Consider the following 57,671-nt stretch of genomic DNA (forward strand, 5'->3'; position numbering starts at 1 on the left):
CATCACCGTCGCGCCAGGCCTGCGCGAAGGCACGCGCGAAATCCGGCGCCGGCACGAAGTTGCGGCGCAGTGCCTTGGGCAGGCTGCGGATCAAGGCCGCTGCCTTGTCCTCGACGAAGCCGGGCGCCAACCACGACAACCGCACCGGGTCGATGGCGTTGAGCAGGTGCAGCGGCACCGAGACGGTCATGCCGTCGTCGACCGCGCCCGGCTCGAAGCGGTACGACACGGCGAGCCGCGCGTCGCCGAGCGCGATGAAGGCCGGGAACAGATCGGCGTCCACGCCATCGGCGACCAGCAGATCGTCGCGGCTCCACGCCAACGCCTGCTTCGCGGCGTCGGGCGCCTTGCGCCACCACGCATCCAGCACCTGCGCGGACAGCACATCGGCGGGCAATCGCTGCGCGTACCACTGCGCCATCCAGTCTTCGTCGACGACGAGTCCCGAGCGGCGCTGTTTGGCTTCCTCTTCGCGTGCGCGCTCGAGCGTACGCAGGTTGCGCTCGACGAACGTCGCGCGTGTGTTGATCTCGCCGGTCACCAGTCCGTCGCGCAGGAACAACGCGCGCGATTCGTCCGGATACAGCCGCCCGTAATCGACCGGCTTCTTCGGTGCAAGCACCAGACCGAACAGACTGATCTGTTCGCTGCCGACCACGCGCCCCTGCGAGCGCGACCAGCGCGGATCGTGATGGCGCCGCGCGAGCAGGTGATCGAGTTCACTGATGACCCAATCGGGTTCGATCGCGGCATTGGTCAGCGACCAGACCTTCTCGGTATCCAGCAACGTCGCGGACAGCACCCACGGCGGCGGCTTCTTCGACAGCGGCGAGCCGGGAAACAGCTGGAAGCGCCGTCCGCGCGGGCCTTCGTACTGGCCGGACACGCGGCCCCCGCCACCAGGATCGGCGCGATGACCGACCTGGGTCGGCAGGCCTGCGATCAACGCGCGATGCAGCGCGATGAATGCCGCTGCTTCCGCCTTTGCAGCCATGCGCGGATCCGTGTCCACGACGGCGGCGTCGCGCGCTTCGATCGACCAGCCCAGATCCTCGCACTGCAGCCGCAGCTGGCGATGCAGCTCGCGCCACTCGCGCATGCGCAGGAAGCCGAGGAAGTTGCGGTCGCACCACTTGCGCAGCTGCGACTGGGTGAGGTCGGCATGCGCCTGCCGGTAGCCGTCCCACAGTTTCACGATGCCGACGAACTCGGACTTGGGATCGGCGAACTGCGCGTGCGCCGCATCGGCTGCGCCGCGCTGGTCGGACGGCCGCTCGCGCGGATCCTGGATACCGAGGAACGAGGTGATCGCGAGCATCTCGTCCAGGCAGCCATGCGCACGTGCGGCGACGAGCATGCGCGCGAGTTTGGCGTCGACCGGAAGCTTCGCCATCGTGCGGCCGATCGCGGTGAGCCGGCGTTCGCCGTCGATCGCGCCGAGTTCGGCCAGCTGCTGCCAGCCGTCGGCGACCGCACGCGGATCCGGCGGCTCGACGAACGGGAAGGATTCGATATCGCCGAGCCCCAGGGACAGCATCCGCAGGATTACGCCCGACAGCGATGCGCGGCGGATCTCGGGATCGGTATAGACCGGACGCGAGGCGAAATCCGCTTCCGAGAACACGCGGAAACACGTACCCGGCGCGATACGGCCGCAACGCCCCTTGCGCTGGTCGGCGCTGGCCTGGCTGACCGGCTCGATGTGCAGACGATCCAGCTTCTGCCGCGGGCTGTAGCGCTTGACGCGTGCAAGTCCCGGATCGACCACGTAGTGGATACGCGGCACCGTCAGCGAGGTCTCGGCCACGTTCGTCGCCAGCACGATGCGTCGCTGCGGGCCAGGATTGAACACGCGGTCCTGGTCTTTCGCCGACAGCCGCGCATACAGCGGCAGCACTTCGGTGTGCCGGTATTTGCGGCGCTCGAGCGCCTGGTGCGCATCGCGGATTTCGCGCTCGCCGGGCAGGAAGACCAGCGTGTCGCCGGTGCCGCGGATCTGCATGATCTCGTCGCAGACCGCCACGATGCCGTCGAGCACGCTGCGTTCGCCGGCGTCGTCGCCTTCGCCGTCCAGCGGGCGGTAACGCACCTCGACCGGGAAGCCGCGACCTTCGACATCGACCACCGGTGCGCCGTCGAAATGTTCGGCGAAGCGCGCGGTGTCGATCGTCGCCGAGGTCACGATCAGCTTGAGATCCGGGCGCCGGCCCAGCAGCTGCTTCAGATAGCCCAGCAGGAAATCGATGTTGAGGCTGCGCTCGTGCGCCTCGTCGATGATGATCGTGTCGTAGGCCGACAGCCAACGGTCGGACGCGATCTCCGCGAGCAGGATGCCGTCGGTCATGAACTTGATCGCGGTCGCATCGCTGACGTTGTCGTTGAAGCGGACCTGGTAACCGACCAGGCCGCCGCTCGGCACCTGCAGCTCTTCGGCCACGCGCTTGGCCACCGTACGCGCGGCGATGCGGCGTGGCTGCGTGCAGCCGATCAGACCGGCGGCGCCGCGGCCTGCGGCCAGGCACAGCTTGGGCAGCTGCGTCGTCTTGCCCGAACCGGTCTCGCCGGCGACGACGACGACCTGGTGCGCACGGATCAGCGCGACGATTTCCTCGGCCTTGCCGGCGATCGGCAGCACCGGATCGACCTCGGCACGCGGCAGCTGCGCGGCGCGCGTCTCGCGCTGCCGGATGGAGGCCTGCAGGCGCGTCTCGAATGCCTCGCGCGCCGACGCATCGCCGGGTGCGCGCCGCCAGCGACCGAGCAGTCCGAGCAGGCGGCCGCGGTCGCGCGTCGATGCGCGTTCGATCGCGGCCTGCGCGTGTTTCAACGCGCCGTTCACCGCCTGGTCGCTGGAATGCTGCGTCACGCCCGAACCCGCCCTCAAGTCACATATCCACAACGGATGCGCCCATATTGTGGGCGCAATCCCCTCATTACCGGAGTCCTTTCATGGCCAAGACCAAGCCGAGCAAGTCCAAATCGTCCAAGACACCGGTCGCACCGGCCGTCGCGTCGCCCGACGCGCAATCCAAGGCGCCGGCCATCGATATCGGGATCAGCGACGCCGATCGCAAGGCGGTCGCCCAGCATCTGTCGGTGTTCCTGGCCGATGCCTACACGCTGTATCTCAAGACCCACAACTTCCACTGGAACGTCACCGGGCCGATGTTCAACGCCCTGCACGTGATGTTCGAGGGACAGTACACCGAACAATGGAATGCGCTGGACGAGATCGCCGAGCGCATCCGCGCGCTGGGCTACAACGCGCCGGGTTCGTATGGCGAGTTCATCCAGCTGTCGTCGATCAAGGAAGAGCCGGGCCTGGAGAAGGCGCCGGACTGGCGCGAGATGGTGCGCCAGCTGGTCGTCGGCAACGAGGCCGTGTGCCGCAGCGCGCGCAAGGCGCTGGATGTGGCCGACGATGCCGACGACGATCCGACCGAGGACCTGCTGACCCAGCGTCTGCAGACGCATGAGAAGAACGCCTGGATGCTGCGCTCGCTGCTGCAGTAAGCATCGCGTTCCGCTTCAAGAAAACGCCCGGCATTGCCGGGCGTTTTCGTATCTGCATATCCGCGCGACGTCAGGCCGTCTTCAACGGCTCGGGCGCGTCGTCCTCGCCGCGCGACACCAGCGCCGCGATGCCGAGATCGCCTGTCACGTTGACCGTGGTGCGGCACATGTCGAGGAAGTGGTTGACGCCCAGCACCAGGCCGATGCCTTCGGCCGGCACGCCGACCATCGTGCAGATCAGCGCCACGACCGGCAGCGACCCCGACGGCACACCGGCCGTGCCGATACCGCCGAGGATGCAGACCAGCATCACCAGCACCTGCTGCCAGATCGACAGGTCCACGCCAAAGAACTGCGCCAGGAAGATCACCGTGACGCCTTCGAACAGCGCGGTGCCGTTCTGGTTGGCGGTGGCGCCGACGGTCAGCACGAAGCGCGACACCTTGCGCGGCAGCTTGAGGTTCTCGTCGGCGATGCGCAGCGCGGTCGGCAGCGTGGCGTTGCTGGACGCGGTGGAGAACGCCATCAGCATCGCTTCCTGCACGCCGCGGAAGAACGCCAGCGGCGACCAGCCACCGACGAACTTCAGCGCCAGCGAATACGTCACCAGCATGTGCAGCGCCAGCGCGCCGACCACCACCAGCACGTACGCGCCCAGACGCAGCAGCAGATCCCAGCCGAACAGCACGGCCAGGTTGAACATGAAACAGAACACCGCGATCGGCGCGAGGCGGATCACCAGGCCGATCAGCGTCATCGACACTTCGAACAGACCTTCGATGCCGCGCTTGAGTGTCGCGGTGGCCTCGGACTTCGTCAGGACCAGACCGATGCCGAACATCAGCGCGAAGAACATCAGCGACAGGATGTTGGCGTTGTCCGACGCGGCACCCACCACGTTCTGCGGCACGATCGACATCAGCATGTCCATGCCGGTCGCGCCTTCCTTGCTGTCGCGCACGATCGCCGCGGTGCGCTGCGCGCCTTCGGCCAGCAGCTGCTGCGCGAGCGCGGGGTCCACGCCGTCGCCGGGGCGGAACAGGTTCACCATCACCAGTCCCACCACGACCGCGATGCCCGACAGCACGACGGTCCACGCGAGCGTGCGCCAGCCGATCCGGCCGAGCGCGGCGACGTCGCCCATTTCCGACACGCCGATCACCAGCGCCGAGAACAGCAGCGGCACGATCAGCATGAAGATCAGGCTGAGGAACAGCGTGCCGAGCGGCTCGGTGACCCAGCCGACGAAGCTCTCGATCAACGGCCGGCACTGCCACGACGGCTCGGCGCCGGTGCAGGCGGCCGATCCGGGATCGGCCAGCGTCCAGCCGGTCAGGCCGGTGTAATGCGCGATGAGGCCGAGGATCAGGCCGGCTGCGAAGCCGATCGCGATCTTCCAGTGGAGCGGCATGCGGGAACGTACGGGAGCGTTGGAATCGGCCATGGCGTGGAGACCGCGGGAAAGCGCGGAGGCTAGCAGGAAGCGGGGCTCAGCGGCGCGGGTACAGCGGCGGCAGGTCCGGGCCGCGCGGCGCACGGGAAGGCGCATCCCGCCACGAGGCGCCACCGCGGAACGCCGCGCGCAGCGCCTGACGCGCGCCAGGCAGGTCGCCCCCGGTCCAACGCGCCCGCTGCCAGAGGCCGACAGCCTCGCGCTGGGCGGCCGCATCGAGACGTGCCGCGAGCGTATCGAGATCCGCCGCGGGCGGGTCGGACAACGCGCGCAAGGCGGCTTCGACATCCGCCGGCTCGCCCGTTTGCAGCACATGCATCAGGCGGCGATGGGCCTGGCCCGCCGAGCCGGACGATTGCAGGGGAACTGGCGCGTCGCCATGCGCCGACGACGCGACGCCTGCGCGCACCAGGCCAATCGGCTGCTGGCGATACAAGCGCCACGCCACCCACGCGGTCGCCAGCCACAGCGCCGCGAGCAGTGCTGCGAGCGCGGGCCACAGCTGCGAGCCAACCGCATCGGACGGTGTCGACACAACGGTCGAAGCCATCGAATCGACGTCCGCTTGTGGCGTCGCACCGGGCGCCGCTTCACCGGCCGCGACCGCAAGCGACACCGCAGGCGGACCACTCGTCCGCGCCGCGCCGGCGCGCACGTCCCACCAGGCGATCCGCGGGCCGGGTACCTGCAGGCTGCCCTCGGCGCGCGGCACCACCGAATAGCGCCGGGTCAGCCGCACCCGCGGCCGGCCGTCCTCGAAACTTTCGTCGTACTGCGGCGGTTCGGCGAACACTTGCGCGCCCTGCACCGGCGGCAGTGGGATCTCCGGCAGCTGCGTGCCGACCGCGCCATCGAACACCGCCTCCAGCACGAAGGTGCTGGCCTCGCCGGCGCGACCTTCAGTCGGCGCCTCCAGCCAGCGCGCCTGCACGCCATACAGCGGCAGCCACGGCTGCGGTGCGTTCGCGGGCATCGCGCGCACGTCGAGCACGCTGGGCGGTCCGTTCGCCGACAGCTCGCGCGGCCCGCGATTGAACACGTCGTCGAACATGCCGCCGCCCGCGCCGCGCCCCTCGAAGCGCGCGCCGGGTATCGACAGCGTGCCGCTGCGCTCGGGCACGATCTGGTAGCGACGCTCGACGACGCTGTAGCGGCGCCCGTCGATGTCGCGGCTGTATTGCACGTCGCTGCCGATGCGCTGCATCGACGCGCCCTCGGGCGCGGGCTGGTCGAGGCTGCCCGACACCAGCGGCGTCGCGTAATACAGCCGCAGCACGTAACCCACCGACTGCTGCACGTACGGCGACTGCACGTCGATGTCGGCTTCGATGAAGGCCGGCGCCCCATCCCGCGCGGCCGTGACCGCAGCCGGCGCGACGCTCAGCGACAGGGGCGCAGTGCGTGCACCGCCCACCTGCAAGGCCGGCACCGTGAGCACACCCTCGCGGCGCGGCCGCAGCGCGACGCCGTAGAGCGAACGGGTCACGCGGCGGCCACCGGTGATCTCCACCTCGCGTCGACTGGTGTGGCCGCTGACGTCGAAATCGCGCGCCAGTGGCGTCCAGTCGGGTGCGTCGCCTGCACCGTCGGTTTCGACGTTGAGCGTGGTCGTTTCGCCGAACGCGATGCGGTCACGGTCGAGCCATGCGCGCGTCTGCGCCTGCGCAATGCCGGCCAGGCACGACAGCACCAGCATCGCGACCAGCCACGCCGCGGATCGCGCGCCCTTCGAACGCACAGCCTTCATCGGTCGCCTCCCGTTGCGCGACGTTCGTGTTCGAGCCTGAACTTGGCTCGCAGCAATCCGCCCGGATCGTCGGGCACGCGCCGCAGCCACGCGGCGTTTGCCTGCTCACGTTCGTCGCCGGACTCGGCACCTGTCGTGCCGGCGTCGGCTGCGTCTTCATCGGACGGCTCTGCCTGGCCTTCGAGTGCGCGCTGCATCTGTTCGCGCTGCTGCGCATCCGCATCGCGCTGCGCCTGTGCATCCGCCGGCGGCGGCGTGTCGGATGCCTGCGGTTCCGGGGCGTCGGGCGGCGGACGCTGATCGCCCTGCCCCTGCGCATCGCCAGGCTGGCTGTCCGAAGGATCGCCGGCTTCGCCAGGCTTGGATTGGCTGTCACCGTCGTTGCGAGGTTGTTGCGGCGCGCGCGGATCCCGCGCCTGCCCAGGTGGCGGCTTGCGATTGCGCGCGGCTTCGACGGCAGCGCGATTGGCCTGCGCATCGGCCATGCCGGGCTGTTGCGACAGCGCTTCGTCGTACGCCGCGATCGCATCGTCGAAACGGCCCAGCCGCGCCAGCGCATTGCCACGGTTGTACGCGGCGTCGGCGCCCGGCAATCCGGTCCACGTCTTCAGGGCCTCGTCGTAGCGTTCGCCGCGATAGGCCGACGTGCCTGCGCGCATCCGGGCGTCCGCCACCTGATCGGCGCGCTGCCAGGGCGTCGCGGCCGGCGCCTGCGCCAGTGCGGGCATCGGCAGCAGGGCCGGCAACAACGCGAGTACCGCCACACAGGCGAAGCCCGAGCCGCGGCGGAAGGCCAGCAATACCAGCGCGAGCAACGGCAGCACCAGCCAGTAACCTTCATCGAGCACGCGGCGCACGCTCGCATCACTGCGTGCAGACGCGGCGCCTGCACGCGTCTCCGGCGTCAGCACGCCGAGCGCCCGCAGATCGCCATCGTCGATCGACAACGCGTGGTAGCGACCGTCGCCGGCGGCCGCGAGCGCGCGCAATGCGACGGTGTCCAGACGTGCGTGCGCGAGCGCACCATCGGCGTCGCGATAAGCCGCACCGGCCGCGGTGCCGAGTCCGAGCACGGAGACCCGATAGCCCATGCGCGCGGCGATGCCCGCTTCCGCGACGGCCGCCGTATCGGCAGCGCCGGTCACCAGCAGGATGTCGCCGCGCAGCGCCTGTCCCTGCCGCAGCAGGCGCGTCGCGTGCGCGATCGCGCGATCGGCGCGCTGACCATCGACTGGCATGATCTCGGGCGACAAGGCATCGAGATACAGCGCCACGTTGCGCGCATCGTCGGTCAGCGGTGCGACGGTGAAGGCATCGTCGGCATAGGCAACCAGTGCGACCTGGCCCGCGCCGCGCGCCGCCAGCAGCTGCGCGAGCTTCGCGCGCGCCTGCAGCAACCGCGAGGGCGGCAGATCGCTGGCGGTACTCGAGGTCGACAGGTCGATCGCCACGACGAGCGGCGCCATGCCCTGCGTATCGAGCGGCACCGCGACCTCGCGCCAACCTGGCCCGGCCATGGCCAGCACCGCCAGCAAGCCGGCGAGCAGCCACGCGACGAGCCCGAACAGACCGCGTCGATCCGGACGCGCTTCGAGCAGATGCGCGAGCAGATGCGGATCCACGGCCTCGCGCCAGGCCTCGGCGCTGCGTCGACGTCGCCACCAGATCCACGCGAGCAGCGGCAACGCCAGCAATGCCCACAGCCAGACCGGGCGCGCGAACTGCACTGCGTCGAACGGCAGGTTCATGCGACCGCCTCGCGACGCAGACGCAGCTGCGGCAGCAGCGCGAGCAACAGCAACCCGCACGCAGCGCCGAGCGGCAACGGATAACGTTCGATGCGCGGGCGCAATGCGGGTCCGGGCTGTTCGACCGGTTCGAGACGATCGATCTCGCCGTAGATGCCGGCGAGCTCACCGGTATTGCGCGCGCGGAATGCACGACCGCCGGTGGTGTCGGCGATGCGTTGCAGCGCGGCCTCGTCGATCGCCGGTTCGCTGCCGGGCATTTGGAAGCCGAACAGGCCACCGGCGCCAGCATCGCTGCCGAACGCGATCGTGTGGACGCGAACGCCGGCATCGCGCGCCAGTTCGGCGGCCTTGTCGGGCGTCAGTGCGCCGGCATTGCTGACGCCATCGGTCAGCAGGATCAGCAGGCGCTGGCCACGCGGCGCATCCTGCAGCCGCTTGACCGCGAGACCCACCGCATCGCCGATCGCGGTTTCGCGGCCGACCAAGCCCACCACGGTCGCATCGAGCTGCTGGCGCACGCTCTCGCGATCCAGCGTCATCGGCGTCATCGCGTAGGCACGTTGACCGAACACGATCAGACCGATGCGGTCGCCGGCGCGGCGCTCCAGAAAATCGGCGATGACCGCCTTCGCCGCGGTGAGCCGGTCCACGGGACGTCGCCCGACCACCATGTCTTCCTCGCTCATGCTGCCCGACAGGTCGACGGCGAGCATCAGATCGCGCGCGCTGCGGGGCAGCTGTTCGACCTCGCCCCATTGCAGCGGGCGCGCGGCGGCGATGCACAGCAGACACCACGCCGCCCACAGCAGCCAAGGCGTCTTCGACGCGCCGGCTGCGCTGCCGGAGGTCGCCAATGCGTCGAGTCCGCGATAGGGCACGCGCAGCGCACCGCCACGGCTGTGCGACGTCGGCAGAAAACGCCGTACGAGCCAGGGCAGCGGGATCGCCAGTAGCCACCAGGGCCACGCGAACATCTCGCGCAGGGCCGGCAGCCATGCGGGCACCTCCCCGGTCATCGGCGGCGTCCCAGCATCAGCGCCACGAAGCGCGCGCGTGCGAGCGCGTGCAGCGTCGGGGTGTCCAGCGCGTCGGCTTCACGCCGGAACGCGCCGTCGCGCATGGCGATGCCCACTCCTGAGGTGAATGGCGCGCCCGGCAGACCGTTGTCGAGAAACGACAGCCAGTCGTCGCCCTGCAGGCGATCGGCATCGCGTCGCTGCCGGCGCGCTGCGCGGCGGAGCAGCGACGACATCGCCGCGATCCGCCCGACCGCATCCGGCGCCGCTGCGACCTCGCTGTCGAACAGCTGCTGCCAGCGCCGCCGCTGCCATGCGCGGAACAGACGCCAGCCCACGACGGCGCAGACCAGCGTCAGCAGCGCGGCCGCCAGCCACCACCAGCCCACCGCCGGCGGCCACCACGACGGCGCAGGCGGCTGGTGGATGTCGCGCAGCACCAGGTCGGGCATCGTCGCCATCAGCCCATCCGGCCACGGGCGAACGCGGACAGCCAGGCATCGCTCGGCGCATCGCTGGACAAGGACTCGACGCCGATGCCGGCGCGTCGAAGATGCGCGGTCGCCAGGTCGCGCGGCACATCGAAGGCCGCGCGCCAGCGTCCACGCTGCGCGATGCCCGACAGGTCGAGATCGATCCGGCCGTCGTCACTCGCGAACCCGAAGCGCCCGCGCGGCGGCGCGCGTTCGAGCGGATCGTCGAGCAGCAACACCAGCGCATCGCAGTGCGCCCCCACCGCCGCCCAGTCGCGCGCCGGCACCGCCGCGGCACTGGCCGCATCCGCCAGCACCAGCAGGCGCGAGCCGGGCCGCAGCAGGCGCCGCGCGTGGTCCATCGCCACGCCCAGTCCCGCGTCGCCTTCCGGCGCTGCCGCATACCAGCGCGTCAGCGCGTGCAACACGCGCAACGCACCACGCGTGCCACCGGCGGGCGGCACCGGCGCTTCGATCACAGACCCACGCAGGGCCGCGATGCGATCGCCATCGGCGGCCGCCGTCCAGGCCGCGATCGCACCTGCACGTGCGGCCTGGGTCGATTTGAAACGCACACGCGTGCCGAAGTAGAGCGACGCCGCCGTGTCGGCGACGATCAGGGTCAGCCGTTCGCGTTCGCGCTGGAAGGTCTTGGTATGCGGGCGCCCGGTGCGCGCGGTCACGCGCCAGTCGATGTGGCGCGCATCGTCGCCGGCCACGTAGTCGCGCGACTCCGCGTACTCCATGCCCTGTCCGCGTTGCGGCGACGGGGCCAGAGCCCGCACACCGCTGCGTGCACGGCGCGCCGCGCCGCGCTGCCGTGCGAGCGGCCGCAGCGCGACCAGTTCCGCCAGCGACGGCCGCACGCCCGGCGCGACGTCCGCCTTGTCGGCACTCACGGCAGCGGCACCCGCGCGATCAATGCCTGCACCAGACGCTCGCCATCCCAGCCCTCGGCCGTGGCCTCGTAACTCGGCAACACACGATGGCGCAGGACATCGGGCGCGACGGCGCGCACGTCATCGGGGGTCACGAAATCACGGCCAGCGAGCCAGGCGGTCGCGCGCGCGCAGCGCTCCAGCGCGATCGAACCGCGCGGGCTGGCGCCCCAGGCGATCCGGTCCGCCAGCGCCGCGTCGTAGCGGCCGGCATCGCGTGACGCGAGCACCAGCTCGACCAGATAGCGCTCGACCGCGGGCGCGACGTGCATCGCCAGGACTGCGCGCCGCGCTTCGAACAGGTCCGCCAGCGGCATGCGCTCGACCGGCGTCGAGACGTCGTCGAGCTGGGCCAGCGCACGATCGCGCGCGAGTTGCAGGATGCGCGCTTCTGCATCGGCTTCCGGATAGCCCACGCGCACATGCATCAGGAACCGGTCCAGCTGCGCTTCCGGCAGCGGGAACGTGCCTTCCTGCTCGATCGGATTCTGGGTCGCCATGACCAGGAACAGGTCCGGCAGCCGATACGTCTGACGCCCCACCGTCACCTGCCGCTCGCCCATCGCCTCCAGCAGGGCGGACTGCACCTTGGCCGGAGCCCGGTTGATCTCGTCGGCGAGCAGCAGCGGGTGGAAGATCGGCCCGGCCTGGAACTCGAAGCGCCCGTCCTGCGGCCGCCAGATCTCGGTCCCGGTCAAGTCCGCGGGCAGCAGATCGGGCGTGAACTGCACGCGTGCGAAATCCGCGTCCAGCCGCGCGGCCAACGCCCGCACCGCGGTCGTCTTCGCCAGACCCGGTGCACCCTCGACCAGCAGATGGCCATCCGCCAACAGCGCCACGAGCAACCGCTCGACCAGCGCCGACTGCCCGATGATCTCCTCCGACAGCGCTTCGCGCAGCGCCACGAACCGCGCATGCAGCCCGTCCGCAGTTCCGTTCACCAGATCCATCGCCATCCTCGATCACCGGCGCCCATCGCGCAGAGGCCCAGTTTGACCGGAACCCGCGCCATCAGTTCACAACGCCAGCCAAACCGGCGACCCGGAAACGCGAACGGGGCCCGAAGGCCCCGTCGCTTGACGACTTACAGATTGCACCGATCAGTTGACCGGACGCTGGGCTACGCGCATGACCTTCGGCGTGACGAAAATCAGTAGCTCGGCCTTGTCTTTGCTGCGACCACGGCTCTTGAACAGATTGCCAAGAATGGGCAGATCTCCCAAGAAGGGTACCTTCGAAAGCGAAGCACGATCGGTGAACTCATAGACGCCGCCGATTGCGACCGTCTGACCATCGTCGATCAGTACCGCCGTCGTGACATTACGCTTGCTGATCAGCGGGACCTCACCAATGTCCGGGTACTCAATGTAATCGATGATCTCGTCTTTCTTGATATCCATCGCAAGAAAAACCCGTCCATCGTTGGTGATGGTCGGCGTCACCTTCAACTCCAACAGAACATCTTTGAACTGGACGGTCGGGATGCTGTTGCTCTGGCCGCCCGTTACAGTCAGATAGCCGACCTCCTGACCTTGACTGATGACCGCTTCGCGCTGGTTGCTCGTCACGATGCGCGGATTCGAGATCACCTCACCGCGGGATTCCTGCTGCAGCGCCTGCAATTCGACAGCCCAGTCGATCGTGTTTCCGAGGATGGTGAACGCCAGCGAAGGCGCGCTTGCCGCCGTGGGCAGGTTCACGTTGAGCCCGCCGGGCGCGAACACCCCATTATCCGAATCGCTGATAAGCGAGCCTCCGATGTTCACACGCTGCTTGGTGGCACTGACGCCAAATCGCGCACCCAGATCGCGCGCAAACGACTCGTTTGCAATAACGATGCGCGCTTCAATGACCACCTGATCAACCGGCTTGTCCAGCAGATTGACGAGGCGCTTGACTTCTGCGACGCGATTTGGAATGTCGATCACCAACAGGGTGTTAGTGCGACGGTCGAAGCTCAAGCTGCCTCGTGACGAGAGGAAACCACGCTGCTGCGACGCACTGCCGCCACCAGCGCCACCACTGCCAGAGCCGCTTTTGCTCTCTTCCGTCAGCAACTTCGCAATATCTTCCGCATTGCCGTAACTGATCGGGATGTACTCGGTCGTCATCTCCGCACGCTCTTCGATCGCCAGGCGCGCATCTTCCTTGGCCTGCTCGAACGCGGCGATCTCGCTCTGCGGCGCGACCCAGACCACATTGCCGCTGCGGCGCTTGTCCAGGGACTTGGCCTGCAGGACGATGTCCAGTGCCTGATCCCACGGCACGTTCTGCAGGCGCAGGGTCACATTGCCGGTCACGCTGTCGCTGGCGACGATGTTGAGGTTCGACTCGTCGGCGATCAGCTGCAGCACTGTGCGCACCGGCACGTCCTGGAAGTTGAACGTCACCGGCGCGCCGCTGTAGGCGCGCACGTCCGATACCGTCGCCGCAGCTGCCCGGCCCATCGTCGCGGCCGTCGATGCTGCACCCACAGCGCGCTCGCTGGTGGCAGCGCCGGTGCGCGGGATGATCTCGACGATGTAGTCGCGACCGCTCTGGTACGCCATCGGCTCGAACTCACCGCGTGCGCTGAGCACGACCTGCGTGCCGTCCGCGCCCTGGCGTGCGTCGATGCGCTGCACGGGTGTAGCGAAGTCGGTGACGTTGAGCGGACGCTGCAGAGACGCCGGCAGGGTCGCCCCACCAAGGCTGATGACAACATTGCCACCCTGCGTACGCAGGTCGGGCGCGGCACCGTCTCCATCGAAGCGAAGCACCAGCTTGCCCGAGCCGCCGTCACCGCGACGGAAATCGATATCCGTCACTGCGACCGCCCCGGCCGGCTGCGCTGCGGCAGTCGCTGCCTGCAGCAGGGGCAGCAGCGACGCATGCGTCGGCGCCTGCGCCGCATGGGCACCACTGAACGTCGCCACCAGTCCTATGGCAAGACCGAGCGCGCCGGCACGCACCGATTTCATCCGGCCCGACTGCAGGCTTCCCGCGTTGCTCACGGTCATGTTGCTTCCCCTCATCATTGTTCGTTCAGCGCGAGCGAAGCCGGACGTTCCAACCAGCCGCCGGCGCCATCGGGCACGAGCTCGACGAGCTCGATGCGATTTTCATTGACCGAAGTGACGCGGCCATCGTTCTGACCCAGGTAGTTGCCCGGGTTAATGCGGTAGGTCACCTTGTCGGGCGCGAGCACCAGACCGACGATGCGGCCTCCGGTGCCGATCGTGCCCACCATCGACATGCTGTCGAGCGGATACTGCTCGGTAATTTCCTTGCGCCGGTTCGAATCCGGTCGCGGACCGCTGCCGCCGGAGTCGTCGGTGAACGCATTGCTGAAGGGGTCGCGGATGCCCTGCGCCGAGTACTCGAACGTCTCGAACTGCTGCATCACCGGCAGCGGCTCCAGCGCCGGTGCGGGACGCTGCTTGACCTCTTCGGCCCAGACTTCGAGATTGGGCGCCTCGCCCGGTTCGCTGGTGACGCCGCGGCCGCAGCCGGAGGTCGCCAGCGCCATCGACAGCAGCGCAAGGCCACGCATCATGTTGCCCGTCCTGACGGCCATCACGGCGTCCCCTCCGTCGTCTGCGCGGCCTGGGCTTGCGCGGCGGTCTCTTCTTCGTCGAGATAGCGGTAGGTCTTCACAGTACCGGAAAGTTCGAGACTGGAATTCGGCCCGATACCCGCCAGACCATCGGTACCGCCAGCGCGCGGCTTCAGCGAAATGTCGTGCATCGTCATGATGACCACGCGCGGCAACGATGCGACACCACTGACGAACGCGCCGAACTGATGGTAGGTGCCGACCATGCGCAGGGCGATCGGCTGCTCGGCGTAGAACTCGCGCGGCATTTCCTCGCCCGGCTTGAACAGGTCGTTCTGGATGCCGGTCGCGATCGCGGTCTGCGAAATGTCGACGATCAGATCGGGCATCTCCGTCTTGCTCGGCAACTGCCGCAACATCTGCTGCAACTGCTGTTCCATCTGGGCCAGCTGCTGCTTGAGCGGCTCGAGGTTCGCGGCCTTCCCCTGCTTGGTTTCGAAATCGGCGCGCAGGGTGGACTCCTGTGCCTCCAGATTCGTCAGCTCGTCGCCCTTCTCCCGGGTGATCACATACCACAGCAGGAAGAAGATCAGCAGGCCCACGAGGATGCAGGCGCCGATCTTGTACTCGCGCGGCCAGGATCCCGTGTTGTTGAAGTCCAGCTCGCGCAGCGACATCTTCTTCTTGCTCACGACGCGACTCCTTCTGCAGCGGGCGCAGCAACCGGCGCAGCCTCGGGCAGGGTGTCGGCCGGCGCAGCCGGGTCGGTACCCTCGGCCGCCGCAGCTTCCTTGGCGGCCGGCGTCGACAGCTGCACACTCAGGGTGAACGCATACGGCAGGCCCGGCACGCCGTCACGTGCTTCGATCACCGACAGCTGCGGGCTGGTCATCCAGCCGGATCCGTCGAGCGAACGCATGTAGGTACTGACGCGCGCGTTCGACTGCGAACGCCCTTCGAGCGTCAGCGTCTGGCCTTCCTGCTTGAGCGACGTCAGCAGGACCCCATCGGGAATCGTGCGCACCAGCTGGTCGAACAGATGGACCATCTGCGAGCGGTTGCCCTGCAGCTCCTCGATCACGGCCTTGCGCGCCAACAGGCGTGCGCGCTGCGATTCGAGCGCCTCGATCTCGGTGATCTGGGTGTCGACTGCGGCGATCTGCTGCTGCAGGAACGCGTTGCGCTCGTTCTGGCCGTCGATCTGCGCGTTGTAGTACATGTTGACGAGGAACCACAGCGCCACGCCGGTCGCCGCGGCGATGCCGACCATCACACCGAATTCCTTCTGCCGCTGCTTGCGCCGTTCGGCGCGCCACGGGAGGAGATTGATCCTGGACATCAGTCGAAGCTCCTCAGGGCCAGGCCGCAGGCGATCATCAGCGCGGGCGCATCCTGGGCCAGCGCGTGCGCCTGCACGCGCGGGCCGAGCGTCATCTGCGCCAACGGATTGGCGAGCACGGTCTGCACGCCCAACTGCTCTTCGACCATGTCGGCCACGCCCGGGATCGATGCGCAGCCACCGGCCAGCACCACCTGGTCGACGCGGTTGAAGTCACTGCCGGCGTAGAAGAACTGCAGCAGGCGGCTGACCTGCTGGACCATCGCCTCCTTGAACGGCTCCAGCACTTCGACCTCGTAGCTCTCGGGCAGCCCGCCCTGGCGCTTGGCCAGACCGGCTTCCTCGTAGCTGAGACCGTAGCGGCGCATCACCTCGTCGGTGAGCTGCTTGCCGCCGAACACCTGCTCACGCGAGTACAGGCTGCGCCCGTTGCGCAGCACATTGAGCGTGGTCATCGTCGCGCCGACATCGACCAGCGCGACCACACCGTCGGACGGCATGCTCAGCGTGCCGGCGATCATGGCGAACGCGTTCTCGACCGCGAACGCCTCGACGTCGATGACCTTGGCGGTCAGTCCGCCCAGCTCCAGCGCTGAAGCGCGGAGCTCGACGTTCTCCGAGCGCGAAGCCGCGAGCAGCACCTGCACCATCTCGGCGTTGCCGGGCATCGGCCCGAGCACCTCGAAGTCGAGATTCACTTCCTCGATCGGGTACGGAATGTAGTTGACCGCTTCGAGCTCGACCTGCGATTCGAGATCCTCCTCGTCGAGGTCGGCCGGCATCGGGATGGTCTTGGTGATGACCGCCGATCCCGCGACCGCGGCCGACGCGTGCTTGGCCTTGGTGCCCGAGCGCGACACCGCGCGACGGATGGCCTCGCCCACGGCCTCCACCTCGACGATGTTCTTCTCGACCACCGCGTTGGGCGGCAGCGGTTCGACCGCGTAGTGCTCCACGCGGTAGCGATTGCCCTGGCGCGACAGCTGCAGCAGCTTGACCGCAGTCGAGCTGATGTCGACGCCGATGATCGGCACCTGGCTTTTTGTGATGAGCCCCACGGAATATCCCCTTTGCCACGGGCGTTTAGCCACGCCTCGTGTCCCGGCGCATTAAATAGCGGACTTTCCGGGTATTGGCAACACGCGCCTTCGATTCCGGAAAGCTGAACCACCGGCGGGCACGGCCGGTGCAATCTGCCTGCAAGCCCCGTTCCACGCCGACGCACCGGCGCCCCGCGGACACCTCCCCTATACTTTGCCGCCATGAGCCCAGCCCCCACGTCGACGCCCAAGCCCCGCCCCTCCCGCTTCCGCCGTCTGCTGCGCTGGACCCTGGTCCTGGTGCTGGTGCTCGGCATCCTCGGTGCGATCACCGGCGGCATCCTCTACGCGGCGGTCGCGTCCAAGCTGCCCGACGTCGAAGCGCTGCGCGACATCGAGATGCAGGAGCCGATGTACGTCTACGCGCGGGACGGCCGGCTGATCGCGCTGTTCGGCGAAACGCGCCGTTACCCGGTCGACATCGAGGATGTGCCCGAACGACTGAAGCAGGCGTTCCTCGCGACCGAGGACGCACGCTTCTACGAACACGGCGGTATCGATTACCGCGGCGTCGCGCGCGCACTCTGGCTGCTGGCCACGACCAACGACCGCCGCGTGCCGGGCGGCTCGACGATCACCCAGCAGGTCGCGCGCCAGTTCTTCCTGAGCTCGGAATACAGCTTCACGCGCAAGTTCGCCGAGATGCTGCTGGCGCGGAAGATGGAGCAGAACCTCAGCAAGGACGAGATCTTCGAGCTCTATCTCAACAAGAGTTTCTTCGGCAATCGCGCCTACGGCGTCGCGGCGGCCGCCGAGTTCTACTACGGCAAATCGCTGGCCGAACTGGATCTCGACGAGATGGCGTCGCTGGCGGCGATCCCGAAGTTCCCGTCCAGCGGCAATCCGCTGAGCAACCCCGAGCGCGCGAAGGAGCGCCGCGACGTCTACGTGCTCGCACGCATGCAGGAGCTCGGCTTCATCAGCGCGCAGGACGCCGCCGCCGCCCGCGCCGTCGATATGCACGCCAGCCCGCACGAGCGCCCGATCGAAGTCTTCGCGCCGTACGTGGCGGAAATGGTGCGGCTGGAAATGGTCGCCCGGTACGGCGGCGACGTGCTGACCCGTGGCTACCACGTCACCACCACGATCGACCCGACCATGCAGGCGGCCGCCGAGCTGGCCGTGCGCAACGGCCTGACCACCTACGATCGTCGCCACGGCTGGGTGAAGCCGGCGGACACGTTCGAGCTGGCAGCCGGCGAAGACGCCGAGACCACCGCGCGCCGCCTGCGCGGCATCGCGCCGCAGGGCGGCATGCTGCCGGCGGTCGTCGTGCGCAGCGGCGACGGCACGGCGGATGTCGTGCTGTCCGATGGCAGCACCGTGACGCTCGACGCTGCCGCCAGCCGCTGGACCGGCAAGAGTCCGGCTGCGCTGCTGACGCGCGGCGATCTGACCCGCGTGCGTCGCATCGAAACGCCGGCCAAGGCCCCGGCCGCCACCGCGCCCGACGCGCTGCCGCCGCCGGTCATCACCTGGCAGCTCGAACAGTTGCCGCGCGCGCAGGCGACGCTGGTTTCGATGGAGCCCGACGACGGCGCGGTGCGCGCATTGATCGGCGGCTTCAGCTTCGCGGGCAGCAATTTCAACCGCGCCACGCAATCGCGTCGTCAGCCGGGTTCGAGCTTCAAGCCTTTCATTTTCGCCGCGTCGTTCGAGAAGGGGTTCAACCCGGCCTCGATCGTGCTCGACGCACCGGTGCTCTTCAGGATGCGCCGCGGCCAGGACTGGCGCCCGCAGAACTCCGATGGCAGGTTCGTCGGACCGATGCGCCTGCGCGAGGCACTGGTGCAGTCGCGCAACCTCGTGGCCGTGCGCCTGCTCGATGCGATCGGCGTCGACTACGCGCGTCGCTACATCAGCCATTTCGGCTTCGAGGAATCGCAGCTGCCGCCGAACCTGTCCATCGCACTCGGCACGCCGTCGCTGACGCCGCTGGACGTGACCCGCGGCTACGCGGTGTTCTCCAATGGCGGCTTCCGCGTGACGCCCTGGTTCGTCGACGAAGTGCGTGACCGTGAAGGCACGCTGGTGTTCAAGGAGAACCCGGCCCGCGCCTGCCGCGGCTGCGGCACCGGCGGAACGCCGGGCCAGCCGTCGACGCCCGGCCATGTGGTCGATGGATTCAATCTGGGCCCGGCTGCCGAACAACGCGAGGTCACCGAAGCGCCAGCCGAAGCCCCGCAGCCGCCCGAACCGCGCGCCGACGGCGCTGCTCCGGTGATGGCGCCGCGCGCGATCGACGAGCGCGTGGCCTACCAGATGATCTCGATGATGCGCGACGTCGTGCGTCGCGGCACCGGCACCGCCGCACGCGTGCTCGAACGCGAAGACGTCGGCGGCAAGACCGGTTCGACGAACGACCATCGCGATGCCTGGTTCTCCGGCTTCGGCGGCAATCTCGTGACATCCGTCTGGGTGGGCCGCGACGACAACCGCTCGCTCGGCTTCCGTGAGTACGGCGGCCGCGCAGCCCTGCCGATCTGGATCGACTTCATGCGCGTCGCGCTCGAAGGCGTGCCCGAGGCCACGAACGAGCCGCCGGAAGGCATGGTGCGCGTCGCGGTGACCGCGGGTGGCCGCCTGCTGCCGACCGCGTCCGAGGGCGGCATCATCGAGTACGTCAAGGCCGAAGACCTGGAGCGCATGGAGTCAGAGATCGATCTGCAGATCGACGACGTGCCGGCCGAGGAAGCGTTCGACATCTTCTGATCACTGCGGATGTGGCCGGCACGCGCACATCGCGTCGCCGGCCGATCGAGGCGCCGGCCGGCATCGTCGCGAGCTCGAGGCATCCAGCAGCTGAAGCGGATCGCGCCGTGTCTTGACCCGTCACGACGCGGGCGTAAAGTCGATCCTAGGTGATCGACGACAGGGGACGCGCATGCATCGCGCACGTCAGCACGCGGAAACACAGACCCGTGAACGCCGCCATCGCCTCGCGCACGAGGCCGCCCGCCTCATGGCCGAGGGCGGCATCCGCGACTTCCACGTCGCCAAGCTCAAGGCGGCGAGTCGACTCGGCATCCACGACGATGCGTCTCTGCCGCGCAACCGGGAGATCGAGGACGCACTGCGCGAACACCAGCGCCTGTTCGGTGGAGCGCGCCAGACCGATGCGCTGCGCGAGCGGCGCGAAGCCGCCGTGCGCGCGATGGGGTTCTTCGAACGGTTCTCGCCGCGGCTGGTCGGCCCCGTGCTCGAAGGCACGGCGGATGCGCATTCGGCGGTCACGCTGCATGTGCATACCGACGACTCGAACGGACTCGCGCGCTTTCTGGACGATCACGGCATACCGGCCGAGAGCCGGATGCGCCGACTGCGTCTGGACCGGCAGCGGGCGGGGGATTTCGATGTCTGGGTGTTCGCGGCCGAAGATCTGACTTTCGACCTGACGGTACTGCCGGAAGCCAGCCTGCGACAGGCTCCGCTGTCCACGATGGACGAGAAGCCGATGCGCCGTGCGTCCCGATCGCAGCTGGAGCAGCTGATCGCACTGGAACACGGCGCCGGCTGAGTCGGCACGCCGTCGCATCGATGGCGCGTCGTTGGCTACTCCATGACGATCTGCGCACTCTGGCCCGTGCCGAATACGCGCGCGCGTGCACCGACGCGTAGGCCATCGGCACTCGCGGCGCGGATCGCCGACTCGCTGCCGTCGTCGAACTTGAGCATGACCATGTAGGCGGTAACCGTCGGCACGCCTGCTGCCGGCGCGGCGGCAGCGCCTTCGACGACATCGCGCGCCGCGCCGCTGGCGACCTCGTAGGCCTCGTAGGAGTACTCGCCGGTGACACGGGAGGCCGCCCGCCCCGCCATCCGACCCAGCGCGCGGCCGAGCGCGCCGGTGGTCTGCGACGGCTTCGTCTGTTGCTGGACGGCCGTGGCGGCGACCTGCATCGGGCTGATCCCCGTGATCAGGCCGCTGCGGAACGACATTTCCTGCGCAGCCACGTTCCAAGCAGTGAACGCCATTCCGCAAGCGAGCGCTGCGCTCCACATCCATCCCATCTTCATTCGAGCATCCCCGTCGAGTGAGCCGAGCGCTGCGCTTGTCTGGTACGCAGAGTGCGGGCAGCGCGTGTCGAACCCAGTCTGCCGAGCGCATGAGGAGCCGGCTGCTGGAAAACACCCGAGACGGATGTCGGGATTCCCGTAAAAGCAGCTGGTCTCCCAGATACGACGAAGGCGGCCCGGAGGCCGCCCTGTCGTGGCACGCGGGATCCGAGGATCCCGCAGCGTGGTCGAGTCGATCAGCGCTGGTCGGCGCCCTTGTAATCGCGCACGTCATAACCGGTGTAGATCTGGCGCGGACGGCCGATTTTGGCTTCCGGATCGACCTGCTGCTCGAGCCAGTGCGCGACCCAGCCGGCGGTGCGACCGATCGCGAACATCACCGTGAACATTTCGGTCGGGATGTTGAGCGCCTTGTAGATGATGCCGCTGTAGAAATCGACGTTCGGGTAGAGCTTGCGCTCGACGAAGTAGTCGTCCTTCAGCGCCGCTTCTTCCAGCTTCATCGCCACATCGAGCAACGGATCGTTGACGCCCAGCTCGCCGAGCACCTTGTGGGTCATCTCGCGAATGATCTTCGCGCGCGGGTCGAAGTTCTTGTAAACACGATGGCCGAAGCCCATCAGGCGGAACGGGTCGTTCTTGTCCTTCGCGCGCAGGACCGCCTTCTCGACGTTGTCGGCAGTGCCGATTTCGGCCAGCTGCTTGAGCACCGCTTCATTGGCGCCGCCATGCGCGGGGCCCCACAGCGCGGTGATGCCGGCCGCGACGGACGCGTACGGATTCGCACCGGTCGAACCGACCAGACGCACGGTCGAGGTTGACGCGTTCTGCTCGTGATCGGCGTGCAGGATGAAGAGCAGGTCCATCGCCTTGGCGACGACCGGGTTGAGCTCCAGCGGCTCGCTCGGCACTTCGAACATCATGTGCAGGAAGCGGTCGACGTAGTTCAGGCTGTTGCGCGGGTAGCGGATCGGCTGACCGATCGAATAGCGGTACGCGGCCGCGGCCAGCGTCGGCACCTTGGCGATCAGACGGATCGCGGCGAGGCGGCGCTGTTCGGGATCCTGAAGATCCAGCGTGTCGTGATAGAACGCCGACATCGACGCGACCGACGCGGCGAGCATCGCCATCGGGTGCGCATCGTGGCGGAAGCCCTGCAGGAAGCTCTTCAGCGACTCGTGCATCATCGTGTGATGCGTGACTTCGTGCTCGAACTTGGCGAATTCGTCGGCGGTCGGTAGTTCGCCGGCCTGCAGCAGGTACGCGACTTCGAGGAAGCTCGACTTCTCGGCCAGCTGGTCGATCGGGTAACCGCGGTACAGCAGCACGCCTTCGTCGCCGTCGATGTAGGTGATGGCCGACTTGCAGCTGGCAGTGGCGGTGAAACCGGAGTCGTAGGTGAAGCAGCCGGTTTCCTTGGGCAGCTTCGAGATGTCGATGCAGGGATTGCCGAGCGTGCCGTGCAGAACGGGCAGCGTCACCGTTTTGCCGGCGGCATCGAGCGTGACCTGGTCGAGCTTGGCGTTGGATTCAGACACTCTGGAGGCTCCTCATTTCTCCGGACAGCTGCGCCATCCGGCCTGGCGGGCGGCGCGTGCCGCAATGCGTCAATTATCGCATAGCGATTCCATGCGCGCCGGTATGTGGCATTGCACGAAAGTCGAACACGGCGGAGCGCACCGCGGCGGCGTGCAGCGGCGAAACGCGAGGAACCGGAATGCAGACGGCCGCCCAAGGGCGGCCGCTGGTGTCGTCGGACGATGCGCACCGCGTTCGCGGCACGCACCATTCCACACGCGCTTACTTGGCGTAGCGCTTGCGGAACTTGTCGACGCGACCGCTGGTGTCGATGATCTTGTTCTGGCCGGTGTAGAACGGATGCGTGGCCGAAGAGACTTCGATCTTGATCAGCGGATATTCGTTACCGTCCTCCCACTGGATCGTTTCCTTCGCCGAGGCGGCGAGGGTCGAGCGGGTGAGGAACTTGAAACCGTCGGACGTGACGTCCTGGAAGACGACTTCGCGGTAATCGGGATGGATGTCGGCCTTCATGGCGGCACCAAAGTTGCGCAAGGGAAGAGCGGCATTTTAACCATCGAGCGGACCCGGGCGCAAGCCGCCGGACGCATTCCGCTCAACGGCCCAGCACGCGGCGGATCCGCGCATGGAACCGGGCCGCGTCGTAGCGCATCAGGATGCGGGCGTTGTCGGGCCGGCCGAGCTGGCGGTTCCAGTCCACGACCGTCGCACCACGGGCCGGCCCGTGGTCGAGCACGACATCGAGCGGACGCGTAATGACCTCCTGCGCGGACCCGGGTTCGAGCACCCAGGCCATCGCCAGCGCATCGGCCGAATGCCAGTCGTCGCCGCGTCGGTCCGCGGACCATTCGCGGGTCTTGCGCGAGATCGCCTCGTAGAACCGGCCGATCTCGTCGCCTGCCTGCATCCAGCCGAGCACCGCGTCATGCGGCAGGCCGTGGGCAACGGTGGCCTCCCAGTCCGACAGGTCGAACTCCGGGAACGCGTCGAAGACGATCTTCGCCGCTTCGGGATCGAAGTAGGCATTGAACTCGGCGCTGGGCGTGATGTTGCCGTGGCCGGTCACCGCACCCGACATCGCCACGAAACGCGCCACACGCGACGGCAGGCTCGGATCGAGCTTCAACGCAAGCGCGACATTGGTCAGCGGCCCCAGGGCGACCAGCACCAGACGACCGGCATGCACGTGCGACAGACGCAGGATCGCCAGCGCGGCGTGCTCGTCCTCGACCCCGCGCGACGCTGACGCGTAGCCGATGTCGCCGAACCCGTCGTTGCCGTGCACGTAGGCCGCGTCGGGTGCGGCGTGCAGCAGCGGCGACGCAGTCCCTGCGAATACGGGCACATCGGTGCGGCCGACCACCTCGCAGAGCTTGAGCGCATTGGCGACGGTGTGATGCAGGCCGACGTTGCCGGCGGCGATGGTCAGGCCGACGACGTCGTGCGCATCGTCGTCGAAGGCCAGCAGAAGCGCGAGAGCATCGTCGACGCCCGGGTCGGTATCGATCAGCAGCGGGATTTTATCGGTCATGCCGCATTATCGCCCGCGTCGTCCACAGCGGCGACCGCCGAGAACGGAAACGCCCGGCCGACGCATCGACCGGGCGCTTCGGACTCACACAGACGGGCTTACCACTGCATGCCGGCGCCCACGGTCACCCCCACGTCGTTGCGGGTATTGGTGGTGCCGCTGAACTTGTAGACCCAGCGCCCGCTTTCCGAGATGGTGGTGATGCCGACCGCCAGGCCGGCTTCCTGTTCGTAGCCGCTGACCGCCGCCGCCACCATGCTCCGGCCCGGCTGGTAGGCCTGCGGCAGGCCCGCCACCGCCATCGCCGATGCCACGCCTGCGCGGTAGCCGCGATCGATTTCCCAGACGTCCGACTGCATCTGGTTCAAGCGCGCGTCGGTGTAGTCGTTCGCCGATTGCAGCGCCCGCTCGATTCCGGCGTTCATCTGGTTGACGTTGACCGCGTCGGTGCCCGCGGTACCGGCGGCCACATTCGTCAACTGGCGTTCGCCGCCGGCGGACCCCACTGACACCGTATTGGCGCGATCGGCCACGGATCCCTGGCCCAGTGCCACCGAATTGCCGGCGTTGGCCTGGGCACCCTGCCCGACCGCCACGCCGCCGGCGGCCGCCACAGTGGCACCTTCGCCGACGGCAACCGCATTCGGCGCTGTCGTGGCGATCGTCGCATTGGCGCCGACAGCGGTGCCGTTAGCGGCCTGCACGATCGCGCTTCCGCCGATCGCGGTCGCGTTGCCGCCGACCGCGGCGCTGTCACCCCCCACGGCCACTGCCTGGTCACCGTCCGACACCGCGGCGGCGCCGACGGCGACGCCGCGCGAACCGTCGTTCACCGCGGCGTCGCCGGTGCCGTCACGCGGCCCGTCGACGCCGACGAGCGCATCAGTGCCTCCCGGCCCCGGCGGCAAGCCGTCGATCCGGCCGTTGACCGCGTCGAGACCGCTGTTGAGCGCCGCGAGTGCGGACCCGACGTTGTCGTAGAACGCGCCCTGGATCGCGTAATTCGGCGCGACGAGCGTGCCGAGCGGCGTCACCGACGCTCCGCCACCGAGTAGGCCTGCGATCGCCGAGTGCGTCGCGAACAGCTGAGCGCCGTTGATGGCCTCGGTGCTGGCGGCGGAAATTGCACCGCCGGCCACGTTCGCCAGCGTCGTACCGTCTGCGCCGCCGCCGAGCGTGATCCGGCTGTAGTCCGGGTCACCGTTGACGTCCTCGTCGTAACGCACCGCGAACACGCTGTCGGAATTCACGTCGACGATCGCATCGCGCAGCTGCGCGAGATTCACCGCGTCGGTATCGACCGTGCCGGCGGCGACGCCGCTGAGGCGTCGCGCGTCGCCGGCATTGTTCGCGAAGTCCACCTGCGTGCCGCCCACCTGGTTGCCCACGCCAATCGCCAGCGTGGCGGCGTCCTGCTGCACCAGGCCTGCGGTGCCGGCCAGAAGGCCCGCGATGTCGGACGTGTTGGTGGTGGTGCGGCCGTCCAGATTGGTGATCGCCGAGCCCACGTTGTCGACGCTGACCGTGGTGCCGGTGTTGCTGCCGTCGTCGAGCACGTACGTCGGGCCGGTCACCGCGCCCGTGGTCGGATCGATCCCCGCACCACCACCCAGCGCATCCACAACCGGCGTGAGCTGCGCGACATTGACCGCCTCGTCCGCTGCCACGCCGGCTGCCACGTTGGCCAGTGTCGTACCCGTCGGACCCGCCAGCGTGATGCGCGCGAGGTTCGGCGCACCCGCGCCGTCGTCGTCGTAGCGGACGGCGAACGCGCCGATCGCGACGGCATCACTGAGCGCGTCATCGACTGCATCGAATGCCGCGCCGACGTTGCCGTAGCTGGCACCACCGATGCTGTAGGTCGGTGCGGTAATCGTACCGTCCGGACTGACGATCGCGCCGCCCCCCAGATGCGTGGCGACCGATCCGCTGGCGCCTTGCAACTGCGCGAGGTTCACCGCATCAGCCGCGTCGGTGGCAGCGGCGACGCCACTGAGGCGACGTGCGCCGCCGCTCGCGTTGGCGAAGCTGACCTGGCTGCCGCCCGTCTGACCCGCGATGGTCACCACGTCGGTGGCCGGGTCCTGTCGCACGAGACCGGCGCTGCCATCGAGCAGCGCGTTGACGTTGCTGGTGTTGGTGGTCGTGCGCGTGTCGAGATTGCCCAGTGCGCTGCCGACGTCGTTGAAGTCCTGCGTCGTCGCGGTATCGCTGCCGTCGTCGAGCGTGTACGTCGGACCGGTCACCGCACCGGTCACCGGATCGATGCCGGCGCCGCCGCCGAGCGCGTCGGCCACCGGCGTCAGCTGGGCGACATTCACCGCCTCGTCGTCAGCCACGCCGGCGGCGACATTGCCGATCGTGGTGCCGTCAGCGCCCGCCAGCGTCAAGCGTGACTGGGACGCGTCGTCGTACTGCACCGCCAGTTCACCGAGGTCTGTGATCTGGTTCTCGACCGCCGTCAGCTGCCGCAGATTCACCGCGTCGAAGTCCTCCGTGCCATCGCCGACGTTGACGATCTGCCGCTGCGCGGCAGCGGTGCCGACCGATACCGCATTCGCGCGGTCGGCGAGCGAGCCAAGACCGAGCGCCACACTGTTGGCAGCCGTCGCGACTGCGAACTGGCCGACCGCAGTCGAATCGGCGACGGCGGCCTGCGCGCCTTGACCGAGTGCGGTTGCACGCACACCCGTGGCGATCGCGTTCATGCCGATGGCCGTACCACTGTTGCCCGCGGTCGCGTTGCGCCCCATCGCCAGGCTGTTCGAGCCGGTCGCCTGCGCGGCCGAGCCGAATGCGGTCGACTGCGGACCACTTGCCAAGGCGTCCCCACCTACCGCCGTGCTGTTCTGTGCGGTCGAGCGTGCGTTGTTGCCGATCGCCACCTGATTGACGCGGGTCGCATCTGCCGCGTCACCGGTCACGGCGTTCAGGCCGATGGACACGCCGCCCGCCCCGTTTGCAACAGCGTTGGGGCCGATCGCCACCGTGTCCGCCCCGAGCGCCCTGGCAACGGTGCCGCCCGAGTTCACCCGGAAGAAACGGGGTGCGCCACTCCCGTCCATCTCTTCGATCATCGCGGTGTTGCTGACGACGCGCACATCGAGATTCTCCAGCGCCGCGCCGACGTTGCCGTAGCTGATCGTCGTGCCTGTGTTGTCACCGCTGTCGAGTGTGTAGGTGGGCCCTGTCACCGCGCCGGTCACGGGATCGACCGTTGCGTCGCCCCCCAGTGCATCCACCACCGGCGTCAGCTGGCCCAGGTTCACTGCATCACCGGGCGCAATGCCCGCCGCGAGGTTTCCGATGCGCGTGGGTATCCCGGTCGCCCCCAGCGTGATCCGGGCGAGATTCGGGTTGCCTGTGCCGTCGGCGTCGTAGCGCACCGCAAAGGCGCCGACCGAAACGACGTCGTCGAACGCCGCGTCGACGGCATCGAATGCAGCCCCGACGTTGGTGTAGCTCGCGCCGGCGATCGTGTAGCTCGGCGCGGTCACGGTGCCGTCCGGATTCGCTACCGCACCACCGCCCAGCTGCGCCGCGACGGACGCGCCCACTGCCTGCACCTGACCGAGATTGGCGGCATCCGTCGCAACGGTCGCGTTCGCGACGCCGCTCAGACGACGCGCGCCCTCCGTACCGGTGAAGTCGACCTGCGTGCCGCCGGTCGTCAAACCCACGGTCAGCGATGCTGTTGGATCGACCTGCTGCACCAGTCCTGCCGTACCCGCGAGCAGATTGTTGATGTTGCTGGTGTTGCCCGCCGTCCGACCATCGAGATTGCCGAGCGCATCGCCGACGTTGTCGAAGTCCGACGTCGTGCCGGTATCGGTGCCATCGTCGAGGGCATACGTGGGTGCGATCACGGCGCCGGTCGTCGTGTCGACGCCCGCACCCCCACCGAGCGCGTCGAGTGCATTGGTCAGCTGGCCAACGTTGACCGCTTCAAGCGCGTTGGCGCCCGCTGCGACGTTGCCGATCACAGTGCCATCGGTGCCCCGGAGCGCGATGCGCGAGAAATCCGGCGTGTCGGGATCATCCACACTCGCGTTGTAGGTCACGGCGAACACACTCGGGTCACCGATGCCACCACCGAAACCGGCGAGCGCGTTGTCGACCGCTGTGAATGCAGATCCGACGTTGTTGAAAGTCACGCCGCGAATGGTGTACGACGGCGCAGAAAGCACCCCCGCCGCATTGAACGTCGCACCGCCGCCAAGGCGGGACGCGATATTCGTCCCCAGGCCGAACAGCTGGCCACCATTGACCGCCTGCAGGCTCGCGCTGCCGAGCGCAGCCGGCGCGACGCCATCCAGGGTACGGGCCGCGCCTCCCAGTGCGCGGAAGTCCACGAGCGTGCCGTCGGTCTGCGCGCCGACCGTCAGCGGGGCCGCGACGCCAGTCTGCTGCACCAGGCCGGCCGTGCCATTGAGCAGGTTGTTGATGTTGGTGGTGTTGCCCTGCACGCGCCCATCGAGATTGCCCAGTGCGCCGCCGACGTTGTCGAAACTCGCGGTGCCGCCCGCGCCATCAGCGAGCGTGTACGTCGGCCCCGTCACCGCGCCGGTCGCCGGATCGATGCCCGCGCCGCCGCCAAGCGCGGTGACGGCCGGCGCCAACTGGGACACGTTGACCGCATCGGTCGGCGCGATGCCGGCGGCGACGTTCGCCAGCGTCGTGCCACCCGTCACGCCATTGCCGAGCGTGATCCGTGTGAGATCCGGATCGCCCGCGCCATCGGTGTCGTAACGCACGGCGAACAGGCCGACTGCGGTGGCATCGGCGAGCGCGCCATCGACGGCGTCGAACGCATCGCCCACCGTCGCGTACGCGGTGCTGCCGATCGTGTAGCTCGGCGCCGTGATCAGACCATTGCCACCGACGGCTGCGCCGCCGCCGAGATGGGACGCAACGGCAGCACTGGACGCGAACAGTTGACCGCCGTTGAGCGCTTCGGTGCTGCCCGCCGTGACCGCGCCGCCAGCCACTCCGGTCAATGTGCGCGCGTCGCCTGCATTGTTCGCGAAACCCACCGCGGTGCCGTCGGTCTGTGCGCCGACCGTCAGCGCGGCGCCAGGCGCCACCTGGCGCACGAGCCCTGCGGTACCGGCGAGCACTGCATTGATGTTCGTCGTGTTCGTGGTGGCACGGCCATCGAGATTGCCCAACGCCGTGCCGACATCCGACGCGGTGACCGTGCCGCTCTGGAGGCTGTAGGCCGGCGCGCTCACGGTTCCGTCCGCCGTCAGGGTCGCGCCGCCGCCCAGACGGGTCGCCAAGGTGCTGCCCGTGTTGAACAGTTGCCCGGTATTGACCGCCTGCGTGCCCGCAGCTGACAAGGTGCCCGCGCTCACGCCATCCAGGCTGCGCGTCGCGCCCGAGACATTGGCGAAGCTCACTGCGGTGCCGCCGGTCGTGCCTGCGACGCTCACTGCCAGCGAACCCGGGTCCTGACGCACCAGCCCCGCCGTCCCGTCGAGGAGATTGTTGATGCTGGTCGTGTTGCCCGTCGCGCGACCATCGAGATTCGCGACCGCTGCGCCCACGCTGCTCGCGGTCACGGTTCCGCCCTGCAGTGCATAGCTCGGTGCGGTGATCGCACCGCTTGCCGCGACCGTCGCACCACCGCCCAGACCAGCCGCGACCGACGTGCTGACGCCATGCAGCTGGGCACCGTTGATGGCCTGCGTGCTGAGGGGCGTCACCGCACCCGGCGCAAGATTGGAGATGGTCGTGCCACCTGCGCCCTGCAGGGTGATGCCGGTGCGTGCAGCCGTGTCGTAGCCGACCGCGAGCGCGTTGACGGCATTGACCTGCGAGATCGCGCCCTGCATCTGCTCGACGTTGACGGCATCCGTCGCCTGCGTACCCGCCGCGACGTGCGTGAGCTGGCGGCTCGTTGCGCCCGCACCGATGGAGACCGAACCGATCGACGAGCGCACCAGGGACGTGCCCGCCGCGGTGTAATTCGTCAGTGCGCCCCGATCGGTCACCGCGCCCGCACCGAGCGCAACGCTGTTGGCATGCGTCGACGATGCATTCGCGCCCAGGATGACCTGCCGGTCCGCGGTGCCGTTCGCGCCATGGCCGACGACGACGGCATTGCCGAGCCTCGCCGCGTAATTGCCGTCAGGCGCGCCGGCGCCGGTCCAGGCAGTAGCCGGAAGCCGGTGCGTCGCATTGGTGCCCATTACAACGGTGTTTGAACCGTTTGCAGCAGCACCGTCGCCGATGATGACCTGGAAATCCTGCGCGGGCAGAGTCGACCACGAATACGTGCTCACCCCAGGGACACAGACACCGATCACGCCCAAGATGGTGCAGGTCGGCGAGTTGTTCGTCGCGCCGTACTGCGCATTGGTCACAGTCAGATAGCTTTCCGACGAAGCGCGCCCAAGGATGGTCGTATGATCCGAAGGTCGATTCCCATTGAGATCGAGCACATTGGGGAGCGTCAGGAGGTCAGTGCCCAACAGATTGACGCCGGTAAACGAGTATCTAAAGTTTGCACGCGAGATGGTCAGGCACTCATCCGGCAGCAACTGGCCGTTTCCCAGCAATCCGCACTGCTGGTAATTGCCACCGACCAGAAACTGTTGCAGATAGTTGACTAGGCCCGGCAACGTACCGCCCGTCAGCCCACCTGGATTGATCACACCCATCGGCGTGACGGAACCGCCTCCCACGATCGAGCGCGACTGGGCGGCTGCGGACATCATGTCGCTGGTGAACAGCAGGGAGGACGCTTGGTCGTTGGCAGCGTCGTCCTGCGACTGCAGGTGCTGCTCGACGGCTTTCGCGATCGTTTCCGCGTCGTCGCGCGTCTCAGCCGTCTCGTCCTGCGCGGACACGGTACCTGCGCACAGCAGCGCTGCTGCCAGAATCGAGATCGCCGGCATGCAATACGCGCGCCCTGCCTGCACATCGGCGCCGCGGCCCCTTGCAAGTTCCGATGCCACTACCACGACGCCCAGCGCCCGGTTCCACACCTTGCGGAAAATGCGATTCATCTGCGTCCACTCCCTCTGCGTTGCCTGGTGGGCGACAGCGGGACGCGGCAGCCGCCTCGAGGCGAGGTGCCGGACAGCCCCCTGTCCGTCTGATCGATCGCGAAACACATGGACGTGTCTCGACGCGATCAGATAATCAGAGGGCCGAAAAAGCAGGAATCAGACTATTCTCAAAACCGGGGGCGCATTCCGGTATGTCGTTAGGAGGTCAACCCGTGATCGCGCGCGTACGCATACAGTTGGCTGTTGTTGTCGAGACCCAGCTTGTGCATCGCGTCGTTCTTCTGCCGGCTGATGGTCTTGACGCTGCGCGAAAGGCGCACCGCGATTTCGCTGACGGTCAGGCCGCCGACGAACAGGCGCACGACCTCGGCTTCGTGGGGTGAGATGCGGACCTGCGGCTTGTCGAGTCCGCCCGCCTGATCGAGCACCGCGCGCATCGCGCGGCAGAAATGGATGCGTCCCGAGGCGACTTTCTGGATCGCGGTGAGCAGTTCGTTGCGGGCCGAAATCTTGTCGACCAGACCGCGCACGCCGGCATCCACCATCGCGCGCAGCATCGCCGGATTCTCGACCTCGGTCAGCACGATGATCGGCAGTGCCGGAAACTGGCGGCGCAGGGTCAACAGCAGCGGCAGTCCGTCGCAATCGCGAAGCTGCGGGCCCCGCATCGAAAAATCCGTGACCAGCAGATCGCCTGGACGTGATGCCTCCAGCAGTTTGAGCAGGACGGCACCGTTCGAAGCTTCGCCGGCGACCACGAACGGCTCGCCCGCCCGTTCGATTTCGGCGCGCACGCCAGCGAGCGTAAATGGATGATCGTCAGCGATGAAAATACGCAACTGGGTTTCCATCTGTCCCTCCCTGGGCATGTCGGGGGCCGGACCCGCCTTCCGGTGATGTCTAACGTCTCAGAATTATCCCGTCCGCTGCATGGATACCGGGCAGCAAAATGTGACGAAAGGCACACTTGCTGCGTGAATCCCTACGGTATTTCCCGAATGTGATGAAACTGTGAAGACTTCACAGCTGCCGTTGTACCAGATACGCAACCTATTCAGGCGGCTGCGTAGCGGGTGGCGCTCCCGATCCAGCGCGACACCACGCGATCGGCTAGCGCCGGTTGCGCAACGAGCATCGCGTCGCCGATCCGGTGGACATCCGGCAACAGGTCGGCGTCGCGCGCGAGATCGGCCAAGCGGAATTCGGCCAGGCCGGTCTGGCGGGTGCCGAGCAGTTCGCCCGGGCCGCGCAGCGCGAGGTCTTTTTCGGCGATGACGAAACCGTCGCTCGTCGTGCGCATGGTGTCCAGACGCTCGCGCGCCATCCGCGACAGCGGCGCCTGGTAGAGCAGCACGCAACTCGATGCGGCGCTGCCCCGCCCCACGCGGCCGCGCAGCTGATGCAGTTGCGCGAGACCGAGACGCTCGGCGTTCTCGATCACCATCAACGATGCATTGGGCACGTCGACACCGACCTCGATGACGGTCGTCGCCACCAGCAGATCGACGGCGCCCTGCTTGAACGCACGCATCGCGTCCTGTTTGGCAGCCGGCTTCATGCGTCCGTGCACGAGCGCGACACGGAGCTCGGGCAGCGCGGCGGAGAGCTGCTCGAACGTCGTCTGCGCCGCCTGCGCGACGACTTCATCGGAATCGTCGATCAACGTGCACACCCAGTACGCCTGACGGCCGTCGGCGCAGGCGTGGCGGATGCGTTCGATCAGGGCGGGCCGTCGCTCGCTGCTCAATACGACCGTCTGCACCGGCGTGCGACCGGGGGGCAGTTCGTCGATCGCGGAGACGTCGAGATCGGCGTAGGCCGACATCGCCAGCGTGCGCGGAATGGGTGTCGCGGTCATCACCAGCTGGTGCGGCACCCGATCGCCGCCCGCGCCCTTGTCGCGCAGCGCGAGGCGCTGGTGCACGCCGAAACGGTGCTGCTCGTCGACGATGGCGAGCGCGAGGTCGTAGAAGGCGACGCTGGCCTGCATCAGGGCGTGCGTGCCGACCACCAGCGGCGTTGCGCCCGACGCGATATCGGCCAGCACCGCCGCGCGCGCGCGTCCGGTGACCTTGCCGGCGAGCCAGGCCACGCGCACGCCCAGTGGCTCGAACCAGGCCCGCAGGTTCTGCGCGTGCTGTTCGGCCAGCAATTCGGTCGGCGCCATCAACGCGGCCTGACGACCGCCATCGATCGCGGCGGCAGCCGCCAGCGCGGCGACGACGGTCTTGCCGCTGCCGACATCCCCCTGCACCAGTCGCAGCATCGGCTTGCGCCGGGCCAGATCGATCAGCAGCTCGCGATGCACGCGGGACTGCGCGCCGGTCAGCGCGAACGGCAGCGAGGCCTGCAACGCGGCGGCGAGCGCGCCCGGGCGCAGCGCCGGCGCACGATGCGCCTGCAGCGCGATGCGTTGCCGACGCAGGCTCAAGTGGTGGGCGAGCATCTCCTCGAGCACCAGCCGACGCTGGGCGGGATGACGACCCGAGGCCAACATTCCGATGTCCGCGTCGCTCGGCGGCCGATGCACATACAGCAGCGCATCGCGCAGCGTCGGCATGCCGAGCGACTCCAGCGCGTCACCGGGCAACAGTTCGAGCGCGGCATCGCCGGGCAGCCGGTCGAGCGCCTGCCCGACCAGCCGACGCAGCATCTGCGGGCCGACGCCTTCGATCGCGGGATAGACCGGATCGAGGCGATCGTCGAGCACCGTGATCGCGTCATCGTCGAGCACGCGATAACTCGGATGCACGATTTCCAGACCCTGCTGTCCGGGTCGCGGCGTGCCGAAACAGCATAGCCGCGTGCCCACGGCGAGCTGCGCGACCTGGGCGGCACGGAAATGGAAGAAGCGCAGCACCAGCGTGCCGCCGGACCCGTCGGAGATCGCGACGCGCAGCATCGGCCGGCGCCGGAACCCCTTTTCGACCGCTTCGACCGTGCCTTCGATCTGCGCCGGCACGCCGCCGCGCAGATGGCGGATCGGCGTGAAGTGGGTGCGGTCCTCGTACTGGCGCGGCAGATGCAGCCACAGATCGCCGATCGTCGCGAGACCGCGCGCGATGAGCTTCTCCGCGACCTTCGGCCCGACGCCCGACAACGCGGACACCGGTGTCTGGCCCGCATCGGCGAGCGTCGGCGCGTGGATGCCGGACCGGCTCATACGGGCGCGCTGGCCCTCAGCCGAGCACCATCACCGCATCGACCTCGAAGCGCGCGCCCTTCGGCAATGCCGGCACTTCGATGGTGGAGCGCGCGGGATACGGCGATGCGAAGTAGTCCGCCATCACCGCGTTGACCTGCGCGAACTCGCCCAGATCGGTGACGTAGAGGCCGACGCGCACGATGTCGTCGAGGCTGCCGCCGGCCGCGATGGCCACCGCCTTGAGGTTGTCGAACGCGCGACGCGCCTGCGCGGTGATGTCGCCGGCGACAATCTCGCCGGTGGCCGGGTCGAGCGGAATCTGGCCCGAGAAGTACACGGTGTCGCCGGCGCGGACGGCCTGCGAATACGGACCGATCGCGGCGGGCGCATCGGTCGTGGAAATGGGCGTGCGGGGCATCGTGGAACTCCGGCGACGGGAAAGCCCGCATTCTAGCGGGCGCACGCCGCGCCGCGGTTCGGATTACATCCGCTGCACGCCGTGCACAACCGGCAGGCGGCGTGTCCGCCGGATCACTTCGGCCAGGTGCTTGCGGCCCTTGACCTCGATCGAGAACCGGATCGCGGCGATGGTGCTGTCGCGTTCCAGATACTCCACGCCGTCGATGTTGGAATGCACGCGTGCGATCGCCGCAGCCACCTGCGCGAGCACGCCGGGATGGTTCTCGACCTCGATGCGCAACGCGACGTTGTAATCGCCGACGACCTCCCGGTCCCAGTCGATCGCGACCCAGCGCTCGGGCGACTTGCGGAACTCGGCGACGTTCGGGCAATCCACGCGATGCACCACGATGCCGCGGCCGGTCGTGTGGTAGCCCATGATGTCGTCGCCGGGAATCGGCATGCAGCAGTTGGCGAACGTGATCACGCCGCGCTCGTCGCCGCGGATGCGGATCGTCTCGCCGGCGCGCGCGATCTGCTCGGTCGGCACGCCGCCATCGTGCTGCGCGAGCGCGAGCGCCACCTGCGCCGGCATCCAGTTGCCCAGCGCGATGTCGGCCATGAGCTCTTCGAGCCGCGGATATTTCGCCTCGACCAGATACGCGTCGAGGCGCTCCTGCGGCAGCCGGTCTAGAGAGGTGCCGAGCAGTTCCAGCGCGCGGTCGAGCATGCGATGGCCAAGCTGCACCGCGTCCTCGTGCTGCAGATGCTTGAGCTGCGCGCGGATCGCGGTGCGGGCCTTTCCGGTGACGACGAACTCCAGCCACTGCGGACGCGGCATCGAGGATTTCGCGGTGACGATCTCCACCCGCTGCCCGCTCGACAGCATCGTGCGCAGCGGCACCAGCTTGCCGTCGACGCGCGCGGCCACCGCCTGGTTGCCGATGTCGGTGTGCACCGCGTACGCGAAATCCAGCGCGGTCGAATTGCGCGGCAGCGACATGATGTCGCCCTTGGGCGTGAACAGGTAGACCTCGTCCGGGAACAGATCGACCTTGACGTTCTCGAGGAACTCCAGCGACGAGCCGGTCGCCCGCTGCGATTCGAGCAGCCCCGCGATCCACGTGTGTGCGCGTGACTGCGCACTGTTCGGACCGTCGCCGCCGTGCTTGTAGGCCCAGTGCGCGGCGATGCCGCGCTCGGCGATCAGTTCCATTTCCTCGGTGCGGATCTGCACTTCGATCGGCGCGCCGTAGGGGCCGAACAGCACCGTGTGCAGCGACTGGTAGCCGTTGGCTTTGGGGATCGCGATGAAATCGCGGAAGCGCCCGTCGAGCGGCTTGAACACCGAATGCGCGATGCCGAGCGCGTGATAACAGTCGGCCGCGTTGCCGACGATGATCCGGTAACCGAACACGTCCATGACCTGGGTGAAGGTTTTGCCTTCGCCCTGCATCTTGTTGTAGATGCTCCACGGCGATTTCACCCGCCCCACGAGCCGGTACTGCAGGCCTGCGCTGGTGAGCCGCTGCGCGAGTTGCGCCTCGATGCTCGCCAGCGCTTCGCGACGTACCAGCGGCTGGTTGCGGATGCGCCGCTCCAGCACCATGTGCCGGATCGGATACAGCGCGTGGAAGCCGAGATCCTGCAGCTCGGCCTTGATCTTGTTCATGCCCAGGCGCTGGGCGATGGGTGCGTAGATGTCGAGCGTTTCGCGCGCGATGCGCTCGCGCGACGGTCCCGGCTGCGCGCCGAGGGTGCGCATGTTGTGCAGGCGGTCGGCGAGCTTGATCAGGATCACGCGCAGATCGCGCGCCATCGCCAGCATCATCTTGCGGAAGCTCTCCGCGTCCGCTTCCTGGCGACTGCCGAAGTTGAGCTTGTCGAGTTTGGTGACGCCTTCCACCAGCTCGGCGACGGTCTCGCCGAATGCCGATGCCAGCGCTTCGCGGGTCAGCGGCGTGTCTTCGATGGTGTCGTGCAGGATCGCCGCGACGAGCGTCTCGATGTCGACCTTCTGCTCGGCCAGCACCACGGCCACCGCGACCGGATGGGTGATGTAGGGCTCGCCGGACTTGCGCATCTGGCCCGCGTGCGCGGCCGCACCGACCGACCAGGCACGACGCAGCTGCGCGCGTTGTTCGTCGGGCAGATACTGCGCCGCCCGCTCGAGCACGCGCATGTACTCGGGCACCGCGTCATCCGCGGGGATATCGGGCATTACAGGGGCAGTGGCGGGTGCGGCGGGCGTCATCCACGAAGCCTACGGGCACGGTCGTACTTTGGGAACCACATCCGCATACGGCCACGCGGCTGCGCGCGCGTACCGCACAAACGCAACGACCCCGCCGGAGCGGGGTCGTCGGTGGAACACCAGGCGGCGCGCCTCAGGCGCGCGGCAGGCAGATCAGAGATCGTCGCCCTTGCCCATGTCCTCGTCGGCCACGACTTCGGCGGCGGCCCATTCCAGCGCCTCGCGTTCCTTGCGCTCGCGCTCGGACTTGTCGACGGCGTCGATGAACGGCTGATCGATGCGGCGCGCGGCGATCTCGCGCAGTGCCAGCACGGTCGGCTTGTCGTCGTTCTCGCTGTTGTCGAGCTGCGATTCGACGCCATTGGCGAGCTGGCGGGCGCGACGTGCGGCCAGCATGACCAGCTCGAAGCGGTTGTCGACGACTTCCAGGCAATCTTCTACGGTGATGCGGGCCATACGGGCTCCCGGCGACCGGATCGGCCGCGCGAATTGACGAAAAAGGGTCGCGCATCGTAGCGCCGGCCCCATGCCGGCGCAAGCGCCGGCTATGTGAATCAAACAGTTAGCCTGCGCTCGACGCCGCGACGCCCGCCTCTTCGCGCAGCAGACGCGCGATCAGCGCGGCATGGCGCTCGGCCTGGCGTTCGCGGCGCAGCCGGCTGGCGCGGAAGATCGCGCACATCTCGGCCACGGCGGTGTCGAAATCCTCGTTGACCACGACGAAGTCGAACTCGTCGTAGTGCGACATCTCTTCCTGCGCGGCCGCGAGGCGCTGGGCCATCACCGCTTCGCTGTCCTGGCCGCGCTTGCGCATGCGCTGGTCCAGCGCTTCGCGCGACGGCGGCAGGATGAAGACGCTCACGGCTTCGGGCACCTTGTCGCGCACCTGGCGCGCGCCCTGCCAGTCGATCTCCAGCAGCACGTCCTTGCCGGCAGCGAGCTGCGGTTCCACCGACTGGCGCGCGGTGCCCTTCCAGTCGCCGTGCACCTGGGCGTATTCGAAGAAATCGCCGGCATCGATCATCTGCTGGAACGCATCCTTGCCGACGAAGTGGTAGTGCTCGGCGTGCCGCTCACCCGGACGCGCAAGGCGCGAGGTGAACGAGATCGACAGGGCGATGTCGGGATCCTGCGCCAGACAGGCGTTGACGATGCTGGACTTGCCCGCGCCCGACGGCGCGGCAACGATGAACAGCGTGCCGCGCATCGGCGGCGTGTCCGCGGCAGTGTGGGATTCGGGGGTCACGCCCGTCTCCAGCGCTCGAAAGGCCGCGCATCGTACCGCTTTACGCGGGCCCGCGCCGGAGGCCGGCAGGCCCGCGCGGTATCACTCGATGTTCTGGACCTGCTCGCGGATCTGGTCGATGAGCACCTTCAGTTCGATCGCCGCCTGCGAGCTGCGGCGGTCGACCGACTTCGAACCCAGCGTATTGGCCTCGCGATTGAATTCCTGCAGCAGGAAATCCAGGCGCCGGCCCTGCGGCTCGCGCTGGCCCAGCACGCGGCGGATCTCGACGACGTGGCTGTCGAGGCGATCGAGCTCCTCGTCCACGTCGAGCTTCTGCAGCCACAGCACCAGTTCCTGCTCCATGCGACCGGGCTCGACCGGGTGCGGCAGATCGTCGAGCCGCGCCTGCAGCTTGGCGCGCTGGGCCGCGCCGATCTGCGGCATCAGCACGCGGATCTCGGCGGCGATCGCGGCGATGCCGTCGACGCGCTCCAGGATCGCGGCGACCAGCTTGCCGCCCTCGCGCTCGCGCGCGGCGACGAAGTCTTCGAGCACGGTGTCGAGCAGCGCCAGCACTTCGACCTGCAGCGCCGCCGGATCGACGCCGCGCGACTGCAGCACGCCGGGGAACTGCAGCAGCTCAGTCAGGCTGGCGCGCAGTTCCGGGAATCCGCCGCGCAGATCGCTGGCCAGATGCTGCAGCTGGGTCAGCAGCGCCTGGTTGAGCTGCAGCTCGCTGCCGCCCTCGGCGCTGCGCAGACGCAGGCCCAGATCGACCTTGCCACGCGAGACCTTCGACGCGATGCGCTCGCGCAGTGCCGGTTCGGCCGCACGCATCTCTTCGGGCATCCGCGTGCCGAGTTCGAGGAAGCGGTGGTTCACCGCGCGCAGTTCGCAGGCCAGCGTGCCCCACTCGGTGCTGCGCTCGCCCGAGGCGAAGGCGGTCATGCTGCGGATCATCGGCAAGTTCACTGCGGAAAACGGCGGACGAGTATGCCACCGCCTGCCGGGGCGATTCCGGCGCCACTGCTAGAATCCATGCCCGCTTTCCCCCTGCAGGCTCTCCATGTCCGACTTCACCCGTCCCAGCGGCCGCGCTGCCGATCAGCTGCGTGCCGTGCGCTTCGAGCGCGGCTTCACGCGCCATGCCGAGGGCTCGGTGCTGGTGAGCTTCGGCGACACCCGCGTGCTGTGCACGGCCAGCGTGGAGAACCGCGTGCCGGGCTTCCTGCGCGGCAAGGGCGAGGGCTGGGTGACGGCCGAGTACGGCATGCTGCCGCGCGCCACCAACACCCGCAACGATCGCGAAGCCTCGCGCGGCAAGCAGGGCGGCCGCACGCTGGAAATCCAGCGTCTGATCGGCCGCAGCCTGCGCGCCTGCGTGGACCGCAAAGCGCTCGGCGAACGCACGATCACGCTGGACTGCGACGTGCTGCAGGCCGACGGCGGCACCCGCACTGCTGCGATCACCGGTGCCTACATCGCGCTGGTCGATGCGATCGGCGTGCTGCGTGGCCGTCGCGAGATCACCCGCGATCCGGTGCACGGCGCGATCGCGGCCGTCTCGGTCGGCATCTATCGCGGCGTGCCGGTGCTCGATCTCGACTACGCCGAGGACAGCGACTGCGACACCGACATGAATGTCGTGATGAACGACGGCGGCGGCTTCATCGAAGTCCAGGGCACCGCCGAAGGCCACGCGTTCCGCCGCGCCGAGATGGACGCGATGATGCAGCTGGCCGAAACCGGCGTCGCCCAGCTCGTCGCCCTGCAGCGCGAGGCGCTTGCGGGATGAAGCGGCGCATCGCGCTGACCACGTTGCTCGTCGCCGATTACGACACGGCGCTCGACTGGTACACGCGCGCATTGGGGTTCCGGGTGTTCGAGGATCGGCCGCTCGGCGACGGCAAGCGCTGGGTGCAGATCGGTCCCGGCACTGCGGACGATGCCTCGCTGCTGCTGGCGCAGCCTGCCGATGACGCGCAGCGCGCGCGCATCGGCGACCAGACCGGTGGCCGCGTCGACCACTTTCTCTACACCGATGATTTCGAACGCGACCATGCATCGATGACCGCGGCCGGCGTGACCTTCCTCGAAGCGCCGCGCGTCGAGCCTTACGGCACCGTCGCGGTGTTCGTCGATCTGTACGGCACGAAATGGGATCTGCTGGAGCCTGCCGCATGAAGACCCTCGTCCTGGCCAGCGGCAACGCCGGCAAGCTCATCGAACTGCGCGCGATGCTGGCCGATCTGCCGCTGACGGTTCTGCCGCAGCGCGAGCTTGGCGTGGACGATGTCCCGGAGACCGGCACCACCTTCGTCGAGAACGCGCTGATCAAGGCGCGGCATGCCTCACAGGTCACCGGTCTGCCGGCGCTGGCCGACGACTCGGGCCTGATCGTCGATGCCCTGGGCGGCGCGCCCGGTCTCTACAGCGCGCGCTACGCCGGCAGCCCGACCGACGATGCCGCCAACAACGCCAAGCTGCTGCAGGCACTCGAGGGCCTGCCCGAGGCACGGCGCACCGCGCGCTTCTACGCGGTGATCGTGCTGCTGCGCCACGCCGACGATCCGCAGCCGCTGATTGCAGAGGGCAGCTGGGAAGGCCGCATCCTCGACGCGCCACGCGGTACCAATGGGTTCGGTTACAACCCGGTGTTCCTCGATCCCGCGCGGGGTCTGACCGCGGCCGAGATGCCGCCCGAGCAGAAGAACCGCATCAGCCACCGCGCGCTGGCGCTGCAGGCGCTGCGTGACCGGCTGGCGTCGTCCGGCCTGCTCGCCTGATCGGGCGCCGCGCGCACGTGCGCATGCCGCCCTGAGTGTCCCTCGATGCTGATCCCGCCGCCGCTCTCGCTGTACGTGCACCTGCCCTGGTGCGTGCGCAAATGCCCGTACTGCGATTTCAACTCGCACGAGTTCAAGGGCGGCACGCCACCGTTCGACGCCTACGTCGATGCGCTGCTGGCCGATCTCGACCAGGACCTGCCGCTGGTCTGGGGCCGCACCGTGCACAGCGTGTTCTTCGGCGGCGGCACGCCGAGCCTGTTTCCGGCCGATGCGATCGAACACATCCTGCAGGGCGCGTCTTCTCGGCTGCGGTTCGCGCCCGAGGCCGAGATCACGCTGGAGACGAATCCCGGCACCGCCGAGCATGGCCGCTTCGAGGATTACCGGCGCGCTGGCGTAAACCGGATCAGCTTCGGCATCCAGACCTTCGACGACGCCACGCTCAAGAAGCTCGGTCGCATCCACGACAGCGCGCAGGCAGCCGCGGCAGTCGATCTGGCCCGCGATGCCGGCTTCGACAATTTCAATCTTGATCTGATGTACGCCCTGCCCGACCAGACACTGGCGATGGCCGAGGCCGACGTACTGCGCGCGATCGATCTTGCGCCGACGCACATCTCGCATTACCAGCTCACGCTGGAACCCAACACGGTATTCGCCGCGCGCCCGCCGACCGGCATCCCCGACGATGACCTCGCCTGGGACATGCAGGAGCGCTGCCAGGCGCTGCTGGCCGAGGCCGGCTACGCGCAGTACGAAGTGTCCGCCTACGCGCGCGCCGGACGGCAGTGCGCGCACAACCTCAACTACTGGCGCTTCGGCGACTACCTCGGCATCGGCGCCGGTGCGCACGGCAAGCTCACGCTTGGCAGCGAGCAGACGATCCTGCGCCGCTGGAAATCCAAGCATCCGGTCGCGTGGCTGGCCGGCGCCGGCACGCAGGCCGGGATCGGCGGCGACGAGCGCATCGAGCCGGCGCGTCGCCCGTTCGAGTTCATGCTCAACGCGCTGCGACTGGTCGACGGCTTTACCCTCACCGGCTTCGAGGCCACGACCGGCCTGCCGCCCTCGGCCATTGATGCCCCGCTGGCCATCGCCATCGACAGGGGCTGGTTGCAGCGCGATGGCGACCGGGTCGTGCCGACCGAGCTCGGCCGGCGCTTCACCAACGACGTCGTCGCCCTGTTCCTCGAAGACTGAGAACCCGTTCAATGTCCTGCTGCGCTTGCCAGCTGGCGCGCGTGCGGTGCTCGGAAGGAATCGCAGCATGGCGATTCCTGACAGCGCTCGCCGCTGGCCCGAAGGGTGGGCGCCATGGATGACGGCCACAATGCTCACGTACCGCCCGTACGCTGCGCTTCCTGCGCTCCACCACGCGCCCATCCGGCGGCGCTCGCGACGGACCTTGAACGAGTTCTGGGGCCGGCGCAGCCGCCTGCCGCAGCGCAGCAGACTGGTGGCCGGAGACGCCCGGTCATCGCGTTATCCAGAACCGGACGCCCCGCCCGCGCGCAGGCGTCCGCCTGTGTGCGCACGCCAGTGGTGACGGCCGCGCGCGCATGCTAAAGAATGTGATCGATGCCCAGCCCGGCAACCGGAATGCCTGCGACCGCACACTATCCGCCGCCTCCCCGCTCGCTCGCCGCGGCCGGCCTGCCCCCGCGCGTGCGCCGCACGCTCGAGCGTGCGCTGTCGTTCGTCTCGACAGAGCTCGATGGCGGCCTGTCCAGCCTCGTCTCCGAGTTCGAACAGGAGCTGTTCCGGCTCGCCGACCACGCGCGCAACCCGGGCCTGGAGTCCGGCTACATGGCCACGCTGCGGGCGTTCCGCGCCAACCGCGCCGACCTCGTCCCGCGGTTCCTGCTCGCGCTGGAGGGCTCGATCGCGGCCATCCGCACGCCGGCACCGCCACCGCCACCCACGCCGCTGGACACCGCCTCGTTCGGGCCGCTGAGCCTGGTCGAAGACACGGTGATGGACGAAGGCACCGTGCTGCGCGAGATCGCAAGCCGGCAGGAAGGCCGCGCGAACCTGTCGCTGCACCTGCTGGGCCAGCGCTTCGGCGTGCTCGCCGCGTCGCCCGCCTTCGATGCCGAGCGCTTGCCGCTGGGTCCGCAGTGCCTGTGCCGGGCCATCGCCTCGGCCGCGCGCACGCTCGAAATCGAGCACGACGCGCGGCTGCTGCTGTACCGCATCTTCGACCGGGTGGTGATGCCCGGTTATGCCCGTGTGCTCGAGCGCCTGGACGCGCAGCTCGCCGACGACGGCATCCTGCCCTCGCTGACGTTCGTGCCGATGCGCGCGCGGGTCGAGCCCGTCGAACCCAAGGAAGCCTCCCGCGTGGCAAGGAATGCCGATCCCGTTGACATGCCGCGTCCGCAGGTGGACGACGCCCAGCGTCCCTACACCGGCTGGGGCGAACCCGAGACCGCCGACGACGACGCGGACGATGCGCAGTCGCACGAGGCCGCCTACGCGCGCCTGCAGGCCCTGATGTCCGGGCGCCGCGAACTGCTGCGCAAGTTCCAGCCGCGCACCGATTCGCCGCTGCCACGGCGCCAGTTGGCGACCAGCGAAGTGTCCGATGCGCTGCGGCAGCTCCAGCAGCAGCCCCAGGGGGGTGGACGCAGCCTGGTCGAGATCAAGCGCTCGCTGCTGGCGCAGGCGCGTCAGCGCAGCGGCGAGGGTGCCAGTCTGGCGCCGCAGGACGAAGACGCGTTCGAGCTGCTCGGCATGCTCTACGGGCATATCGAACAGGAGATCCGCAGCGAGGCGCCGGCCGCACCGCTCGTGCGCGAGCTGCAGATTCCGGTGCTGCGTGCGGCGCTGAAGGACCACTCCTTCTTCACCCGCCAGCGCCACCCGGCGCGGCAGCTGCTCAACACCGTCGCCGAGAGCGCCGCCAACTGGCACGACGACACCGCTTTCGATCCGCGCGTGCAGGCCGCCCTGCGCGCCGCGGTGGCCTTCGTGGTCGGCAATTACGAAGGCGACGTGGCGGTGTTCGCCGAAGGCAACGCACGCGTGCAGGCGCAACTGCAGACGCAGGCACGCACTGCCGAGCTGCAGGAGCGTCGCCATATCGAGGCCGCCCGCGGTCGCGAGAAGCTGGCCGCCGCGCGTGCCCGGGCCGACGAGCTGATGCAGGGCATCGTCGGCGAGCGCCGCCTGCCGCGGTTCTCGCGCGCGCTGCTCGACCAGGCCTGGGCCGACGTGCTCACGCTGACATTGCTGCGGCATGGCGAGTCGTCCAGCGAGGCCGCCCACCAGCTGGCGATGACGCGCCGCATCGTCGAGGCTTCGCTCGATGCGGTGCCGCGCGAAGACGATACGCTGCAGTCCGATGTCGAATCCGCGCTCGGCCAGGTCGGCTACCACGGCGAGGAGGCGACGGTGATCGCCCAGCGCCTGACCAGCCATCGCAGCGACGAGGACGATGCCGCGTCGCGCACCGAGCTGGCGATGAAGCTCAAGGCGCGCGCGCGTCTGGGCGAGGACGCCGGCACCGCGCGCCGCGAGAAGCCGCCGGCGCGCACGGCCGAGGAACAGGCGCAGTACGACCACCTGCGCACGCTGCCGTTCGGCACCTGGATCGAATTCACCACCAACCAGCAGGGCGACATGGTGCGGCGGCGCATGTCCTGGTACAGCCCGATCACCGATCACGTGCTGTTCGTCAACCAGCGCGGTCAGCGTACCGGCGAGCAATCGATGGACGCCGTCGCCCGGCTGATGGCGACCGGCAATGCGCGCGTCGTGACCGCCGATCGCGGGCACCTCGTGGACCGCGCCTGGCAGGCCGCAATGGGCGCCCTGCGCAGCTTCGCCGGCCGCGGCGAAAGCCGCACGTCGGAGGCGACGGCATGATGCAGGAGTTCCGCCGCGCCAAGCGCCGCAAGGCGCCGGACGTGATCCTGGTGACCGACGCGATGACCGCCCGCGTCATCGGTCGCGTCGGCAACCTGTCGGAAACCGGCATGCTGCTGATCGCCAGCGAACCCTTCGTCGAGGACGCGCTGTACCAGCTGTCCTTCACCCTGCCCGATGCGCCCGACGCGCCGGTCGAAATCGGCGCGCATCTGCTGTGGCTCGACGATGCGACGCTTGCCGGGGCGAGCTGGGCGGGCTTCCGCTTCATCGCGACGACGCCGTCGCTGGCGCACCGGTTGCAGGGGTGGGTCAATGCGCCGGGAAGTCATTACGCCTGACGTTCGGTGCCGCGGCCACAGGACGCAACGCGTGCGCTTTTGATTTTTTTTTACGCAGCAGTCTATGTGAGCAGACCCATCGGGTTTGTGAGCTCGCTATCGCACGCCGATCCAGGAAAGGCGAGCGAAGGCCAACAGCGCGACAACACCGGAAGCGCGGCACGCCTGCAAGCAAAGGCCTGAGGCCGCAAAACAACGCACCTGCGTCAATACGGCAGAATAGGCCGATCCACTCGCCGCCCCGGGATCACGATGTCCACGCCTGCTTCGTCCGCCGCCAGCCTCTACGCCGACCACCTTGCGACGCTGCAGGCGCGCACCGCGACCGCGCTCGAGCGCGCGGGTCTCGAACATCTCGTCATTCCCAGCGGCACGCTGCACTACCAGATGTTCGACGACCGCGATTATCCGTACGCGGTCAATCCGCAGTTCAAAGCTTGGCTGCCGCTGACGCGCAATCCCGGCAGCTGGCTGGTGATCACGCCAGGCGCGCGACCGAAGCTGGTGTATCTGCAGCCGCGCGATTACTGGCACGTCGTGCCGGAAGCGCCGTCGGGCTATTGGGTCGAGCACTTCGACATCGTCGTGATCCGCAAGCCCGAGGACGCGCAGCAGCATCTGCCGAAGAATGCCGCGCGGTGCGCGATTCTCGGTGAGCCGCAGAGCGCGCTGGGCCACTACGGCGCCTACAAGCCGAACAACCCGCAGGCGGTCATCGATCATCTCGACTACCACCGCGCGTTCAAGACGCCGCACGAACTGTCGATGCTGCGCGAAGCCTCACGTCGTGGCGTGCGTGCACATGCGGCGGCCGAGCGGGCATTCCGCGCCGGTGCCAGCGAGTTCGGCATCCACTTGGCCTATTGCCAGGCCGCCGGTCAGGACGCGAACGAACTGCCCTACGGCAACATCGTCGCGCTCAACGAGCATGCGGCGGTGCTGCACTACACCGAGCTCGGACGCCTGCCGCCCGATCCGGTGCGCAGCTTTCTGATCGATGCCGGCGCGAGTCATGCCGGCTACGCCGCCGACATCACCCGGACCTACGCCACCGATACCGGCAGCGAGTTCCAGGCGATGATCGAAGCAGTCGACGCAGCGCAGCAGACGATGGTCGCGCAGGTGCGCAGCGGCACGGACTACAAGCAGATGCATCTCGACGCGCACCTCGCCCTCGCCGGCGTGCTGCGCGACTTCGGTCTGATCAAGGTCTCGCCGGAGGCCGCGCTAGCGACCGGCGTCAGCGCCGCGTTCTTCCCGCATGGCCTCGGCCACGGGATCGGCCTGCAGGTGCACGACGTGGCCGGCTTCGCTGCCTCGGAGACCGGCGGCGTCATCGCCAAGCCCGAGGGGCACCCGTTCCTGCGCCTGACACGCGTGCTGGAACCGGGGATGGTCGTGACCATCGAACCCGGTGTCTACATCGTCGACATGCTGCTCGAGGACTTGAAGGCCGCCGGACACGGCGACAGCATCGACTGGGATCGCGTCGACACCTTCCGCCCCTATGGCGGCATCCGCATCGAGGACGACGTGGTCTGCACCGACGGCGCGCCCGAGAACCTCACGCGCGACGCGTGGGCGGACGAGAACGCGGCCGCCTGATCATGACGGGCGCGTTGCGCGTCCTCTGACACCTGAAGACGCAGCGCGCGCGATGCGCGCTGCAGACGGAACAGGCGTGCTCATTTGCGCGCCATGAACGCCTCGATCTCGTCGGCCGTACGCGCCAGACCGGTCGTCAGCACCTCATGCCCCGTCTTGGTCACCAGCACGTCGTCCTCGGTGCGGATGCCGATGCCGCGCCATTTCGCATCGACGCTGGTGTCGTCGGCCGACACGTACAGGCCGGGTTCGATCGTGAACACCATGCCGGGCTCAAGCAGGCGCGATTCACCCTCGATGCGATAGTCGCCGACGTCGTGCACGTCGAGGCCGATCCAGTGTCCGGTCTTGTGGCGATAGAACCGCTTGTAGCTGCCGTCGGCGATGCGCGCCTCCAGCTTGCCCTTCAGCAGGCCGAGCCGCAGCAGGCCGTCGGTCAGCGCTTCGACCGCCGCGTTGTGGCCGGCCTCGTAGGCGACACCCGGGCGCGCCTGCGCGAGCGCGGCCTGCTGCGCGGATTCGACGACGTCGTGCAGGGCACGCTGCGCAGCCGTGAAACGGCCGTTGACCGGAAAGGTCCGGGTGATGTCGGCCGCATAGCCGCGGTATTCGGCACCGGCATCGATCAGCACCAGATCGCCATCGCGCGCCTGTGCGTTGTTGGCGCGGTAATGCAGCACGCAGGCATTGGCGCCTGCACCGACGATGCTCTCGTACGCGGGGCTCGCGTCGTGGCGGCGGAACACGTATTCCAGTTCGGCCTGCAGCGCGTATTCGTGGATGCCGGGCCGCGCCGCGCGCATCGCCGCGGCGTGCGCGTCGACGCTGATCTTGGCCGCGCGCCGCATCAGCTTGAGTTCGCCGGCGTCCTTGAACAGACGCATCTCGTCGAGCAGATGGCCCAGCTCGAGGAATTCGTGCGGAGGCTGCGCGCCGACCCGCACCTGTGCACGCACGCGGTTGAGCCAGCCGATCAGCTGCAGATCGAATTCGGTGTCGCGACCGAAGTGGTAATAGACGCGCGTGCGGCCTTCGAGCAGGCCGGGCAGGATCTCGTCGAGATCGTCGATCGGATACGCATCGTCCATGCCCAGCGCCTCGACGGCGCCCTCCGGGCCGACGCGCGGGCCGTCCCAGCCTTCGCGCTCCAGGTCGCGTTCGCGGCAGAACAGCAGCGCCTCGCCGTGCTTGCGGCCCGGCACCAGCACCAGCACCGCATCGGGCTCGGCGAAGCCGGTGAGATACCAGAGGTCGGAATCCTGCCGGTAGGCGTGATGCGTATCGCGGCTGCGCACCCGCTCGGGCGCGCTGGCCAGCACGAGGATCGCGTTGTCGCCGACCAGCCGCATCAGCTGGCGCCGACGCTTCTCGTAGGTGGCCGCGGTGATGCCGGTCGCGCTCGCCATGTCAGTTCAGCCGGTTGCGGTGACGCGGCCCCAGTGCGGCGTCGCCGTGCAGCAGCAGCGCGGCCACGCGCACGAATTCCTCGATCTCGGTCAGCGCGTCTTCCTCGACCGCATCGTCCTCGTCGTCGGGATCGGGCTGCGCGGCCGCCAGACGGGCGAGGTCCGCCAGCGCCTCGTTGCCTTCTTCCGACAGCGATGCACGTTCGCCCGCGGCGAGACCGAAGCCGCCGAGAAATCCACGGCACCAGTCGAACAGGGCGGCACTGCGCACCGACAGCGGTTCGCCGTCCTCGGGCAGCAGCAGTGCGAAGGTGAAGTCGCGGTCTTCGAGCTGGTTGGCCGTCGCCACACGCAGCCGGTCGAGCGCACTGCCGCTCGCGGGCGCGGGCAGCGTCGTGTCGGCCAGCACCGGCGCCAGCCAGGCGACCGCATCGTCGCCACCGCCGGCCAGCCAGCCACTGAGACCGCCGTGCAGTTCGCTGCCGGGCATCGCCAGTTGCAGGTGGCGGATCTCGGCGTCGACTTCGGCAAGGCTGGGCAGGGTTTCGGACACGGCTGGCGTTCTCGGGCAGGGGTGCGCCATTCTACCAACGGCCATCCTGTGACCGGGCGCACGCTTGTTGCTGGACCGCCCGCATGCCTACACTCGCGGTCGCCGACCCCGGCACGGAGCGCCGCCGCGTGATCGAACCCAGCCAGCTCCACGTGCCAGGCGCCGCGGTGCTGATCGCGTTGCTGGTGCTGCTGGTGGTCATGGTGGTGCGCCGTCACAACAGCGAGCATGCCTACCTCGCCGAGATCAACGAACGCCGCGACCGGCTGAAGCTCGCGCTGTGGGCGACCGGCGAACGCTACTGGGATTACGACGTCGGCAGCGGCCAGCTGCGACGCCTGCTCGAAGACGAGCCCAATGGTGATGGCCGTCTGCTCGAAGACAGCCTGCCGGTCGACGAACTCGTGCATCCCGACGACATGGCGCTCGCGCGCGAGACCCTGCGCCGCTACCTCGACGGCGAATCCGGCCGCTACCAGGCGCAGGTCCGCGTGGCCGACGGCACCGGTGGCTGGGCCTGGGTGCGCGTGCGCGGCCGCGCGGTGGAGCGCGACGACGACGGCAACGTGCTGCGCATCGCCGGCACCGCGCTCAACGTCTCCGCCACGCGCGAGGCCGAACGTGAGCGCCAGATCGCCGCCACGGTGTTGCGCAGCATGGGCGAAGCGGTCGCGGTGATGGACGCGGATTTCCGCTACGTCTCGGTCAATCCCGCGTTCCTGCGCATGACCGGCTACGCGGAGACCGAAGTGCTCGGACGCAGCGCGTCGCTGCTCGACAGCGAACAGAACGACAGCGCCTTCTACCGCCACATCCGCACGCAGGCCGGGCGCCAGGGTCACTGGAGCGGCGAGCTGTGGCAGCGCCGCAAGGACGGCGACGAACTGCTGACCGCGCTGGAGCTGCGCACCGTGCGCGATGCCGACGACGACAGCGTGCTGCACGTGTGCGTGTTCAACGACATCACCCAGCAGAAGCGCACCGAACAGGAACTGCGCTATCTCGCCAACTTCGACACGCTGACCAGCTTGCCGAACCGCTCGCTGCTGTCGGAGCGCCTGTCGCGGGCGATCGTCCGGGCGCATCGCGAGGACACGCGGCTGGCGGTGCTGTTCCTCGATCTGGACCGCTTCAAGGACATCAACGATTCGCTGGGCCACGCCGCCGGCGACCGCATCCTGCGCGCGGCCGCAGTGCGCCTGCAGCAGACGGTCGGCGAGCAGCACACCGTGGCGCGACTCGGCGGCGACGAGTTCACCGTCGTGCTGGAAGACCTGGAAACGCCCGACGATGCCGAACGCATCGCGCGCGAGATCATCAATGCGTTCGAGGCGCCGCTGCTGCTCGACGACCGCCGCGAGGTGTCGATCTCGCCGTCGATCGGCATCAGCCTGTACCCCGATCACGCCCAGGTGCCGACCGAATTGCTCAAGCAGGCCGACACTGCGATGTATCAGGCCAAGGCCGCCGGGCGCCGCACCTTCATGCGCTACAACGACAACATGGATCTGGCGGTGCGGCAGCGCGCGACGATCTCCGGCGCGCTGCGCAAGGTGCTCGACCGCGGCGAACTGCGCCTGGTGTTCCAGCCGCGCCTGTCGCTGTCGCCGCCGCGCATCACCGGTGTCGAAGCGCTGCTGCGCTGGTCGAGTCCGGAACACGGCGACATCCCGCCGGCCGAGTTCATTCCGATCGCCGAGGAAAGCGGGCTGATCCTGGAGATCGGCGAATGGGTGCTGCGCGAGGCCTGCCTGGTGCTGCAGCGCTGGCGCCAGCACGGCATGGACGAGCTCAATGTCTCGGTCAACGTGTCGGTGCTGCAGCTGCTGCGCGGCGATTTCGTCGGCGTGGTGGGCCGCGTGCTCGACGACGTGGGCATCCCGCCGCATCTGCTCGAACTCGAACTCACCGAAAGCGTGCTGATGGCCAATGCCGAGCAGACCGCGGAGCGCCTGCAGGCCTTCCGCGCGCTGGGCGTGTCGCTGGCGATCGACGATTTCGGCACCGGCTATTCGTCGCTGGCGTATCTAAAGCGTCTGCCGATCACCACGATCAAGATCGACAAGGCCTTCGTCGACGGCCTGCCGCACGACGCCGAGGATGCGGCGATTACCCCGACCATCGTCGCGATGGCGCACTCGCTGGGCCTGCGCGTGGTGGCCGAGGGCGTGGAGACCGAAGCGCAGATGCGCTTTCTCGCCGAGCGCGGCTGCGACGAGATCCAGGGCTTCTGGCTCTCGCCGCCGCTCGACGCGCTGCAGTGCCTGGCCTTCATGCGCAACTGGCGCCCCGACGGCCTGCTCCTCGCCCGCGACGAACCACTGGCCGTGCTGCCTTGACCGCCACCTGCGCGCTGCCTATGGTGCGGCAATGACCGAACCCGACGTCATCGCCCAGCTGCAGAGACTGACGTCGCGCCTCGACGCGCTGATCGAACGTGTCCGCATCCTCAGCGACGAGAACCGCAGCCTGCGCCAGCAGCAGGAATCCATCGTCGGCGAACGCGCCCAGCTGCTGTCGAAGAACGAACAGGCACGCTCGCGGGTCGAGGCGATGATCGCGCGGCTCAAGTCACTGGAGCAGCACACATGAGTGCGACCGAAGCCGTCAGCGTGCGCGTGCTGGATCGCGAGTACACCGTCGGCGTCACGCCCGACGAGCGCGACAGCCTGATGGCGGCGGCCAAACTGCTCGATACGCGGATGCGCGAAATCCGCGGCGCCAACCGCATGGCCGCGGTCGATCGCATCGCGATCCTCGCGGCGCTGAATCTCGCGCACGAACTGCAGCTGCTCGGCGACGGCCAGTCGCACGGCTCGCGCGCGATCTCCGATTCGGTGGCGGCGCTGCACCGCAAGCTCGACGTGCTCGATGCCGAGCAGCGCTGAGTCGCACGTCTTCGCGACGCCTCCACGCAACTGAATCCCCGCCGCCGCCCGACGCGTCGCGACCGACGAACGGAACACGTGCCGCGGATCGATTGGCTATACTGCGCCTGCGTTCTCTGCCGTGTTCGACAGCGTGCAAAACATTCGCCTTGTCCCTTAATAACGACACCGGGGACGTCAGGAAACCGGGAGTGCCAGTCCGCCCCCGAGCGGAAAGCCCAAAGGAATCCCAGCGTTCCCACTTGAACCCCGGGTTCAAGGTCGTTTCGCCTGCATCGGCATCGGCGGAGAACGTATTTTTTGAGCCTGCCCGCCGCGTCGCCGGCACTTCCGACGACGAGCCCGGCCGCATGACCGACCGCCCCGCCCTCCGCCGACGCCTGCGCGACCAGCGCCGCGCCCTGCCTGCGCCCGCGCGCATCGCCGCCGCCGAGGGCCTCGCGACGCAACTGTTCGCACTGCCCGCATTGCCCGAATCCGGCTACGTCGCCGGCTACTGGGCCAGCGATGGCGAGATCGGCCTCCACGTCTTCCAGATGCGTCTGCCCGCCGGGCTGATCTATTGCCTCCCGGTGCTGCATGACGAAGTGCTGCGCTTCGCGCCCTGGCGCGCCGGCGACCCGCTGGTCACCAACCGTTACGGCATCCCCGAACCCGACGTCGAACCGGCGTCCGCACTCGACGCGAGCGCGATGGCACTGGTCGTCACGCCGCTGGTCGGCTTCGACGCGCACGGCCATCGCCTCGGCATGGGCGGCGGCTGGTACGACCGGAGCTTCGGGTTCCGTCGCGTGCAGGCCGCGCCGCCGCTGCTCGTGGGCGCCGCATTCGCACTGCAGCAGGTCGAGGCGCTCGACGCCGCGGATTGGGATGTGCCGCTCGACGCGATCTGCACCGAATCGAACACGCTCCACCCGCCCACAGCTGCCTGACCGAGACGCGATGAGAACCCGCAAGCGCTACTGGCTGATGAAGTCCGAGCCCGACGACTTCTCGATCGACGACCTCGCCCGCGTGGGCACCGAGCCCTGGACCGGCGTGCGCAACTACCAGGCGCGCAACTTCATGCGCGACGGCATGCGCGTGGGCGACGGCGTGCTGTTCTATCACTCGAATGCGGACGTGCCCGGCATCTACGGCATCGCCGAGGTCGCATCGACCGCGTATCCCGATCCGAGCCAGTTCAAGAAGTCCTCGAAGTACTACGACGAGAAAGCGACCGAAGAGACGCCGCGCTGGTTCCTGGTCGATGTCGGCTACGTGCGCACGCTGGCCCAGCCCATTCCGCTGGCGGAGATCCGCGAGCACAGCGCCGCACTCGGCGAAGAATTCGCGCTGATCCGCAAGGGCGCGCGCCTGTCGGTGCTGCCGGTCACGGCCGCGCAATGGAAACTGCTGTTGTCACTGGAGAAGAAGCGATGAGCGAAGGCAAGCGCCTGGCCGCCGAGAAGGCGATCGAGTACGTGGAAGACGGCATGATCGTCGGCGTCGGCACCGGCTCGACGGTCGCCTATTTCATCGACGCGCTGGCGCGCATCAAGCATCGCATCGACGGCGCGGTGTCGAGTTCGGACCAGAGCACCGACCGCCTGCGCAGCCACGGCATCGACGTGCTCGATCTCAACGCGACCGGTCCGCTGGCGCTGTACGTCGACGGCGCCGACGAGTGCGATCCCGGTAAACACCTGATCAAGGGCGGCGGCGCGGCGCTGACGCGCGAGAAGATCATCGCCGAGGCGAGCCAGCAGTTCATCTGCATCATCGATCCGGCGAAGCAGGTCCCGGTGCTGGGCACGTTCCCGCTGCCGGTCGAAGTGATCCCGATGGCGCGCAGCCTCGTCGCCCGCACGATCCTCGAAACCACCGGCGGCCAGCCGGTGTGGCGCGAAGGCGTGAAGACCGACAACGGCAACTGGGTGCTCGACATCCACGGCCTGTCGATCACCGATCCGGTCGCGCTGGAAGCGACGCTCAACCAGATTCCGGGCGTGGTCAGCGTCGGTCTGTTCGCACGCCGCAAGGCGGACGTGGTGATCGTGGGCACGCCGACGCCGACGGTGCTCTGACGCACACGTCTTCTGTGGGAGCGCGCTTGCGCGCGATGGCTTTCCGGAAACGCCATATCGCGCGCAAGCGCGCTCCCGCGGGACCGGCTTCCGCCCATAAAAAAAGCCCGCCTTCCGGCGGGCTTTTTCGTACCCCTTGCAGCCTCGACTCATTCGACGTCGAGGAAGCTCCGCAGCTGTTCGCTGCGCGAGGGATGACGCAGCTTGCGCAGCGCCTTCGCCTCGATCTGGCGGATGCGCTCGCGGGTGACGTCGAACTGCTTGCCGACTTCCTCGAGGGTGTGGTCGGTGTTCATGTCGATGCCGAAGCGCATGCGCAGCACCTTCGCCTCCCGCGGGGTCAGGCCGGCGAGCACGTCGCGGACCGTTTCCATCAGGTTGGTGTTGGTGGTCGCGTCGATCGGGGACTCCACGTTGGTGTCCTCGATGAAGTCGCCCAGGTGGGAGTCCTCGTCGTCGCCGATCGGGGTCTCCATGGAGATCGGTTCCTTCGCGATCTTCATGACCTTCCGGATCTTGTCCTCCGGCATGTCCATTTCCTTGGCCAGCTCCTCCGGCGTGGCCTCGCGGCCGTACTGCTGGAGCATCTGGCGGGAAATGCGGTTGAGCTTGTTGATCGTCTCGATCATGTGCACGGGAATGCGGATCGTGCGCGCCTGGTCAGCGATCGAGCGCGTGATCGCCTGGCGGATCCACCACGTCGCGTAGGTCGAGAACTTGAAGCCGCGACGGTGCTCGAACTTGTCGACCGCCTTCATCAGGCCGATGTTGCCTTCCTGGATCAGGTCGAGGAACTGCAGGCCGCGGTTGGTGTACTTCTTGGCGATCGAGATCACGAGACGCAGGTTGGCCTCGACCATTTCTTTCTTAGCCTTGCGGGCCTTTGCCTCGCCGTAGGCCATCGCGCGGTTGATCTCCTTGAGATCGCCAAGGGTCACGCCCATCGCCTTCTCGATCGCGAGCGTGGCTTCCTGCTCGGCGACGATCTGGTCGCGCACGTCCTTCAGGCCGGACGACCACTTCTGCTTGCGCTTGATCATCTCGTCCGCCCAACCCGTATTGGTCTGGTTGCCGTCCCAGGCGCGGATGAAATCCTTGCGCGGCATCTTGGCGACGCGGGTCGACAGGTCGAGGATGCGACGCTCGTGGTCCTTCAGCTCCGACACGACCTCGCGCAGCTTGCGGACCAGCAGATCGGTCAGCGGCAGCGGCAGCTTGAACGTCATGAAGACGTCGGCCATCTCGGCGCGCAGCTTGATCGACGCCTTCGCCGTCGCACCGTTCTTGGCGTACGACTTCTGGAACTTGTTGAACAGGTCCGCCATCAGGTCCATGCGACGCAGGACTTCTTCCGGATCCGGACCGGTCGGGCCGGTGCTCTCTTCCTCGTCGGAGGAATCGTCGGATTCTTCCTCGTCGGTCTCGGCCTCTTCCTCGGCCTCGACGACGGCCGGCGCATTGCCCGCCGCCGCCTCTTCCTCGGCCGCCAGCTCTTCGAGCAGCTGGTCGTTGAAGCCGGCCACGACTTCGGCCAGGCGCTTCTTGCCGCCCTTGTGCAGTTCGTATTCTTCGAGCAGCAGCTGGACCGACCACGGGAAGCTGGCCACCGAGGCCATCATCTGGTTGAGGCCTTCCTCGATGCGCTTGGCGATGGCGATTTCGCCTTCGCGGGTCAGCAGCTCGACCGTGCCCATTTCGCGCATGTACATGCGCACCGGATCGGTGGTACGACCCCCTTCGGTATCGAGCGAGGTCAGCGCAGCCGCGGCTTCTTCCGCAGCGGTTTCGTCGACTTCGCGATTGCCGCTGGATTCGCCGGCCAGCAGCAGCGTTTCCGCATCGGGCGCCACTTCATGGACAGCAATGCCCATGCCGTTGATCATGCCGATGATGTCTTCGATCTGCTCCGGATCGACCATGTCGTCGGGCAGGTGATCGTTGACTTCGGCATAGGTCAGATAGCCCTGCTCCAAGCCCTTGCTGATCAGGATCTTGATGTCGGACTGCTGGGCGGGACGTTCATTCGCCATGTGGCGCACCGTCTGAAAAGTGAACCCGTAATTGTACCACCTGCGAGGCCGGGATCATGCCCTGAGCAGGAAGGTGACCGGGCCGTCGTTGACCAGGCTGACTTCCATATGGGCACCGAAGCGGCCGGTTTCCACCCCCCGGTGACGCGACCTGCAGACGGCGACCAGCCGGTCGAAGATCCGTTCAGCCGCCTCGGGCGCCGCCGCGGTGCTGAAGCCGGGCCGGTTGCCCGAGCGGGTGTCCGCCGCGAGGGTGAACTGGCTGACCAGCAGCAGGCCGCCGCCGGTCTGGGCCAGCGACAGATTCATGCGGCCGGCGTCGTCGGAAAACACCCGGTAGGCGAACAGGCGCTCGGCCATGCGTGCGATCTGGGCCTCGCCGTCGCCGGGCTCGATGCCGACCAGCGCCAGCAGACCGGGCCCGGTCCGGCCGATGACCGCGCCGTCGACGCGGACGGCGGCTTCGCTGACGCGCTGGATCAGAGCAAGCATGGAGCCTTCAACACACGGAGCCCTCCCCCGACGCGCGGGGGAGGGTTGGGTGGGGGCGACTTGTCAGCCACGCAGACACCTGGAACAAGCACTGAGACATCAGCCGCAGTCCATTCTGTCCGCGACCGGAGCCATCGCCCCCAACCCGACCTTCCCCCGCGGACGGGGGAAGGCGCCAGTCAGGCGATCGGCGGCAATCCCGAACAAGACCACCCCGCTGTGCTGCACGGCCACCACTCACCCCTGATACCGGTTGCTGATCGGGTACCGCCGCTCACGCCCGAACGCACGACGCGAGATCTTCGGCCCCGGCGCGGCCTGGTGACGCTTCCACTCGCTGATGCGGACCAGCCGCAGTACACGGTCGACGGTGGCCGCGTCGAAGCCGGCGGCGACGATCTCGTCGCGGGATTCCTCCTGGTCGACGAAGCGGCGCAGGATCGCGTCGAGTACGTCGTAGGGCGGCAGCGAATCCTGGTCGAGCTGGTTGTCGCGCAGCTCGGCCGATGGCGGCCGCGCGATCACCGCGGGCGGAATCACCGGTGCGCCGCCGACGGTGTTGCGCCACTTCGACAGGCCGAAGACTTCGGTCTTGTAGAGATCCTTGATCGGCGCGTAGCCGCCGCACATGTCGCCGTAGATCGTCGCGTAGCCGACCGCGTATTCGCTCTTGTTGCCGGTCGTCAGCAGCAGACCGCCGTGCTTGTTCGACAGCGCCATCATGATCGCGCCGCGGGTGCGCGACTGCAGGTTCTCCTCGGCGATGTCGACGTCCTTGCCTTCGAACGCGTCCGACAGCGTGTCGAGAAACCCCTGGAACGGCGGCTCGATCGGAATGGTCAGCATGCGCACGCCCAGCGCCTCGCATTGCTCGGCCGCCAGATCGTTGCTCAGCCCCGCCGTAAACCGAGACGGCATACGCACCGCGGTGACGTTCTCCGCGCCCAGCGCATCGACCGCCATCGCCAGCACCACCGAAGAATCGATGCCGCCCGACAACCCGACCCACGCCTTCGAAAATCCATTCTTGCCGCAGTAGTCGCGCGTGCCACGCACGACCGCGCGCCAGGCCAGCGCGTCGATGCTCTCGTCGCCGTCGTCGACCCATACGACCGGCGAGAACGCGCGCGTCGCGGGATCGAAATCCACCACCAGCCACTGGTCGTCGAACGCGATCGCCGCCGGATGCACGGTGCCGTCGGCATCGGCGACGACGGACGCGCCGTCGAACACCAGCGCGTCCTGCCCGCCGACGACGTTGACGTAGGCCAATGCCACGCCGCTCTCACGGGTGCGCTCGGCCAGCAGCGCATCGCGCTGACGATGCTTGCCTCGCTCGTAGGGCGAGGCGTTCGGCACGACGACGACGGCCGCGCCGGCAGCCGCGGTGTCGGCCAGCGGCTCGGGAAACCAGAGGTCCTCGCAGACGAGAACGCCGACCGGCACGCCGCCGACATCGACGACGCAAGGCTCCCCATCGGGATCAACATGGAAGTAGCGGCGCTCGTCGAACACGTTGTAGTTCGGCAGTTCGCGCTTGCGATAGGTGCGCTCGAGCTTGCCGTCGCGCAGCACGCTCGCCGAGTTGTAGAGCACGCTGCCCGCCGATTCCGGCCAGCCGACCACCGCGACGATGCCGCGCA

General features: G+C 68.3%; 46 protein-coding genes and 1 other RNA gene (2 of these 47 only partly in view). 17 read left to right on the forward strand and 30 right to left on the reverse strand.

Annotated elements, in window-relative coordinates; genetic code table 11:
* Nucleotides 1-2,884, reverse strand: partial view of an ATP-dependent RNA helicase HrpA gene (gene hrpA, locus AC3A5T_RS04330; protein ID WP_487627524.1) — the 5' portion only. Its footprint begins 1,115 nt before the window's first position; 2,884 of the gene's 3,999 nt are visible here — the first part of the coding sequence; its start codon is at nucleotides 2,882-2,884; the stop codon falls past the left edge of the window.
* A 65-nt stretch (nucleotides 2,885-2,949) separates the two neighbouring features.
* Between hrpA and AC3A5T_RS04335 the strand changes: the two genes are divergently transcribed.
* A complete protein-coding gene (locus tag AC3A5T_RS04335; protein WP_332079577.1) occupies nucleotides 2,950-3,513 on the forward strand; it encodes a Dps family protein in 564 nt (187 codons plus the stop codon).
* Nucleotides 3,514-3,583: 70 nt separating this feature from the next.
* Here AC3A5T_RS04335 and AC3A5T_RS04340 read toward each other — a convergent pair whose 3' ends face one another.
* The 12 genes from AC3A5T_RS04340 to AC3A5T_RS04395 all read right to left on the reverse strand — a co-directional run bounded on the left by AC3A5T_RS04340 (nucleotide 3,584) and on the right by AC3A5T_RS04395 (nucleotide 16,823).
* On the reverse strand, nucleotides 3,584-4,957 hold the full coding sequence (locus AC3A5T_RS04340) for a dicarboxylate/amino acid:cation symporter (RefSeq protein ID WP_487627525.1): 1,374 nt from the start codon (nucleotides 4,955-4,957) through the stop codon (nucleotides 3,584-3,586).
* A 46-nt stretch (nucleotides 4,958-5,003) separates the two neighbouring features.
* Nucleotides 5,004-6,713, reverse strand: coding sequence for a BatD family protein (locus tag AC3A5T_RS04345; RefSeq protein ID WP_487627526.1), 1,710 nt, complete (start codon nucleotides 6,711-6,713; stop codon nucleotides 5,004-5,006).
* Nucleotides 6,710-8,461, reverse strand: coding sequence for a VWA domain-containing protein (locus AC3A5T_RS04350; protein ID WP_487627527.1), 1,752 nt, complete (start codon nucleotides 8,459-8,461; stop codon nucleotides 6,710-6,712). Before AC3A5T_RS04350 ends, AC3A5T_RS04345 begins: the two co-directional genes overlap by 4 nt.
* Nucleotides 8,458-9,480, reverse strand: a complete 1,023-nt coding sequence (locus tag AC3A5T_RS04355) for a vWA domain-containing protein (protein WP_487627528.1) — start codon at nucleotides 9,478-9,480, stop codon at nucleotides 8,458-8,460. Before AC3A5T_RS04355 ends, AC3A5T_RS04350 begins: the two co-directional genes overlap by 4 nt.
* Nucleotides 9,477-9,941, reverse strand: a complete 465-nt coding sequence (locus AC3A5T_RS04360; RefSeq protein WP_487627529.1) for a DUF4381 family protein — start codon at nucleotides 9,939-9,941, stop codon at nucleotides 9,477-9,479. Before AC3A5T_RS04360 ends, AC3A5T_RS04355 begins: the two co-directional genes overlap by 4 nt.
* Nucleotides 9,941-10,876: a DUF58 domain-containing protein gene (locus tag AC3A5T_RS04365; protein WP_487627858.1), complete on the reverse strand. Its 936-nt coding sequence runs from the start codon at nucleotides 10,874-10,876 to the stop codon at nucleotides 9,941-9,943. The genes AC3A5T_RS04360 and AC3A5T_RS04365 overlap by 1 nt, the downstream gene beginning before the upstream one ends.
* Nucleotides 10,849-11,832, reverse strand: coding sequence for an AAA family ATPase (locus tag AC3A5T_RS04370; RefSeq protein WP_487627530.1), 984 nt, complete (start codon nucleotides 11,830-11,832; stop codon nucleotides 10,849-10,851). The genes AC3A5T_RS04365 and AC3A5T_RS04370 overlap by 28 nt, the downstream gene beginning before the upstream one ends.
* 159 nt (nucleotides 11,833-11,991) lie before the next feature.
* A complete protein-coding gene (locus AC3A5T_RS04375; protein ID WP_487627531.1) occupies nucleotides 11,992-13,890 on the reverse strand; it encodes a type IV pilus secretin PilQ in 1,899 nt (632 codons plus the stop codon).
* A gap of 14 nt (nucleotides 13,891-13,904) precedes the next feature.
* Nucleotides 13,905-14,426: a pilus assembly protein PilP gene (locus AC3A5T_RS04380; protein ID WP_487627859.1), complete on the reverse strand. Its 522-nt coding sequence runs from the start codon at nucleotides 14,424-14,426 to the stop codon at nucleotides 13,905-13,907.
* A gap of 20 nt (nucleotides 14,427-14,446) precedes the next feature.
* On the reverse strand, nucleotides 14,447-15,118 hold the full coding sequence (locus AC3A5T_RS04385) for a type IV pilus inner membrane component PilO (RefSeq protein ID WP_487627532.1): 672 nt from the start codon (nucleotides 15,116-15,118) through the stop codon (nucleotides 14,447-14,449).
* Complete coding sequence (locus tag AC3A5T_RS04390; RefSeq protein ID WP_332079565.1) at nucleotides 15,115-15,765, reverse strand: PilN domain-containing protein; 651 nt, start codon at nucleotides 15,763-15,765, stop codon at nucleotides 15,115-15,117. Before AC3A5T_RS04390 ends, AC3A5T_RS04385 begins: the two co-directional genes overlap by 4 nt.
* A complete protein-coding gene (locus AC3A5T_RS04395) occupies nucleotides 15,765-16,823 on the reverse strand; it encodes a pilus assembly protein PilM (RefSeq protein ID WP_487627533.1) in 1,059 nt (352 codons plus the stop codon). The genes AC3A5T_RS04390 and AC3A5T_RS04395 overlap by 1 nt, the downstream gene beginning before the upstream one ends.
* A 204-nt stretch (nucleotides 16,824-17,027) precedes the next feature.
* On the opposite strand from AC3A5T_RS04395, the gene AC3A5T_RS04400 reads away from it, so the two are divergent.
* Both AC3A5T_RS04400 and AC3A5T_RS04405 read left to right on the forward strand, forming a co-directional pair.
* Nucleotides 17,028-19,577, forward strand: a complete 2,550-nt coding sequence (locus AC3A5T_RS04400; protein ID WP_487627534.1) for a penicillin-binding protein 1A — start codon at nucleotides 17,028-17,030, stop codon at nucleotides 19,575-19,577.
* A 172-nt stretch (nucleotides 19,578-19,749) separates the two neighbouring features.
* Complete coding sequence (locus AC3A5T_RS04405; RefSeq protein WP_487627535.1) at nucleotides 19,750-20,382, forward strand: hypothetical protein; 633 nt, start codon at nucleotides 19,750-19,752, stop codon at nucleotides 20,380-20,382.
* A 35-nt stretch (nucleotides 20,383-20,417) separates the two neighbouring features.
* Here AC3A5T_RS04405 and AC3A5T_RS04410 read toward each other — a convergent pair whose 3' ends face one another.
* The 12 genes from AC3A5T_RS04410 to AC3A5T_RS04465 all read right to left on the reverse strand — a co-directional run bounded on the left by AC3A5T_RS04410 (nucleotide 20,418) and on the right by AC3A5T_RS04465 (nucleotide 38,951).
* Nucleotides 20,418-20,840, reverse strand: a complete 423-nt coding sequence (locus tag AC3A5T_RS04410; protein WP_487627536.1) for a hypothetical protein — start codon at nucleotides 20,838-20,840, stop codon at nucleotides 20,418-20,420.
* 278 nt (nucleotides 20,841-21,118) lie between these two features.
* Nucleotides 21,119-22,420, reverse strand: coding sequence for a citrate synthase (locus AC3A5T_RS04415; RefSeq protein ID WP_332079561.1), 1,302 nt, complete (start codon nucleotides 22,418-22,420; stop codon nucleotides 21,119-21,121).
* Nucleotides 22,421-22,682: 262 nt separating this feature from the next.
* Complete coding sequence (locus tag AC3A5T_RS04420; RefSeq protein WP_332079560.1) at nucleotides 22,683-22,934, reverse strand: type B 50S ribosomal protein L31; 252 nt, start codon at nucleotides 22,932-22,934, stop codon at nucleotides 22,683-22,685.
* Between the two features lie 82 nt (nucleotides 22,935-23,016).
* A complete protein-coding gene (locus AC3A5T_RS04425; RefSeq protein ID WP_487627537.1) occupies nucleotides 23,017-23,952 on the reverse strand; it encodes a nucleoside hydrolase in 936 nt (311 codons plus the stop codon).
* Nucleotides 23,953-24,050: 98 nt separating this feature from the next.
* Nucleotides 24,051-30,962 (reverse strand): YadA-like family protein, encoded by a 6,912-nt coding sequence (locus AC3A5T_RS04430; RefSeq protein ID WP_487627538.1) that lies wholly within the window; start codon nucleotides 30,960-30,962, stop codon nucleotides 24,051-24,053.
* 200 nt (nucleotides 30,963-31,162) lie between these two features.
* The gene (locus tag AC3A5T_RS04435; RefSeq protein ID WP_487627539.1) at nucleotides 31,163-31,816 is read right to left on the reverse strand and encodes a response regulator; all 654 of its coding nucleotides are present in this window, start codon (nucleotides 31,814-31,816) and stop codon (nucleotides 31,163-31,165) included.
* A gap of 203 nt (nucleotides 31,817-32,019) precedes the next feature.
* Nucleotides 32,020-34,128 (reverse strand): ATP-dependent DNA helicase RecG, encoded by a 2,109-nt coding sequence (gene recG / locus AC3A5T_RS04440; RefSeq protein WP_487627540.1) that lies wholly within the window; start codon nucleotides 34,126-34,128, stop codon nucleotides 32,020-32,022.
* Between the two features lie 16 nt (nucleotides 34,129-34,144).
* Nucleotides 34,145-34,528: a RidA family protein gene (locus AC3A5T_RS04445; RefSeq protein WP_332079555.1), complete on the reverse strand. Its 384-nt coding sequence runs from the start codon at nucleotides 34,526-34,528 to the stop codon at nucleotides 34,145-34,147.
* 63 nt (nucleotides 34,529-34,591) lie between these two features.
* Nucleotides 34,592-36,763, reverse strand: coding sequence for a RelA/SpoT family protein (locus AC3A5T_RS04450; protein WP_487627541.1), 2,172 nt, complete (start codon nucleotides 36,761-36,763; stop codon nucleotides 34,592-34,594).
* Between the two features lie 153 nt (nucleotides 36,764-36,916).
* Nucleotides 36,917-37,219 carry a DNA-directed RNA polymerase subunit omega gene (gene rpoZ / locus AC3A5T_RS04455; protein WP_332079553.1) on the reverse strand — a complete coding sequence of 101 codons (303 nt, stop codon included), beginning with the start codon at nucleotides 37,217-37,219 and terminating at the stop codon, nucleotides 36,917-36,919.
* A gap of 106 nt (nucleotides 37,220-37,325) precedes the next feature.
* A complete protein-coding gene (gmk, locus tag AC3A5T_RS04460) occupies nucleotides 37,326-37,970 on the reverse strand; it encodes a guanylate kinase (RefSeq protein WP_487627860.1) in 645 nt (214 codons plus the stop codon).
* 120 nt (nucleotides 37,971-38,090) lie between these two features.
* Nucleotides 38,091-38,951, reverse strand: coding sequence for a YicC/YloC family endoribonuclease (locus AC3A5T_RS04465; RefSeq protein ID WP_487627542.1), 861 nt, complete (start codon nucleotides 38,949-38,951; stop codon nucleotides 38,091-38,093).
* 106 nt (nucleotides 38,952-39,057) lie between these two features.
* Between AC3A5T_RS04465 and rph the strand changes: the two genes are divergently transcribed.
* The 7 genes from rph (at nucleotide 39,058) to pepQ (ending at nucleotide 46,593) form a co-directional block, all read left to right on the forward strand.
* The gene (gene rph / locus AC3A5T_RS04470) at nucleotides 39,058-39,786 is read left to right on the forward strand and encodes a ribonuclease PH (RefSeq protein ID WP_487627543.1); all 729 of its coding nucleotides are present in this window, start codon (nucleotides 39,058-39,060) and stop codon (nucleotides 39,784-39,786) included.
* Nucleotides 39,783-40,175 (forward strand): VOC family protein, encoded by a 393-nt coding sequence (locus AC3A5T_RS04475; protein ID WP_487627544.1) that lies wholly within the window; start codon nucleotides 39,783-39,785, stop codon nucleotides 40,173-40,175. Before rph ends, AC3A5T_RS04475 begins: the two co-directional genes overlap by 4 nt.
* Nucleotides 40,172-40,777 (forward strand): RdgB/HAM1 family non-canonical purine NTP pyrophosphatase, encoded by a 606-nt coding sequence (gene rdgB, locus AC3A5T_RS04480; RefSeq protein WP_487627545.1) that lies wholly within the window; start codon nucleotides 40,172-40,174, stop codon nucleotides 40,775-40,777. Before AC3A5T_RS04475 ends, rdgB begins: the two co-directional genes overlap by 4 nt.
* A gap of 45 nt (nucleotides 40,778-40,822) precedes the next feature.
* Nucleotides 40,823-41,980 carry a radical SAM family heme chaperone HemW gene (hemW, locus tag AC3A5T_RS04485; RefSeq protein WP_487627546.1) on the forward strand — a complete coding sequence of 386 codons (1,158 nt, stop codon included), beginning with the start codon at nucleotides 40,823-40,825 and terminating at the stop codon, nucleotides 41,978-41,980.
* Nucleotides 41,981-42,379: 399 nt separating this feature from the next.
* The gene (locus AC3A5T_RS04490; protein WP_487627547.1) at nucleotides 42,380-44,647 is read left to right on the forward strand and encodes a DUF1631 family protein; all 2,268 of its coding nucleotides are present in this window, start codon (nucleotides 42,380-42,382) and stop codon (nucleotides 44,645-44,647) included.
* The gene (locus AC3A5T_RS04495) at nucleotides 44,644-44,988 is read left to right on the forward strand and encodes a PilZ domain-containing protein (protein ID WP_232134326.1); all 345 of its coding nucleotides are present in this window, start codon (nucleotides 44,644-44,646) and stop codon (nucleotides 44,986-44,988) included. The genes AC3A5T_RS04490 and AC3A5T_RS04495 overlap by 4 nt, the downstream gene beginning before the upstream one ends.
* 252 nt (nucleotides 44,989-45,240) lie before the next feature.
* The gene (pepQ, locus tag AC3A5T_RS04500; RefSeq protein ID WP_487627548.1) at nucleotides 45,241-46,593 is read left to right on the forward strand and encodes a Xaa-Pro dipeptidase; all 1,353 of its coding nucleotides are present in this window, start codon (nucleotides 45,241-45,243) and stop codon (nucleotides 46,591-46,593) included.
* A gap of 80 nt (nucleotides 46,594-46,673) precedes the next feature.
* On the opposite strand, the gene AC3A5T_RS04505 is transcribed toward pepQ, so the two are convergent.
* Both AC3A5T_RS04505 and AC3A5T_RS04510 read right to left on the reverse strand, forming a co-directional pair.
* Nucleotides 46,674-47,999, reverse strand: coding sequence for an aminopeptidase P N-terminal domain-containing protein (locus tag AC3A5T_RS04505; RefSeq protein ID WP_487627549.1), 1,326 nt, complete (start codon nucleotides 47,997-47,999; stop codon nucleotides 46,674-46,676).
* Between the two features lies 1 nt (nucleotide 48,000).
* Entirely contained in the window at nucleotides 48,001-48,552 is a 552-nt protein-coding gene (locus tag AC3A5T_RS04510) for a UPF0149 family protein (RefSeq protein ID WP_425497282.1), read from the reverse strand.
* 83 nt (nucleotides 48,553-48,635) lie between these two features.
* On the opposite strand from AC3A5T_RS04510, the gene AC3A5T_RS04515 reads away from it, so the two are divergent.
* From AC3A5T_RS04515 to rpiA, 7 genes are all read left to right on the forward strand, one after another.
* A complete protein-coding gene (locus tag AC3A5T_RS04515) occupies nucleotides 48,636-50,891 on the forward strand; it encodes a putative bifunctional diguanylate cyclase/phosphodiesterase (protein WP_487627550.1) in 2,256 nt (751 codons plus the stop codon).
* A 31-nt stretch (nucleotides 50,892-50,922) separates the two neighbouring features.
* Complete coding sequence (locus AC3A5T_RS04520) at nucleotides 50,923-51,144, forward strand: TIGR02449 family protein (protein WP_232134323.1); 222 nt, start codon at nucleotides 50,923-50,925, stop codon at nucleotides 51,142-51,144.
* Nucleotides 51,141-51,440, forward strand: a complete 300-nt coding sequence (locus AC3A5T_RS04525; protein WP_332079543.1) for a cell division protein ZapA — start codon at nucleotides 51,141-51,143, stop codon at nucleotides 51,438-51,440. Before AC3A5T_RS04520 ends, AC3A5T_RS04525 begins: the two co-directional genes overlap by 4 nt.
* A 110-nt stretch (nucleotides 51,441-51,550) precedes the next feature.
* Nucleotides 51,551-51,735: non-coding RNA, 6S RNA (gene ssrS / locus AC3A5T_RS04530), on the forward strand.
* 55 nt (nucleotides 51,736-51,790) lie between these two features.
* The gene (locus tag AC3A5T_RS04535) at nucleotides 51,791-52,372 is read left to right on the forward strand and encodes a 5-formyltetrahydrofolate cyclo-ligase (protein WP_487627551.1); all 582 of its coding nucleotides are present in this window, start codon (nucleotides 51,791-51,793) and stop codon (nucleotides 52,370-52,372) included.
* Nucleotides 52,373-52,382: 10 nt separating this feature from the next.
* Nucleotides 52,383-52,862 carry an EVE domain-containing protein gene (locus AC3A5T_RS04540; RefSeq protein ID WP_487627552.1) on the forward strand — a complete coding sequence of 160 codons (480 nt, stop codon included), beginning with the start codon at nucleotides 52,383-52,385 and terminating at the stop codon, nucleotides 52,860-52,862.
* Complete coding sequence (gene rpiA / locus AC3A5T_RS04545) at nucleotides 52,859-53,506, forward strand: ribose-5-phosphate isomerase RpiA (RefSeq protein WP_487627553.1); 648 nt, start codon at nucleotides 52,859-52,861, stop codon at nucleotides 53,504-53,506. The genes AC3A5T_RS04540 and rpiA overlap by 4 nt, the downstream gene beginning before the upstream one ends.
* Before the next feature lie 149 nt (nucleotides 53,507-53,655).
* Here the strand turns inward: rpiA and rpoD are convergent, their stop codons facing one another.
* The 3 genes from rpoD to AC3A5T_RS04560 form a co-directional block, all read right to left on the reverse strand.
* Nucleotides 53,656-55,536 (reverse strand): RNA polymerase sigma factor RpoD, encoded by a 1,881-nt coding sequence (rpoD, locus tag AC3A5T_RS04550; protein WP_332079539.1) that lies wholly within the window; start codon nucleotides 55,534-55,536, stop codon nucleotides 53,656-53,658.
* Between the two features lie 54 nt (nucleotides 55,537-55,590).
* Nucleotides 55,591-56,028, reverse strand: coding sequence for a D-aminoacyl-tRNA deacylase (gene dtd, locus AC3A5T_RS04555; protein ID WP_487627554.1), 438 nt, complete (start codon nucleotides 56,026-56,028; stop codon nucleotides 55,591-55,593).
* Nucleotides 56,029-56,265: 237 nt separating this feature from the next.
* On the reverse strand, nucleotides 56,266-57,671 hold the 3' portion of the coding sequence (locus AC3A5T_RS04560) for an NAD+ synthase (protein ID WP_487627555.1). It continues 232 nt past the right edge of the window; the window shows 1,406 of its 1,638 coding nt (coding positions 233-1,638); the start codon falls outside the window, past its right edge — the gene reads right to left on this strand; the stop codon is at nucleotides 56,266-56,268.

The sequence above is a fragment of the Luteimonas sp. Soil_C_16 genome, assembly GCF_057657295.1.

Coding starts and splice junctions, on each gene's coding strand:
- AC3A5T_RS04335 (WP_332079577.1), top strand. CDS start 2,950: ATGGCCAAGACCAAGCCGAGCAAGTCCAAATCGTCCAAGACACCGGTC.
- AC3A5T_RS04340 (WP_487627525.1), bottom strand. CDS start 4,957: ATGGCCGATTCCAACGCTCCCGTACGTTCCCGCATGCCGCTCCACTGG.
- AC3A5T_RS04345 (WP_487627526.1), bottom strand. CDS start 6,713: ATGAAGGCTGTGCGTTCGAAGGGCGCGCGATCCGCGGCGTGGCTGGTC.
- AC3A5T_RS04350 (WP_487627527.1), bottom strand. CDS start 8,461: ATGAACCTGCCGTTCGACGCAGTGCAGTTCGCGCGCCCGGTCTGGCTG.
- AC3A5T_RS04355 (WP_487627528.1), bottom strand. CDS start 9,480: ATGACCGGGGAGGTGCCCGCATGGCTGCCGGCCCTGCGCGAGATGTTC.
- AC3A5T_RS04360 (WP_487627529.1), bottom strand. CDS start 9,941: ATGGCGACGATGCCCGACCTGGTGCTGCGCGACATCCACCAGCCGCCT.
- AC3A5T_RS04375 (WP_487627531.1), bottom strand. CDS start 13,890: ATGACCGTGAGCAACGCGGGAAGCCTGCAGTCGGGCCGGATGAAATCG.
- AC3A5T_RS04380 (WP_487627859.1), bottom strand. CDS start 14,426: ATGATGCGTGGCCTTGCGCTGCTGTCGATGGCGCTGGCGACCTCCGGC.
- AC3A5T_RS04390 (WP_332079565.1), bottom strand. CDS start 15,765: ATGTCCAGGATCAATCTCCTCCCGTGGCGCGCCGAACGGCGCAAGCAG.
- AC3A5T_RS04400 (WP_487627534.1), top strand. CDS start 17,028: ATGAGCCCAGCCCCCACGTCGACGCCCAAGCCCCGCCCCTCCCGCTTC.
- AC3A5T_RS04405 (WP_487627535.1), top strand. CDS start 19,750: ATGCATCGCGCACGTCAGCACGCGGAAACACAGACCCGTGAACGCCGC.
- AC3A5T_RS04410 (WP_487627536.1), bottom strand. CDS start 20,840: ATGGCGTTCACTGCTTGGAACGTGGCTGCGCAGGAAATGTCGTTCCGC.
- AC3A5T_RS04420 (WP_332079560.1), bottom strand. CDS start 22,934: ATGAAGGCCGACATCCATCCCGATTACCGCGAAGTCGTCTTCCAGGAC.
- AC3A5T_RS04425 (WP_487627537.1), bottom strand. CDS start 23,952: ATGACCGATAAAATCCCGCTGCTGATCGATACCGACCCGGGCGTCGAC.
- AC3A5T_RS04430 (WP_487627538.1), bottom strand. CDS start 30,962: ATGAATCGCATTTTCCGCAAGGTGTGGAACCGGGCGCTGGGCGTCGTG.
- AC3A5T_RS04435 (WP_487627539.1), bottom strand. CDS start 31,816: ATGGAAACCCAGTTGCGTATTTTCATCGCTGACGATCATCCATTTACG.
- recG (WP_487627540.1), bottom strand. CDS start 34,128: ATGAGCCGGTCCGGCATCCACGCGCCGACGCTCGCCGATGCGGGCCAG.
- AC3A5T_RS04445 (WP_332079555.1), bottom strand. CDS start 34,528: ATGCCCCGCACGCCCATTTCCACGACCGATGCGCCCGCCGCGATCGGT.
- AC3A5T_RS04450 (WP_487627541.1), bottom strand. CDS start 36,763: ATGACGCCCGCCGCACCCGCCACTGCCCCTGTAATGCCCGATATCCCC.
- rpoZ (WP_332079553.1), bottom strand. CDS start 37,219: ATGGCCCGCATCACCGTAGAAGATTGCCTGGAAGTCGTCGACAACCGC.
- gmk (WP_487627860.1), bottom strand. CDS start 37,970: ATGCGCGGCACGCTGTTCATCGTTGCCGCGCCGTCGGGCGCGGGCAAG.
- AC3A5T_RS04465 (WP_487627542.1), bottom strand. CDS start 38,951: ATGATCCGCAGCATGACCGCCTTCGCCTCGGGCGAGCGCAGCACCGAG.
- rph (WP_487627543.1), top strand. CDS start 39,058: ATGTCCGACTTCACCCGTCCCAGCGGCCGCGCTGCCGATCAGCTGCGT.
- AC3A5T_RS04475 (WP_487627544.1), top strand. CDS start 39,783: ATGAAGCGGCGCATCGCGCTGACCACGTTGCTCGTCGCCGATTACGAC.
- rdgB (WP_487627545.1), top strand. CDS start 40,172: ATGAAGACCCTCGTCCTGGCCAGCGGCAACGCCGGCAAGCTCATCGAA.
- hemW (WP_487627546.1), top strand. CDS start 40,823: ATGCTGATCCCGCCGCCGCTCTCGCTGTACGTGCACCTGCCCTGGTGC.
- AC3A5T_RS04490 (WP_487627547.1), top strand. CDS start 42,380: ATGCCTGCGACCGCACACTATCCGCCGCCTCCCCGCTCGCTCGCCGCG.
- AC3A5T_RS04495 (WP_232134326.1), top strand. CDS start 44,644: ATGATGCAGGAGTTCCGCCGCGCCAAGCGCCGCAAGGCGCCGGACGTG.
- pepQ (WP_487627548.1), top strand. CDS start 45,241: ATGTCCACGCCTGCTTCGTCCGCCGCCAGCCTCTACGCCGACCACCTT.
- AC3A5T_RS04505 (WP_487627549.1), bottom strand. CDS start 47,999: ATGGCGAGCGCGACCGGCATCACCGCGGCCACCTACGAGAAGCGTCGG.
- AC3A5T_RS04515 (WP_487627550.1), top strand. CDS start 48,636: ATGCCTACACTCGCGGTCGCCGACCCCGGCACGGAGCGCCGCCGCGTG.
- AC3A5T_RS04520 (WP_232134323.1), top strand. CDS start 50,923: ATGACCGAACCCGACGTCATCGCCCAGCTGCAGAGACTGACGTCGCGC.
- AC3A5T_RS04525 (WP_332079543.1), top strand. CDS start 51,141: ATGAGTGCGACCGAAGCCGTCAGCGTGCGCGTGCTGGATCGCGAGTAC.
- AC3A5T_RS04535 (WP_487627551.1), top strand. CDS start 51,791: ATGACCGACCGCCCCGCCCTCCGCCGACGCCTGCGCGACCAGCGCCGC.
- AC3A5T_RS04540 (WP_487627552.1), top strand. CDS start 52,383: ATGAGAACCCGCAAGCGCTACTGGCTGATGAAGTCCGAGCCCGACGAC.
- rpiA (WP_487627553.1), top strand. CDS start 52,859: ATGAGCGAAGGCAAGCGCCTGGCCGCCGAGAAGGCGATCGAGTACGTG.
- rpoD (WP_332079539.1), bottom strand. CDS start 55,536: ATGGCGAATGAACGTCCCGCCCAGCAGTCCGACATCAAGATCCTGATC.
- dtd (WP_487627554.1), bottom strand. CDS start 56,028: ATGCTTGCTCTGATCCAGCGCGTCAGCGAAGCCGCCGTCCGCGTCGAC.